Raw genomic sequence first — 56,164 nt, forward strand, 5'->3', positions numbered from 1 at the left:
CGAATGGTTGGCACCGACGACGCGCAGTAAGCGCATCACGCACCGTCGATCCGGGGCCTAAGTCCCATCGCTCCGCTTGCCGCGGGCGACCTCGCGCATGGCCTCGTCCGGCAGCGGCCGCTGAAGCTGCAATGCCTCCTCTACCGGCGCCTCCAGCCACGTGCGCCACTCCTCCGGCGTGGTCAGCAGCGCCGGCATCGCCTTCGGATGCACCGGCCCGACGACGCCGTTCGCCTCCGTCGTGAGGAAGGCGTAGAGCCGGTGTTCCTCCTCGACGGGCTCGTCGCGCTTCGGGCCGCGCACGCCCGTCCACGGTCACCAGATCCCGGCGAAGGCTACCTTCCACTGAAGCTAAATTTCATCTTAAAATTGCTTGCGTTGAAGCCACGACCAACCGGAAGGAGGTTGTTCTGTGACGTGTGATGCGGCTGTAGGTGTCACTCTCAGCCGCCGGGATGAGGAAGAATGTACGCATTGCGACACGATCGGGCATGGTTCTAAGTTCGGTACATGTCCGCACTGAAATCACGCCGCATCATATTTAGCGCATTGGCGACGCTCAGCATCCTAGTCGGACGAGCAGTTGCCGAGGATGGACCATCGATCGCTTGGCCGGAGCCCGACGGGCGGGCCACGATAAGCCGACCGTTCGCTGGCTCAACCATCGCGGTCAGCGTTTCGTCACGCACGGCCGGCGCTATCGATAGCCTGACTTGGGCCGGCACGCAGTTCATCAACGACCACGACCACGGTCGCGAACTGCAATCGGCCTCGTCCTACGATGGCTATGGCGAGTGTCTCAACCCGACCGAAGCCGGCAGTGATGGGGACGCCAATGGCCCAAGCAGTTCAAGTTTGCTCACCGCTCTTGAGATAGGGCCGGCGATGCTGCTGACGCGCACCCAGATGGCCTACTTCATGTCGCCGGGCCGGCCGGTCGGCAGTTGCCCGAAAGGCCCCGGCCCTTACAACTCACCGCGTTCTGACGACGTTCTGACGAAGCGGGTCACCCTCGGGAGTGCAGGTGTCGCCAACGCGATCGAATACCGCGCGACCTTCACCACTGCGCAGGCTCACGACTCGGCCACCTTCGAAGTCGCGACCGCCTACATGCCGCCCGACTTCGCCCATTTCTGGAGCTTCGACCCGGCGACGGCCCAGGCCGCCGTGCTCTCGCCAGAGGCTGGGGAGCAGGGCCTACCGGTGATTCTGTCCACCGCAGACGGCTCGCGGGCAATGGGCGTCTACAGCCCGAGCCTGCCTCAGCCGGCGCTGCCGAACGCTGGCTATGGCCGCTTCGATTTCTCGACACTGCCGGGGGCCGGCAACGCCACAGTAAAGTGGAACTGCGTGTTCCGCGCGAATGCGATCCCAGCCGGTGACCACACCTACACCTGCTACGTGGTTGTTGGCACGCTACAGGACGTAAAGGACGGTATGCGCGTTCTGCGCACTGCGCTCGGTGGTGTCCCGGCGCCTTTTGTGCAATCGAACGCCGCCCCGGTGCCGCACGCTGAAGTCGCCACGGGCGTCGCCCTCTTTGTTGGAGTAGAGGCCGGCTGCAACGCTGGCGTCGTCACAGTCGATCCCGGGTACAGGGGATGCGCTACGGCGCCCGTGGGCTCAACCAGGTCGCTGCCTACTTCATCCGGAGATGTGGCCGTCTTTGTCGGCACGGCAGTTGGGCTCGACGCGGGGCTTGTCACCAGCAACCCAAACCATCTCAATGCCGGCACGCGGCCTATCGGCTTCCTTACCAACGTCGGCTCAGACGGAACCCCGCTCTATGTCGGCACCCAAGGAGGCTGCAACGCAGGAGTTGTTTCCACCAACCCGGCCCATCTCAATTGCCGCAGTGCTCCACTCGGATTCGCAGCGCGTTAGGGGGTGGGTAGGGCGCCGAGCGTCGGAGTTTCATGAGCCCCTGCCTTAAAGGCTGAGCGAAGCTGCTACAGGCGCGGCGAACTCCGCCGCAACGCGAGAGGCCGCTACTATGTCCCAGGTGCGTTCAGTGGCCATCGCTCTCGCGCTCGCCGCCGCCGCCGCCGCCGCAGGTAGCGCAACCGCGGCCGAGCCGATCGTCGGCCGGGCAAACGTCACTGACGGTGACACGGTCGTCATCCACGACACCCGCATCCGTCTCCACGGCATCGACGCCCCGGACAGTGCGCAAATTTGGCAGAACGCCGCCGGCAAGGATTACCGCTGCGGGCAGGTCGCAGCTCTGGTACTGTCCGATCCCATTCGAGAGGCACCGATCGCGTGTGAGCCTCGCGACACCCCAAAGTACGCTAAATCGTTCGCGATGCGGACGGTGCGTCGGCCTAGGCGGCGGGAGCGTTATCCACTGCCTTACCTCCGTGTGAAGCAAGGGACGAGATGTCCGTTTAGGGCGCGTCGGTGTCAAAGACCTCGCGGAAGAAGGCCTCGACGATGGCACGCCGCTGCGTCGGGGGGGCGTCCAGACGGCGAACGAGGCGTTCGAGCAACCCGGCGAAGAGACTGACGCGACCATGAACGATCACGTGTGTGTTATCATTGACTACGAAGGCCGCGACGCTGGGCGCGTCGGCGACGCGCAGGCAGTGAAGGTAGTCCATCCAGTAATGCGACGTGATCGGGTTCTCGAGCTCGCCCGCGGCGATCGCTACGACACGCAGGGCTTCGAAGTCTTCACAGCCACGCAGGACTACATTCAGGTCGATAAGATCGTCGGGTGTCACTAGCGCACGAACGCCAACGAAGCCGATCCCCGCCTTGAATGCTGCGTCCGAAAAAGTCTGTGGGGCGCACGCTACCACTGTCGGTGCGGCAAGATACGTGGACGCTACCAGGGCGGCGTAGGCCCCCGATGACTGTCCAAACAGAAGCGCCCTGGCCCTGCCGACCTCAGGCACTAGGAACCTCGCGCAGAAAGTAGGCAGGTCGGGCAGGATCCGCGAACCCTGGTACCACCCGCTCTCGAAATCCTGTACGTAGATCACCGGACAAGCGAGGCGAGCCGCGACCGAAAGCATGTAGAACCGTTCCCGGTTTCCGGCAAAGATGACCGCGACCCGGTCGCTGCATCGCCCGTGATCGAAGATCACGCAGCCGACACGGTCCGCGCTCTTATCGAGTTCAGCGATAAGCGCTCGCAGCTCGTCGTGTCCGAGTTCCGTCAAGTCGACCGTGTGACGCGCGACGGGATAAGCGAAGCTGGTATCCCCGGAGCGCGCCGCCCCATCCCTCACGGCATCCTGCGCCTCGATTCCGAAGGGGGCCGGCGAACCGCCGAATCCGGCCTGGGACCTGTCTCGTTGTGAGCGATCAGGTTTGAATCCGATTGCTCTTCCGATCCTGAGGTAATGCTCCGCCGGACTGCGGCAAAGGTCGCTATGATCTGGGAAGTGTTGCGCATAGAGGCGAGAGTCGAAGGCCGGGCCGGGGTCGCGACCCTCGGCGGCCCCGTAGCGCACGAAGTGCTCAATCGCATCAATTCCCGCACGCGCCACATCCGGGTTGGCGGCAAGGTACCAGGTCACGTCGAGTAGACCGCTACCGTGGAGCAGGTAGGTGAACGAAGCGTCGTCGTCGGGGAGCCAGGGGGGACGTGCGGTTCCAGCGCCGATGGATGTCATGGCATGCAGGAATGGCCGCGCGATCGCGCGGGCACCGAGATTGAGCGACGCAAGATAGCGACGCGTGCTGAAATTGGGGCCCGGATCGAGATGCTGGTCAAGGCCGTATAGGCAGAAGTGCATAATCGATCCGCCGGCCGGATCCGTCGGAAGTGATTGACGATCCGCGTACCAACCGGGGTCGAACAGGCCCGAGTCAATGACGGTCGCTAGGACGGATGGATCGACGTACGTCGGATCGTGCTTCTTTCTGATGAACCTCAGCATCGGGTAGATCGAGTTTCCATCGCGAGCGGTTCATCCCCAGGCGGAACGGCCAGCGCCATGCTGATCGTCGCGAGCGCGATGCGCTAGGCGCCGCGGCACATTCAGTTGCCTAGGTAGCCGGTCCGCGGCTCAAATCGCAACTGTGTCGCCCCCTGGGACGCTCGGCGCGGGCTCGACGCTGTCCTTGCCAGAAGTCGGAACCGCCGGTAGGTGGCTTCTGCTGTCGCGACGCCACCCGAGGCGATCAGACCGGACGAAACCGAAAACCCCAGCAGCCACTGTTGCGGCGGCAGAAGCTGAGCGCATCACCCCATTGAGCCCTTGACCGTCAAGCCATCGAGGGGCGAACGAGGATCTACTGCAAAGGCGGTTAACTCATTCGTCGAGCGCGAATCAGCCGCCGCGATCCGATCCCTGTGGGTCGTTGTGCGGCGTAGCGCAGCTTGTCGTTCAGCCCGTTCGGGAAGAAGCCAATCGGCGTCCCGTTACTGTTGAGGTAGACCACGTTGAGCATTTGCTGCGGCGTACGCGAGAAGGTGAGGCCGGCCATGTTGGTTGGAGTGATATTGACGTGTCGGCGTCGCCGATGCCCTGGGCGAGGACCCCCGTTCCATCAAGTAAGTCGCGCGCTCGCGAGACAGGATTGGCAGCGTCGATGAAGCCGCGACCATAGAGGAGCGGGCGAATTGCCCCGACGTGGTAGGCCTCCACCGCCAAAATGCTGGCCGCTCCAGCGAGCAGGCCTTGTCCTGGATGAGGGGAGGAGCGCCGTTGTAGGCGGTGACGCCCACATCCTCGAAGATGAACGAGGCGAGGAGGAAGTTCACGTCGTTAGGTGTTTGATCCAGGCGTTTAATGGTGCATTCTTCACGTCCGAGTGGAGGGATGCGCTATGGGCCAGGTTCTGCACGGCAACGCCACGACGACTGTGGCGATCCGTCGAACGACCCAGCATAGTCAAGCGAGCCTGAGAGCGCTCTCGAAGTGCTACGGGATCAACCAGAAGACAGTCGCCAAGTCGCGGGAGCAGACCTCGGTCGCCGACCAGCCCACGGGTCCGAAGGATTTGCGTTCGACGGTGATGCCACTGGAAGACGAGGCGGTCGTCGTCGCCTTTCGCCGTCATACACTCCTCGCTGGACGATTGCCTCTACGTGCTCCAGACGACGATACCGCACCTGACCCGCTCGTCACTGCACCGATGCCTGCAGCGCCACGGCATCAGCCGATCGCCGGAGGTTGATGGCACAATCCCAAGCAATCGCGATTCAAGGCCTACCTGCTTGGAGATACATCAGAATTTGTCATATTGTGGATTCGATAATGCGGGGTCTAATATTAATTATATTTTACAAGTAAATTTGACAAATAACTCACTCCAAAAAACTACCTATAGCAGAGGTGCTGATGTTTCGTAATATAAATAGAAATGCCAAAAAAAGAGTTTTAAATAATGAACTCGGTCCAGATTTTGCCTCTAAAATCGAGGCGTCAGGCTTGTTTGACGCAGACTGGTATATTCAAAAATACCCTGAAGTTAAGCAATTTACAGCTGGAGCATTTAAGCATTTTTGCCAGTACGGCATCTTCGAGCACCGTAATCCTGGACCAAACTTCGATACTGCACGCTATCTTGCCGCCCATCAAGGAAACGAGAAAATACGTCGAGCACCCTTTGTTCACGCCTTATTGAACCTCGAAGCTGAGCCTGAACGACCGGTTTGGCTTTCCAATGATACAGAAACATTCATATATCTACTTGAAAAAAGTGGACTGTTTGACGAAAAATATTATCTCGCAGAAAATCGTGACGTTGTTAGATCAAAATTAGATCCACTGGATCATTACGTCCGGTATGGAGCATATGAGTGTCGTGATCCTAGTCCTAAATTTGAAAACGAATTCTACAAAGCAACGTACCCTGTTTATTTAGACGAGTTCAATGGTGCAATAGACCATTACCTCCGAATTGGACAACGGGTAGGCCATAAGATCAAAGGACGTGGCGAATATCAACGCTGGATTGATACATTCGATGATCTTGAGCCATCGGAGCTTAAGCAGATCGAAACCTACGCTGAACAATTCGACTTTTCTCGTTTCACCTGCATTCAGGTTCTTGATGTTACCGCCTACTTTCATCTTGACCGAATTTTAAGCGCTTACGCAAGCCAGATCGGTGCGGTTTCTCGGCTTCGACTTCTGCGCGGTATGGGCATTAGCGACAGTTCATGGGATGCCTGTATTGCCCGATATTCGGATCATTCCATCGTTGAGTTGTACGAAGATGCGGCTGATGTTGTGCGTAATCTGTCCGACGGCGACAGGATTCTTTTGTGCGCCGGCGCGAGTATTCTAAGGCCTCATAGTTGCGTTGCCGTATTGAGCGCCCTCGCATCGCAAGAAGTTACCGGCGTGTATGCCGATCACGACTACTTGAACGAGGCGGGAGTCCGTTGCGCTCCAGTCTTTAAACCCGCGATGTCGCCAGAATTCCTGCGTGGAGTGCCCTATGCGGGCCCGATCGTTGGGATTCGCGTCACGTCGGTCAATCTGCCTTCCCTTGTCGAGACTCTGTCTCAGGAATTCAACCTTGAGCGTGCTTGGTCCGATCTTCTTCTCGCGTGTGACGAGCGGCACATTGCTCATATTCCACTCCTCCTCGCCCATGTGATAATTGCATCGCCTTTGAACGAAACCCAATATTACGAGCCGGCACATAGCGAGGCGCTCCCCGATCCGGCTAGTCTTGTTCCACCCTTGTATTTCTCGACCATTCCAAAGGTACGGATTGTAATTCCTACACGAGATCGTGCCGATTTGCTCCAGGAGTGCATCGATAGCATTCATCGAATGACCGAATATCCCTCAACCGCCTATGAAATCGTTATTGTTGACAATGACTCTGTAGAAAATGCCAGCGTAGCGTACTTCGCAAGCGTCGCTGCTGAGCCAAGCGTGCATATTATCTCATCGCCTGGCTCATTTAACTTCTCTGCACTCTGTAACGCGGGGGCGCAAGGTGCGCAGGCGGAGATTCTAATATTTCTTAACAACGACATGACCGTTATTCGAAAGGACTGGATACATCAACTGGTGTTACACGCGCGGAGGCCGGATATCGGCGCTGTTGGCGCCCGTCTTCTTTTTCCGGACGATACCGTCCAACACGGTGGTGTTGTGTTAGGTGTCCAGGGTGTGGGGGCGCACCGTTTGATCGGTTTTGACGAAATTGAGGCGCAACTTATCGACGCAACTCGAGAAATGACTGTTGTCACAGGCGCGTGCCTCGCAATCCGTCGCTCGCTCTTCGAAGAGCTCGGCGGCTTCGATTTGACGTTGAAAGTCGCGTTTAATGATGTGAAGCTGTGCCTGGATGCTTTTCGCGCCGGGTATAGAAATATCTATGTAGGAAAAGCGCTTCTTTACCACCACGAGTCGAAATCACGCGGCTACGATACATCCATCGAGAGGCAAAACAGGAATAATCGCGAGGCAATTTATGTTCGTGAGCGTTTTGCCGAGTTCTTTCAGGATGATCCGTCGTACAATCCAAATCTCTCTCTTCAAGCCGTCGGAAAGCTCGGATTTCCGCCACGGAATGTCAGGCCATGGCGGCGGGGCATTGGGGGGCGTCCCCGGGTCATGCTGCTTAGCTGTGTCCATGCCTTCGGCCATGGCGTTGCGATGGTCGTTGCAGAACAGGCTGCATTTATGTGCCGCCTCGGATGGACGGTCCTGATTGCCGGTCCTAAGACTGACCACGATATCGATTATCCGAGTTGCGAACGGATCATTTGCTCGAACTCTGAGGCGGCAGCCACTATAGCAATGACAAAAGGTGTCGATTGCATCCTCGTACATACGCCGCCGTTTTTTACGATAACACTCTGTCTTGGACTGCGGCCGTTTATTTACTTCGTGGACCACGGCGAACCGCCGCCGAGCTTGTTTCCAGATGCTGATATTCGTAGGAAAGTTGATTGGGAAAAACGAATTTGCGCACCGCTGGCAAAGCGCGTCTTTACAATATCGCAGACAATTCACGATCAGCAGTACAGAAAAGATGCGCTTATTGTTAGAAACGGTAATAGCCATCTTTCTATTTGGTCCGACGATTGGAATAAGAGGCGTGAACAGCTCCGCAATAAGTTCGGGTTTGCAAAGCGCTTCGTCATACTTAATGTCTCACGGTTTGGCGAAGACGAACGTTACTACAAAGGCGTGGATCAATACATGGAATTGGCGAGGGAAGCAAATTTCTACTGGGATTGCCCTACTAAGCCGTTCCTCTTCGTTCATGCCGGACGTGGAAAACCTGAGGACGTCGCTTATGTGGAAGGCGCGGGTATCAGCGTTTTTTCTAATATTTCAAATGCGGAAATGGCCGAACTCTATGCGGCTGCTGACATTTTTGTCAGTCTTTCTAAGTGGGAGGGTTACAATCTTGGTATTGGCCAAGCGCGCGCGATGGGGCTTCCTGTCCTAGCATCGGACATTGAGGCACATCGTGAATTCGGGATTGAAACGTCGAATGATGTTCCAGTTCTTTTGAAGCTTCTGAATCGTTATCATCGTAGGTGGTTAGAGGGCGACTTGACACGGTGCGCAGAGGTTGAACCTTGGGACACGCCTCTCCGCCTTATCAAAGAGGTCATCGAAGCTGATCTGGAACAGGCGGGGCCGGCGCCCTGGTTCAGGATCGTGAGGGCTGCAAGTTAGCGTCCAGACCCATAACGGTGGCGCGGACGGTGTAGGTGTGATTCACGGCTTCCACGGGAGGGGCCGATGGATCAGTTTTGGCTGACGGACGAGCAGTTTGCGTGGATTGCACCGCACCTGCCCACCAATACGCGGGGCAAGGAGCGCGTGGACGACCGGCGCGTGATCAGTGGTATCGTCCACGTGTTGAAATCCGGTGGGCGCTGGACGGATGCGCCGCGGGACGTCTACGGGCCGAAGAAGACGCGTTTCACATTCGCTTCGTGCGCTGGGGGGCCAAGGGGATCTGGGTCGGGCTGTTCGAGGCCCTAGCCCAAGCCGGCGGGCCGCCCTCCCAGGTTCTGATCGACTCCACCGCCGTGAAGGGCCACCGCTGCGCCGCCGGGGGTAAAGGGGGAGCAAAGCCAAGCCATCGGCCGCCTTCTCCTGAGCTTGTCGAAGGACACGCGGCGGGCGCATGACCAAGATCCACGCCCTCACCAACCGTGCCTGCCGCCTGCTCGCCTTCCTGCTGACGGACGGACAGGTGGCGGATTGCAAGGCGGGGGCGCAACTCCTGGAGCGTGCGCCGGCGTGCCGGATCATGCTGACCGACAAGGGCGACGACAGCGATGCCATCCGTCATCAGATCGAAGTGACGGGGGCGGCGCCCAACATCCCGCCCAAGTCCAATCGGCAATGGAAGCCGTGCTTCTCCTCGGTCCTGTACAAGGGCCGCAACGCCATCGAGCGGATGCTCGGACGCTTCAAGGACTTGCGCCGCGTCGCCACGCGATACGACCGGTCGGCCATCGACTACCCGACTGGCGTCTGCATCGCCGCAACCGTCAGCTACTAGTTATGAGTCCGGAGCCTAGGAAGCGCTTCGCTAAGAAGAAGGGTAGCGTATGCGCGATGATGCACTCGACGGCGAGCGCGGCCGCGTCCATTGAGGTCGAGATCGCGACCCGGCGGCATCCCCAATAGGGACGGTCCCGACGAGTGGTCGGGCCGCCGACGATGACCTCCCCGCCGAAGCAGACGAGGAACGCGGCCTGCTGCGCCACCACCTCGGCGACGCCGTACCCGATCCCATGAACGGACGACGTGATCCGCGGCCTGCGCGCGCTTGGCCTTGACCGCCGCCACGGACGTACGACCCGCGGCGGGACCGCAAGGTGGCGGACGTTCTACAGCGACAGGTTGGGGCAGTAGGAGGGATCGTCGTGGAACCGCCCCGTAGCGTTCGCGCACGTAGGTTGCCTCGCGACGCTGTCGGGCTAGCTTGTGGGAGGAGTCGTCGAACCCGCGCGATTTCGACTTGTGCTGGATCAGGAGCGGCTCGGCGATGTAGAGGTTTCGATAGTCGGCTTCGTGGGCGCGCACGAACAGCGCTGTGTCGTTGAATGCCACGCCCAGTCGCTCATCGAAGCCGCCGAGCTCCTCGAATACCGCGGCGCGGATCACGAGGCATGCGCCCGTCACCGCGATCATCTCGCGCGTGACGTCGCGCTGGACCGCCCGGTCTGCCTTGAAGCCGACCAGGCGGTGACCGCCGACGCCTTCAATTTCCAAGATGACGCCGCCGTGCTGCACCGTCCGATCCGGGTAGTGCAGCTGCGCTCCGACCAAGCCGATTTCATGCCGCGCAGCTTGGTGGGCGAGCTTGTCCAGCCAGTCAGGTTGTAGAATCATGGTGTGGTTGTTCAGAAAGACCAATATCTCGCCTTCAGACCAAGCTGCCCCATCATTGCAAATCTTGGCGAAATTAGACGGCCCCGGCGATGATACGACGGCACAGCAAGGACGGGCTGCGAAAGCGTCGAGGGAGGCGAGCGCTGCGGCGTCCGTGGAATCGTTGTCGACCATGACGAGCCGCATCCGCTCGCGGGGACAGGTCGGATGCTCGAAGAGGCTATCGAGGCAGGCTTCCAGAAACTCGGGCCGGTCGGGGGTCGGGATGACAATCCTCACCGGGGGCCAGGTCTTCTCCGTCGACGAGTTCGGATGGGGCGTCGATGCCGGCAGGCCAAGCGCGGCGACGGACTCGTAGACGACCTCCTCCCCATCTTCGGAAACGGCCCGATCGAGGAGGCTATATAACGGCATCAGCACTCGCATCACGCGCGTCGCGGGCGGGCCAAGCAGGAGGCGGGCTCGGGCCGCCGAGGGATCGGCCGTCCTAAACGCCTGGGTCGGACAAGCCCGGGTCTCTACCGTCAGCGCCAGGGCGACGACCGGCCCGGCATAGGGGAGCCGTGCCATTAAGTCTGGGGCCATCGCTGGTTTGAAGACCGGATGGCCGTACACGCCCGCATCGTCGATCCTGTCATTGTCGCTGGAGGCCGCCAGCATCCTGAAGTGTTCGAGGGCGCGGGCGAAGACATACGAGGCCTGCGGGCGCAAACGCACGCCGCTCCCGATGACGATAAACACAGTGCCGTCGGCGAGGCCGGCGAGCGTCGCGCCCGGTCCACCGCCCACGAGGAGTGGCTCGGCTCTGATTTGGGCGGCGAGGGCCGCCCGCACCGCGTCGTTGTCGGCCTCGTTTGGCGAAACGTACCACGCGACGGCCGGTATGGGCCGAACCGCTGCGCAGCGACGATGCGCGCCTCATCCGTCGCCCTTAAAGCCAGGAAGCGTCGGACCCATCGCTCGTATTTCGGCAGCCCGGTGGCGGTGTAGCCGGCCGCGCGGCTGATCCGCAGGACATGCTCCAAGGGAGGGGCCCAACGCCAGGAATGACGGATCGCTCCCAGCATAGAGGGCGGTTTCGAAGCCCGGGCCGGGATCGCGCCACTCGCGCATCCTGTGGTCCAGCAGATGCGAGATTGGATCCAGGCCAACGCCCACCAGGTCGGGGTTCCGGGCTTTGTACCATTTGGCGTCGAACAAGCCGCTGCGTTCCAAGAGGAAGCGCAGTGATCCAATGTCTTTCGCAAGCCGGAGACCAAGCTCCTCGATGTGCTCGCTGCCGAGGACGTGCAGGAATGTCGGGGCTGTGAGCTTTCCCGCCTCGGGGAGGAAGTTCAGATATGCACGCGTATCGAAGTTCGGACCCGGATCGCGATGTTCGTGGATACCGTACTAGCAGAAATGAACGAGCGGCCCCGCCCGGAAGGAACGAATTTCTCGGTTGCGCAGCAAATAGGGTTTGATTCGAAGAGGCCGGAAGCTTGCACGGCGTCGACGACCGATAATTCGGCCTCGCTAATTGGCGCATGGTTCAAGGTCTGAGCGGATCTTCTACGAAAGAAGCGCATGAAAACTGAATTTTTGTGTGCTGCCCGATACACGGACTTAGTTCCGGCCGTGCATTTTACCCTGAGTCCACGTTGGATGGGGCGACTAATCAGAAGGCTGAAGAGACGGCAACAAATGTCGTCGAAAAGCTATCATAAGGCAAAGCGTGTCTCCTTAGCCTCACCGAACGTGCAATTGCGTACGGGGCTGCGTCGACGGCTAGGTTTGCGCTCGGACACTCGTTAACGTCCGGTTAAAGCATGTGATGCGTTCTCAAGGTAGCAGCCGTGGCCGAACGGACCGTAGACCTTCTCGGACATCACCGACGGGCGATTGGCGCCCTAGCCTGCCTCGCGGCGGTCGCGTTGATGGTCTCCGCACCGGCCGCGGCTCAGGTTCGAGCAGTTCCTCGCTCCGGCGGCAACGCCGTCCTCAGCCGGCTCAAGCTGACCGTCAACAAATCCCAGACCATCAAGGTCGACAGCGCATTCGCAGACGTTCTAGTCGGGTCGTCGGAGATTGCCGACGTCGTGCCGATCAGCGATCGGACGATCTACCTGTTGGGAAAGAAGACCGGCACGACCAACGTATCGCTGATTGATGCCGAGAAACGGCTCGTCGGCCTCCTCGACATTGAGGTGCGTCCCGACGTCGAAGCGATCACCTCGCAGGTCCGGCAGAGCACCGGCCAGGGCAGCCTGACCGTGGGCAGCCAGGGCGATCGTCTGATCCTGGGCGGCGTCGCATCCGATGGGCCCGCCGTCGACCGCGCGATGCAGGTTGCCCCCCCGGGCACCATCAACCTAACTCGGGTCAAGTCCCCGCAGCAGGTGATGCTCAAGGTCCGCTTCGTAGAGGTGAACCGTACGGCAGGGCGAGAGATCGGCGCGCGCTTCGAGTTCGGCGGCCCGCGGACGCTGGCCGCGGTCGGCAATTTCGGTGGCCTTAACCAGGCGACGAGCACTCAGAACCCGGGCACCGGGCTCCTGTCGGGGCTTGTCGGTACGGCGGTCAGCGCCGCGACTACCGGCGGCGTGCCGTTCGGAACCCTAGTGCAGTCGTTCGGCGGCTCGTCGCGCCAGCTCGACGTGTTCATCAGCGCCCTAGAGACAAGAGGGCTGCTGCGGCGATTGGCCGAGCCGAACCTCATCGCGCAGTCCGGGGAACGGGCGGAGTTCCTCGCCGGCGGCGAGATCCCGATACCGATCGCCAACCAGACCTTCAATGGCTCGCCGCAGATCACGGTCTCCTACAAGGAGTTCGGCGTGAGGCTCGCCTTCACCCCAACGGTGTTGCGCAACGGCCAGATCAACCTCCAACTCGAGCCGGAGGTCAGCCAGATCGACCCGACGCTCGCTGTCGGCGTCGGCGGCGGCGTCTCCGTGCCGGGCCTGACCAAGCGCCGGGCGCGCACCAGCGTCGAGTTGCGCGACGGGCAGAGCTTCGCCATCGCCGGACTGCTCCAGACCCAGTCAACGCGCACCATCGAGCAGCTGCCGTGGCTCGGCTCGGTGCCGGTGCTGGGGGCGTTGTTCCGCAGCCCGTCCTTCCAGGACAGCGAGACGGAGCTGGTCGTCATCGTGACGCCCGCGCTCGTGAACCCGGCCAAGCCCGGCCAAGTGCTCGCGTCGCCGCTCGACACCACGCTGCCGGCCAACGACGTCGACTTGTTCGTCAACGGCAAGATGGAAATCGCCCGTGACACGCGCACCTTCGTGACGTCGCGTGGTGGCGCCATTGGACCTCACGGGCACATCGTCCCGGCCCCCGAGGCCGGGTCACAGATCCTGGTGCGTTGATGGCGGCTACGATGCCCTGGCGCCATCCGGCGCGCTGTCTCACCGCTGCCCTCGTCTGCGTGCTGACGGCAGGATGCCAGGACACTTATCTGGCCCGCCGCGACACGCTCACGGTCGGCTCGGGCGAGGCCGTCCAAGCCAACATCGCCAAGCACGTCATCGACCCGTGGCCGGCTCACGCCCAACAGTATGACCGGGACGCGAGCGGCGAGCGCGCTCAGCACGCGATTGAACGCTACCGCAACCCGGGCTCGGGACCAGGCGCGAGCGCGGGCCCGCTTCCGCCTCCGGTGCCCGTTGGGTCGTCCAACGCACCGCCAATCGGAGGGTCCGGTTTCCGGTAGGGCGCGTGCGATGCGAGGATGTTCGATGGACGATGGGACCGTGGGCGGGCTCGAGACGGCACCTGCGCCGCAAGGGCGGCCGCCCTTCTGATGCGCGCCGACCCGCCGACGGCGAGCTTGCACGACCGCGTGATCCGCTGATCCATGGGGGCGATGGAGGCTTCGGCCCGGTGCTGATCGACCTGCCCGTTGCCGCCGTCCTAGTTTGGGCAGCGATGGAGGACCTGCGGCGGTTCCGCATCCCGAACCGCGCCGTCACGCTTCTTGCGGGCGGCTTTCTCGGCGCCTGTCTCCTGCAGGGCCATGTGGGGCTGCTCCTCGCCCACGCCGCCTTCGCTGCGTTCGGTTTCGCCCTGTTGATCGGTGCGTTCGCGGCTCGGATGATCGGCGGCGGCGATGCTAAGCTGCTTGGCGTTGCGCTTCTCTGGCTCGGACCGGAAAGCGCCCTCGCTTTCGCCATCCTGCTGCTCTGCGCCGTGCTGCTCTACGCCGCGGGAGCCCGCTTTGGACTCGTGCCGTCACGGACGACGAACGGGCGAACACGCATCCCCTTCGGACCATGCATCGTTGCCGCATGGCTCGTGGTGATGGGGCTGCAGCGTGCCTTGTTATAGTTCCTCACGGGGGAGAGCGGCCTCCTTGTTCGGACCTTCGGGCCACGTACGGACATGTAATTGACTCGCCCGAAGGGTTAAGCAATCGTGAATCCACTCGGGCCTTACCCTCGTAGGATGAGGCCGACGGCAGGCGTCGTAGCCGAGCAAGGGCAGGATGAATTGGGTATGCGTTCCTTCGTGAGAGATTTCCTGAGGGATGAGGACGGTGCGGCCATGGTGGAATACGCTCTCCTCGTGGCGCTGATCGCGCTGGTGGCCATCGTCGGCGTCTCCGCCACGGGGACCAGCATCAACGCCCAGTTCGCCAAGATAAGCTGCAAGATCTCGAACCCATCCGCCCCGTGTGAGCAGCCGTGAGGCTCTCACCCAGGATCACGCTGCTGATCGCTCTGGTTTTCGGGCTGCTAGCCGCTTTCCTGGCGCATGGACTCATTCAGGGGCGTCCTGCAGTGGTCGGCCGCACCATCGTCGTCGCCCGCGGACCGATCGCTGCAGGCGCCGTTCTGACTCCGGAGAATCTTCGCGAGGTGGCATGGCATGCTGCCGATCCGCTGGACGGATCCTTCGCACATGTCGGCGACCTGGTGCGCGACGGGCGCCGCCTCGCCCTCGCGAGCATTCAGCGCAACGAGCCAATCCTCGCGCCCCGGGTGACGGCACCTAACCAGCGCGCGACGCTGTCCACCCAACTCGATGAAGGCATGCGCGCAGTCACGGTCCGCGTCGACGAGGTGCGGGGAGTCGCGGGCTTCGTCCTGCCCGGCGACCGCGTCGACGTGATCCTAACCCGCGGCGAGAACGGGGGCCTGGACTCGGCAGCCTTCGCCGACGTGCTACTTCAGAACGCCAAGGTACTCGCAGTCGACCAGATCGCAACAGAAGGCCAGGATAAGCCGACGGTGGCGCGAGCCGTTACCCTGGAGTTGACGCCTCAGCACGCTCAGAAGGTGGTGCTCGCGCAGGGTATCGGGCGGTTGTCCCTTGTCCTGCGCCAAGCCAACGAAGCCGACGACAGGCCGAGCATCCGCGTCACGGCGAGCGACCTCGGTTCGGGCGAAACGATCGAGCGCGACCGCATTACCGAGCTGGAGAAGCGGCTCGAGTTGATGCGAAAGGCCGACGACGAAGCGCGCGCCGAAGCCGACCGGAAGGCGGCGCAGCGCCTATCTGAGATGGAAGCGCGGATGCGGGAGCTCAATCGCCCCTCGGCTATGGCGTCAATGGGGCCTCCTGCTGCCGCCAAAGCGCCGCCACCCGGATCGGTGATCAATGTCATCCGGAATGGTTCGAAGACTGAATCCTACACGGTTGCCGCCGAGCGGTGATCAGCAGTCGGCGATCGGGCTGATCGCCGACCCGGCACCGGCGACAGGCCGCGGCGCCTATCGTGAGAACGGACAACAGGTACAGGTCTTCCAGTGCGATGCTTCATCGTTGGTGCGGATACGCAAGCGGCCGCGCGGCTCGGCTCGGTCGCCGCCGATCTCGGCTTCACCGTGTCAACGCTCGCCGCGATGGATGCACTTAGGATCGACAAGCAGTTCCTGGCGACGCCGCGGGCGCTCGTCTTGGTGGCAGATTCCTCCCTCGCATTCGAGGCCGCGGACTTCGCCGTGCAGGCAGCCGGGCAAGCCTTCGTGGTCCTCGTCGCCGACACCGTCGTACCGGAGGCCTACAAGGCCTTGGTGCGCTCCGGCTCGGGCGAATGGATACAGTGGGGAAGCTGCGAGGTGGAGCTTGCGGAGGTGGCGCTCGGCTTTTCCGCGCCCGCTCACAGCGACGGAGGCGCTCGGGTCGTCAGCTTCCTGCCGAGCAAGGGCGGGGTCGGCAACACGACCTTGGTGATTGAGGCGGCGGTTCACTTGTCCAACCGGCTCGCCAACCCTCGTCGGGGAGGCGCACGCGTCGCCGTCCTCGACCTAAACCTTCAGGGAGGCACGCTGGCCGACTGCCTCGATGTCGAGCCCCGCTTCGACATCGCTGAGATCGTAGGACGCCCCGAGCGCCTGGACGAGCAACTCATCGAGGTCTTCACCAGCCGCTACGCGAACCGCCTCGACATCTTCGCGAGCCCGATGCGCGCCTCGGGCGCCGAAGAGGTCGGACCGGGCCTCATCTTCACGTTCATCGACGCGATCAGCGCTCGCTACGACGCGATCCTTCTTGACTTGCCCGAGACCTGGCTCGCGTGGACCGACACGTTGATCCAGGGCTCGGACGCCGTCGTCGTAACCGGGACCACCACCGTGCCGGCCCTCCGCCGCCTATCCCTTCGGCTGGCGCACGTCGCCGACCTGGGTGTTCCCGAGGGCAAGCGCGCCGTGGCGGTCAACCAAGTCTGCACTGACCTCTTCGGACGGTTTAAGCGCCGTCCCGAAATTGAGCGGGTGCTTGACGGGCATCGCCTCTTCTTCGTGCGCCGTGACGGCTCTGCCCTCGAAGACGCCTCCGATTCCGGGCGCCCGCTGCTCGAGTCGGCCCCCGACAGCCGCGTCGGTCGCGACATTCGTCGCCTCGCGACCTGGATTGAGGGGCTCGTCGCTGGCTCGGCCGCCGCCGCGAAGGGCGGCGAGGCCGACGCTCGGGAAACCGATCCCCGCAAGGCGCGCGGTCGGCAGGGGATCGCCGCATGAGACCGGGTTTCTCCGACCGCTGGCGCGAGGCACCCGGCCGACCGGCTACCAACGAGACGACACCGGAATCGGCTCCGGCCGCGATCGCGCCCCGTGCTATCCTGCCTGACGCTCCGCCGCTGACGTCGACGCCCGTGACGGCGCTGATCGATGCTAAGGTCCGGCTCCACGGGCGCATCATCGACGAATTCAACCTTGCGCTGATCGACAAGCTGTCCGCGAGCGATCTCGCCCGGCAGGTGGTCCGCTACGTTGCGGACTATGCGACCCAGGAGCGGCTTACGCTCAATCAACGCGAGTTGGAGGCCTTCGCCGCCGACATCGTTGACGAGATGATCGGCCTGGGACCGATTGAGCCCCTCTTGAAGGATCCGAGCGTCACCGACATCCTCATCAACGCGCACATGTCGGTCTACGTGGAGCGGGGCGGCCAACTTCAACTCAGTCCCGTCCGCTTCAAGGACGAGGCGCACCTCCTGCGTATCGTCAACAAGATGGTCGCCGCCGTTGGCCGCCGCGTCGACGAATCCTCGCCGATGGTCGATGCACGCTTGCCCGACGGCTCGCGGGTCAACGTCGCAATCCGTCCTGTAGCGGTGGACGGACCGCTGGTGTCGATCCGAAAGTTCTCCAAGAAGCCGATCTTGATGGAGCGGCTGGTCGAGCTCGGTGCGCTGCGGCCGGCGATCGCCGAGCTGCTGAAGGCGGCGGTGAAGGGCCGCATTTCCCTCGTCGTCTCTGGCGGAACGGGCTCGGGCAAGACCACCATGCTCAACGCCCTGTCCTCTTACATCCCATCGACCGAGCGGCTCATCACCATCGAGGATGCGGCGGAGCTGCAATTACAGCAGCCCCATGTAGCCCGCCTGGAGACTAGGCCGCCATCTGTCGAGGGGCGGGGCGAGATCCGCCAGCGCGAGCTCCTGAAGAACGCCTTGCGCATGAGACCCGACCGCATCATCCTTGGCGAGTGCCGCGGCGAGGAAGCGTTCGACATGCTCCAAGCGATGAACACGGGCCACGAGGGCTCGATGACTACGGTGCACGCCAACACGCCTCGCGATGCGATGTCGCGCATCGAGCAGATGATCGGCATGGCCGCCGCTAACATGTCGGTGTCGTCGGTGCGCAGCCAGATCGCGTCGGGCATCACCCTCATCCTCCAGCTGCAGCGCATGACCGACGGCAAGCGTCGCGTCACCAGCGTGGCCGAAATCACCGGCATGGAGGGCGATGTCATCCAGATGCAGGAAATCTATACGTTCGCGCGCGAAGGTGTGGACGATCGCGGGGGCGTCGTCGGACAGTTCCGGGCCACCGGCGTGCGACCGAAGTTCCTGACCGAGCTCCGCGCGCAGGGCGTCGAGATGCCAGGGGCTTTTTTCGATCCCCGAGCAGCGCTGTAACGCCATGTCGGTCGGATCCTTACTGATCTACCTCGCGGTCTTCGCCGGGGTGGCGTTCGCCGTCCAACAGGGCCAGATTGCTGCCTCGACTCTCCTCAAGGGACGGAGCGCGACCCGCAGGCGCCTCGATGCGCTCGCAGGCGACACCATGCCCGACGAGCCCGCGGCTCTCCGTCGCCGCGCCTCGCGGCTCGGCACGTCCGCACCGGCCCGGGCGTTAGCGCGCCTTTTCCTGCAATCCGGGACGGCGATGACGCCGGCGGGTCTCGGCAGCCTCGTCGCCGGACTGGCCGTCGTGCTGTTCGTCGTCCTGCCGTTGCCTAGCGCCCCCTTACGGCTGCTCGCGGCGCTGATCGCCGCCAGCAGCCTTGTGCTCGCCTGGCTGCGCGTGAAGCGCGCGCGGCGCATCGCCAGCTTCGGCGAGCAGTTGCCGGAAGTCCTCGACGTCATCACACGCTCGTTGCGCGCCGGCCACCCTCTGCCCGTCTCGATGGCGTTGGTCGCCCGCGAGATGCCCGAGCCGGCCAAAAGCGAGTTCGCGCTCGTGGTCGATGAAGTCAATTACGGGCGCAGCTTCACCGAAGCCCTCGAGAACCTCTACCAGCGCGTCGGCTATCCGGAGTTGCGCTTCGTCGTCGCCGCGGTCTCGATCGGCCATCAAACGGGTGGCAACCTGGGCGAGATCCTGGCTCGCCTCTCGCGCATGCTGCGCGACCGCTTCCGCCTGACGCGCAAAGTCCGGGCCCTGTCGGCGGAAGGTCGGTTCAGCGGCTACGCCCTGAGCATCCTGCCCGTAGGGTTGTTCGCCCTGATCAACATCCTCAGCCCGGCGTACTATGCCGAGTTCTGGAAGAGCCCGTCCTCGAGCACGGTTCTGGCGATCAGCCTCGTCCTCCTGCTGATCGGCAACGCCGTGATTCTCCGGCTGGTGAACTTAAAGGTTTGAGCGCCGTGATCGCGTCTGAGTGGGCCGTAGCCCGGTGACCCTGCTCCTAATTACGATCCTGGTGTTCGCATCCGGAGCGCTTCTCGCCGCCACGGGGATTCGGCTGGTCGGGCAGCGCGACCGCGTGCGCCGCCGCTACGGCGTCCTCGCCACGGGCGACTTCCCCGAGGGCGAGGAGACGCGTGGGCCATGGATCGACCCGGTCCGCCTCGGCTTCGATCCGGCGGCGCAACGGGTCCTCAGAGCCGAGCTGATCCGCGCCGGATACTTTGAGCCGTCCGCGGTGACGACCTTTGCTCTGTCCCGCATCGCCCTGCTCTCGTTCCTGCCGCTCGCCGGCTTTGCAGCCGGCGCCGTCCTATTGCCGGTCTTCGGCCTCATGGAACAGGCGGCGTTGACGGCAACGCTTCTCGCCGTCGCCTACTATCTACCGCGCGCCTACCTGAGCCGCCGCCAACGGATCCTGGAGGTGCGCTACCGCCAGACGTTCCCCGATTTCCTCGACATGCTCGTGGTGTGCATCAATGCAGGCTTGAGCCTGGAAGCGGCGCTGCAACGGGCGGCGCGGGAGCTCGGCCGCGGTGACGCCGAGTTCCGCACCAATCTCGACCTCATGGCGGGGGAGATGCGCGCCGGCAAAAGCACGGGCGAAGCGTTGCGAACGCTCGCCGAACGCCTGTGCCTTCGCGAGGCGCGCTCGTTCGCGGCCCTGCTTCAACAGACGATCGAACTCGGCACCGACCTGACTCAGGCCCTTACCGTCTTCTCCGATGAGATGCGCGACAAGCGCATGGCGCGCGCTGAGGAGAAGGCCGCGGCGCTCCCACCGAAGCTGACGCTTCCGCTCGGCCTCTTCATCTTCCCCGTCGTGCTGATTGCCGTTCTGGCTCCGGCGGTGATGCGGATAATGCACGTTCTGGCTCGTTGACGGCCGCCATGCCCGCCACGAGCACGACAAGTCAGAGGGCACTCAACCGGTGCGAGGAGGGCGCGGCGATCCTCGAATTCGCTCTGGTACTGCCTTTGCTGCTGGCGCTGCTCGCCGGCGGGTTCGAACTCGGTCGGGCGCTCCTCGTCCAGTCCGCCATCACGGAGGCGGTTCGCGGAGGGACGCGCTACCTCGCACGTGTGCCGGACCCGACCTGCCGCTCTGTCTGCTCGGCCGGCGCGGCCCACGCGGTGGCGCTCGCGACCGATCAAATCGTCGATAACACGCGCCTCGCGCTGTCCCAGGTGCGAGTCTATCCCCTTCCGGATCCGCCCTCAGGCACCGTGATGATGATGGCGGAAGTCGTATTGTCCGTCGACATGCTCAGCTGGGTCGGTCTAAGCCCGACGATGAGGCTGACGGCCATCCATCAGGAGGCTCGCGTTGCGGAATGACGCGCCGCAGGTCCTGATCGGCGAGGACGGGGCCGCATTGATCGAGGCTGCGCTCGTCCTGCCTCTCATCCTGCTACTCGTGTTTGGCCTCATGGAGGTGAGCTTTTACGCCTGGAACCTGAATCTGGCAGCCAAGGCGGTCCAGCTCGGCGTCCGTCGCGCGATCGTGTCCGATCCCGTCGCCACCGGTCCCGGCCTGGTCCGCACGGAGAGTGGTGCCTACTGGCGGGACCTCCCGCCGGGCCTGCGCTGTCTGCCGGCCGGGCGGGATCCGAGCCCCTGCCCGACCTTCGCCGTGACGTGCGATCTTTCTACTGGCTGTACGTGCCACGGGAATGCCTGCGGCTTCACCCCGTCGGGCGGGCGGCTCGCGCCGATCCTCGCAGCGATGCGAGCCGTATTGCCAGGCATCCGCTCGGAGAACGTGCAGGTGAGCTACGCGACCAACGCTCTCGGCTATGTCGGCCGGCCGCCGCCCGTACCGGTGGACGTCACCATTCGTCTCATTGGCCTTGAGTACGAGTCCCTCTTCCTCGGCGACCTGATCGGACGCCGCCTCCCGTTGCGCGCTTCCGCGACGATCCCCGGCGAGGACCTTACATCCCGGTGATCGCCGATCCGCCACGATCTCGGCAGATGCTGCGGCGCGCGGCGAGCGTCCGGCAGGACGAAGCCGGTTTCGTGCTCGTCTTCTTCGCCATCTGTATCCCAGCCCTGCTCGGCCTCGTCGGACTGGCCGTGGACGGAGCGCGGCTCCTGATACTCGACACGCAGGCAGCCGCGATAGCCGATGCCGCGGCGCTCGCCGCTGCAAACCGCCTCGATCGCTCCGCCGGCGCCATAGCGGCGGCGCGCGGCGCCGCGCTCGCGCTCGACAACCGTGTCACGCTGGCCGACCTAGGCGGCGGGCGGCGCCTCAGCCTGCGATTCGCAGCCAACCTCTCGGACCTCAAAGCCGGCGCGACGAACCCCCTCGCCGAGACCGCGGGCGCCTCCGCGGTCTATGCGGAGGCGACGACGTCGGAGGTCTCGCTCGATGCGAGCCTGCTCGCCCTGCTGGGGGGCCGTCCGGCACGCGTGCGACGCCGCGCCATCGCTGAATCGCAGTACTACGCCTGCGACGTGACCCCCGCCGTCCTGTGTCAGCCTGACCCGGACGCCTTCGCGGCGACTGCGCGCCCCGGACGGCAGTACCTCCTACGCATGGATGGCAACCGCGTCGCCGGATCGATCGCGCTCCTCGACCGCCCCGACCGCGTCGGGACGCGTCAGAGCTTGCAAGACCTGGCGGGCGACAGGCCCCAGTTCTGCTACGGCGACGGCGTCGCCCTGCGCACCAATGTCGCGCCCGCTGAATACGACGACGCGCTCAACATCCGCTTCGACCGCTACTTCGGACGCGCCGGACCGGTGGCTCCCGACCTCGCCGTTTATCCTCCGGCACCGATCGTGGTGCAGGGGCGGCGCTACGAGACCTGTGCGTCGCCGATCAACGGCTACAGTACGGCGCCGCCGTTCGCCCTGCCGCGCGACAGCGCCTTCCAAGGCCTAAAGCTGTCCGCTCCCTGGGACCAGGGGGCGGGGGATTGGCGCACGGCCGGACCGGTCGGCAGCCTCGGGGCGCGCTCTGCGCTCGACGAGTACGTGTTATGGAACCACGACAACAAGTCGCCGGACCTTCAGGCGCGGCTGCGAGAGTCGCCTACACGCTGGGATCTGTATCTGCGGGAGCTCGGCCTCGACCGAAGCAGCGAGGGCAAGCCCGTCGATACCCGTAGCTACGGTTCCGCAACGGCGACGATCCCGACTGGGGGGCCGGCGAGCAGTCCCCTACGCGAGCGCGCAGCGCCAATTTGTTATGCCGGAACGTTGCCGCCAACGCAGGTGCGACGACGCATCCTCTACCTGTCGATCGCGGATTGCACGGCCTTCCCTAACGCGGCCACCGCCGCAAACCTTTCGCGAAGGGTAGCCAAGGTCTTCGTCACCGAACCGTCGGATCTCGGCGCGACGCTGGTCGAATTCGTTGGCCTGCTCACGCCCGCCGAGGACGACGGCAAGCTGCGACACGTGGTGCAGCTCGTCGAAACGGACTGACACCCGCGCACTGAGCGGCACGGGTCCGACGTCAGGCATGGCTTACGGGGGTGCTGTCGGCGAACGCCGTGGCCGGATGCGAATTGGGAGAATCCACAGAGTCGCGGAACGCTGCGATCGCCCGCGGACGCTGAGGCCGCAAGTGTGGAGGGTCGATGAGCGGGACCGGGGTAACGGGAGCGATGCTGCTCGACGAGAAGGGGGCAGCACCTGCGACGGTGCTGCCCCCTTCTCGTCTGCGCCGGTCGGTTGGAAGCTACCGGATCGTACCGTTCGTTCCGTTGGGGAAGAAGCCGGTCGGCGTCCCGTTAGCGTTAAGGTAGGCCACCCGAAGCACCTGTTGCGGCGTACGAGCGAAGACGAGGCCGTCGACATCGGTCGGCGTGATGTTGATCGTCGCGTTGTCGCCGATGCCCTGATCGTCAACCTGGGGACCGTCGACCGCGTCGCGGGCGCCAGAAATCAGGCCGGCCTGCTGCAGAAGGTTGCGCGAATACAGGAAGGTGCGGATGGCCCCGGCCTGGTACGATTCCGTTGCGAGGAAGCCGGAGGCGTTGGCGAGGAAGGTCTTGTTGCGGATCAGCGGCGCGGCGCCGGCGAGAGCTGTGACGCAGACGTCCTCGAAGATGAATGCCGCTTGGAGGAAGTTGTTCTCGTTGGCGTAGGGATCGAAGGTGTCGTTCGGCCCGATCAGCCCTGCCGAGCGGGCCGCCAAGGTGAAGGCGAAAGCCAAGTCGATCGCGGGACGCGCGATCGGCGTGCCGCTAAGGACGTTGGTAATCGTCGCACGGAGGCTGTTGACGTGAGCCCGCTCATCACGAGCGAGTTCATTGGCGAAGTTAGCGATGTATTGCGTTGCGAAGGTGATTTGCCGACCGCCCGAGACGGGACCAAGCGTGCCGGACCCACTGACCTCGGCGTCGGTCAAGCCGCGCCCGACGGAGGCCCGCAGGTAGAACTCGGCGCCGAGATACTCGAAGTTGAGAGCAAAGTTGGCGATGTCTAAGTCGCTCGGCGCGGCCTGCGCGGAGGCGGTCGTAGCGCTTCCACCAAGGATGGCGGCTCCGAGCCCGGCGAGGCCTAGGGCCTGTATGAAGCCGCGGCGTCCCTGGGCAACACTGACCTCCGGACCGTCGGCCGGCCGGAAAACATCGCTGGCGAAGCGGGGCATATTTTGAGTCATGATCGAAAATACCTCATCCTGAATGGAAAAATTGCGTTCGGCTTAGCGGATGGTTCCGTTGAGGCCATTCGGGAAGAAGCCGGTCGGTCGGGTATTAGCGTTCAGATAGACGATGTTCAGCACCTGGGTGGTGGTCCGCCCCGGGGTGACGCCGGTCGTGGGGTTCGTCAGGACGATGTTGGCGGTGTTGGCATCGCCGATGCCTTGGTCGAGGTTGGTTCCTGGGTTCAACGAATTGCGGGCGTTCGAGATCGCCTGCGCCTGCGCGTAAAAGCCGTTAACGTAGAGCTCGGTGCGGATGGCCCCGGCGTGATAGCCTTCGACCGCCAGGATCCGCGCCGCGCCGGACAGGTTCGCCGGATCGTTGATCAGCGGCCCCGCGCCAAGATAGGCGGACGTACCGACATCCTCGAAGATGTAGGACGCGAGCAGGAAGTTTGCGTCGTTCGCATAGGCGTCGAAGACGTCGTTCGGCCCGACGAGCCCAGCGGAGCGCGCGGCCAAAGTGAACGCCAAGTTGAGATCGATCGCTGGGCGTGCGACGCGATTGGACCCGAGCGCCCGGCGCAAGGTGCGGACGTGCGCGAGCTCGTCGTTGGCGAGTTCGACGGCGATCTTGCGAATGTTCGGGTCTGCGAACGGCACCTGTCGACCGCCCGACACGGGCCCCGGGTTACCAACGCCGTCGACATCCGCGGCTGACAGACCCTGACCGTAGGCGGCACGCTGATAGAACTCGGCTTCAAGATACTCGAGATTGAGCGCGAAATTAAAGATGTCGATGTCGGTCTGGGCGGACTGCGCTGCTGCCGGCTGAACATCCAGTCCGCCGAGAACGGCGACGCCCGCGGCGCCGAGCCCTACGGTCTGTATGAAAGCACGGCGTCCGGCCGCAAAATCGACAGTGTTGTCTTGCGAGGTCAGAGCCTTGCTGGCCCCACGCGTCAGATGATGAGTCACGGTGTGTCGCTCCAGCTGCACGATGATATCTGTAGCCCTAGTCGCCTAACGACCGCAGATATACTGTGCCAAGCTAGGACATTCCGTTCAATGATCAAGTGCAATTTTTTGCTTAAGCCGATAACACTTGTCGTGCAGGTGCCTGGCCCGGGCAAAAACATGCCTAGGCTATGTGGCGCCGGCGGCCATATCCATAACCTATGTTGCGTCGAGGAAGTAATTTTGGGTCTATAAAATTTATAACCAGCTAAGCCCCCGGGAGCGGGCCTCGAGATTGCATTAGGCAAAGCGTCTACGAGTCCTCGAGCGGCAACGTATATCGCCTGTTCAAGTCTACCATATCCCAACCGCCCCAGCGCATACGCGCGATTGAGCCTTGTAGTTGTTCCGCGGTCCTAGAGCGGGACAGCCCGGTTCGGCCGCTCGCCAGCGCGCAAGATCTTGATGTTGTTGCGAACGACGGCGTTGGTCGGGTCGAGCCTCAGGGCACGTTCGAAATGCTGCAACGCCCGACGCTTGTCGCCCCGCAACAGATAGGAATATCCCAAGTTGTTGACCACTTCGAGAGTTTCGCCGAGGAGTCCAACAGCCTGGGCGTAGGCCTGATCGGCGAGTTCAAAGCGCGAAAGGTTGTCGTAAGCTGCGGCGAGCCCGATCCAGGACGGTGCATCGTTCTTATCCTTCTCCACGGCCTCGCGGAAATGCCGCTCGGCCATGCCGTAGTTTCCCGCGGCGAGGTCGGCCCGGCCGAGGCGATTGGTCTCGTTCGAGGTGAGAATGCCCGTGTCGAAGACGGGAGGATCACTGGAGACGACCGTCTCTCCGGGGAGCGGCGTCTGGCATCCTCCGACGACGAGGACCGTGCACATCATTGTTGACAGACTGACGATCTTCACTGTGTGCTCACAACTAATGTGCGGTGCGACCCCCGAACGGTCGCCTACTCGGTCGGGCCGCTGCAACGCACTCCCGCGTGCCAACGCCAGGTACGACCTAAAGTCAGGAAACTACCGAACTAAGGCGTAGTTCTCGTTACCGCGGCGTCGCAGGGGTGGGCTCTCGAGTGTCTCGCGCGCAGGCTTCCGCTGCGTCGCGAAAGGCCGGCGCGTCGCCGGCGGTAGACGCGAAGGTAAGATGGAACGCCATCGACCGGCCCAGCATGATCGGACTGGGTCCAAGGTCGAGAAGCAAGCTGAGCGTACGCGAAGCTGCTGCGGAGGCGCGCAGTCCGAGAAGCACCATGTCGATCATCCGTTGATCCGTCAGTGTCAGGACGCTGCCCTGAACGGTCACGCGTGCGGTCGATGCCGCGCCGCCTGCCCGCATGAGTAGCCGGCCGGCCCCCGAGCCGCCGGACGCGGCGTTGATGGCGTCCGGCAACGTCAGGCGCAGGCGCCGGTCAGCTCCGGCGCATGACAGCAGCAGCCCGCCCGTGCTTGCAACGGACGTGGTGACACGCCGCGCCCGCAGGATCGTCGCTTCGGTGCCGAAGCGCTCGAGATCCCAGCCGTTCTGGCCGACGAGGGCGGACACCTCCCGTGCGTGGCTATGATCATCGCGGGCCAGGAACAAGCCTGCGGCAACCAAGACGCGTGGGAGGATCACACCCCGTCGGCGAGCGAAGAGACTTCCGGGCGCCCTCCCATGATGTCGTGCCAGATCGCCAGGACGAAGCCGGCATGACTCGTTGCGAACGCGACGAACGAGGTAATGATAATCAGGCCCACCGTCCATGTCTCAGCTCTGGGTCGCAGGCTGATCGCGGACAGCGAAGCCGTCGCCGGCCCAGTTTCGCTCGACAGCCCCGCATGGGCTAGGAGAAGCGCCGCGCCGAAGCTGAGATTGGCCATGAGCGCCACGGCCAAGCGGAGCCGCATCAGCCGGAAGGCGACGGCAACCGCCATCAGCGCCAGAACGATGGGGAACGTCGAGGGGCCAAAGGCGCCATTCAAGGGTGAGGATTCGACGCGAGCGCGCTCGAAGGAACGGAACACCACCACGTTGAGATACCATGCTAGGTCCCAGTTGGGGGAGGCGTCGAGAGCGTAAGCTGCGACCTCGGCCAGGGCGAAGGCGCCGAGGACTACAAGGGTACCGCAGGTTTGGATCGTCAGCATACGCGTCATCGGCGTATGGGCGCAGACGCCTCTTAAGATGACGTTTTCGAGGGTATCCACGTTGCCGATGCCCCCGGGCGCGACGTAGGAAGAGGGCGGTCGGTTCCCGACGCGGCGTACCGCGTCGGGCGTCGTCGGTCAGCAGTCGTCGGACGACCGCACCCGGGGACGGTGTTACTTTACGTTCCCGTTGAGGCCTTTGGGGAAGAAGCCGTTAGGCTGGGCCCCAGCGTTGAGGTAGACGATGCTGAGGACCTGCTGGGGGGTACGCTGGAAGGCGATGCCGCTGGAATCCACCGGGGTGAGGTTCGAGGTGGTGGCGTTGCCGATGCCCTGGTCGAGGTCGCTGGCCCCGTCCAGCGAGTCGCGGGCGTCGGAGATGGCCTGGGCTTGGGTGTAGAGGCCTCGGCTGTAGAGCACCGTACGGATGATGCCGGCGTGGTAGGCTTCTACGGCGAGGATGCCTGCGGCGCCGGCGAGATTGGCCGGGTCTTTGATGAGCGGCGCGGCGCCGTGATAGGCGGTGACGCCGACATCCTCGAAGATGAAGGCGGCCAAGAGGAAATTGGTTTCGTTGGCGAAGGCGTCGAAGGTGTCGTTGGGGCCGGCCAGGCCGGCGGCGCGGGCGGCGATGGTGAAGGCGAAGCCGAGGTCGATCGCGGGCCGCGCGACGGCGTTGCTGCCGAGGGCGGCGCGCAGGGTGTTGACGTGCTGCCGCTCGTTGCGAGCGATCTCGTTGGCGTAGTTGGCGATGATCTGGGATTGGAATGGCACGGCGCGTCCGCCGGCAACCGGACCGAGGGTGCCGGTTCCCCGGACCTCCGCGTCGGCCAAACCCTGGCCGACGGAGGCCCGAAGGTAGAACTCGGCCTCAAGGTACTCGAGATTCAGAGCGAAGTTGAAGATGTCGGCATCGGTGATCGACTGCGCCGCGGCCGGGTTGCGGCCAGCGTCGAAGCCAAGAAGCGTGGCGCCGACCATTCCGAGGCCCAGGGTCTGCAGGAAGGCACGGCGTCCCGCCTCGAGGTTGATCGGGCGCGGAGTCGGATCGGCATCCAGAGCCTCAGAGTTCAAACGAAAATCAGATTGGGTCATGGAAAGGCGCTTCCTCGTTGTACCGACCGAGACGGGCGGAAGCAGTGTATACGGCCTGAATCCCAGGAAGGTTTCAGAGAACCTAACGCGCAGCATCGACCGGAGAACCGGTCCGCTGATTTGGAGGCGCCCGGCCGTTCCCGTAGAGAGACTCGGGTCCGCAGTCGGTGCGTCGTCGGTCGCAGGACGATGCGGAGCAGGCCTGCGATCCTGGAGGACGCGGCGTAACAGCTGCTGTCCGTCGTGAGATGATTTGGGACAGTGTGCGGAGTTCACGAGCGGAGGCTCTGATCCATCTGGGGTGAGAGGTTAGGTGTTTGATCCCTCGGTGTGGTGGCGGAAGAGGCGATCCATGAAGGTCTGACAGTTGATGCGTTCTCGCTCGGCCAGGATCTCTTCGCCGCGTCCCAAGTAGACGTCGGCGGGCGTGAGGTTGCCGAGGCTCTCATGACCTCGGCAGTGATCGTAATGCTCGACGAAGGCCTGACCTGACCGGCTGGCTTTGGACCGGGCTGATTGAGAGGATCAGCCAGGACTGAAGGAGCTGGACATGAAGCGAGGTCAGAAGACGGGTGCGGAGCAGGTGGTGCTGAAGCTGCGCCAGATTGAGGTGCAGACGGCGCAGGGTAAAAGTTTGGCGATAGCGTGCCGGGAGGCGGAGATCTCCGAGCAAAGCGACTCACGCTGGCGCAAGGAGTACGGCGGCCTGCAGTTCGACCAGGCCCGTCGGATGAAGGATCTGGAGCGTGAGAACGCTCGATTGCGCCGGCTTGTGGCTGACTTGTCCCTGGAGAAGCAGGTGTTGGCGGACGTCGCCGCGGGAAACTTATAGCCCCGGAGCGACGCCGGCAGGCAGTCGACGCGATCCAGGAGAAGTACGGCCTCTCGGAGCGCCACGCCTGCCGGATCGTCGGCCAGCACCGGGGTACGCAACGCTACGTGCCCACGGTACCGGCTGACGAGGATGCGCTGACCCGCGCCATCATCGCCTTGGCGTCCGAGTACGGACGCTACGGCTATCGCCGCGTCACCGCGCTGCTGCAGGCAGCGGGCTGGCAGGTGGGGAAAGACCGGGTTCAGCGGATCTGGCGTCGTGAGGGGCTCAAGGTTCCGCAAAAGCATCGGCCGCGAAGCCGGCTGTGGTTGAACGATGGCTCATGCGTACGGCTGCGGCCTCTCCATCGCAATCACGTCTGGAGCTTCGACTTTGTGCAGGGCCAGACCCATGACGGGCGAAGCCTACGTATCCTGACGCTGATCGACGAGCACAGTCGCGCCTGCCTAGCGCTGAAGGTCGCGAGGCGCATCAACAGTCTGGGTGTGATCGAAGCGCTGGCCGATGCGATGTGCCTGCATGGCATCCCGGAAAACATCCGCTGCGACAACGGCCCGGAGATGATCGCGAAGGCTTTGCGGAAATGGGTCGCCAAAACCGGCCCGCAGATCCAGCACATCGCACCAGGATCGCCGTGGGAGAATGGCTATTGTGAGAGCTTCAATGGCAAGCTGAAAGACGAGTGCCTACGCCAAGAGATCTTCTACTCGCTCAAGGAGCCACAGACCGTGATCGGCATGTGGCAGAATACCTACAACCGCGTTCGACCGCATTCGTCCTTGGACTATTGGCCGCCCGCGCCTGTCACCTTCCCGGACCTGGCCTTCCGGCTACCCATGGCCGCCACCATGCAGTAGCCTCTCAATCGGCTCGGTCCAAAATACCGGTCAGGTCACCTCGATGACAGGCGCCAAGCGCGCGTCGCACGAACCCGCTTCCGACGCCTACCTCACCGCCCTCGAACGCTAAGCCCAACACCAGACTTTGCCGTCCTGATTTTTTTTTATCAATCCGCGAGAATCGGTTTCCCATCCGGTCCTGAGCGCGTGATGCGTTTCGATTAATCGACACCCCCTACCCCTTGCTGGCCGACGCCGATTGAAGCGAATGGCGAATGGGATGCGATGAATGGGGCTGGGGGTATGGGCCCCCTTGGGCTGGTGGAGCAGAGGCAGTGTGGCTGTGTCCCTCGGGAGGGAGCGGGACCGGGGTGGTGCTAGCATCGGCCGGAAGGCCCGAGACAGGAGGTTGATGGTGATCGGTGCAACGTAGGCAGTACCGGCCTAGCCATACGTCGGCTTGATGCTGTCGGGCTGCTCGTCCACGGACGGCCGCCGTCTGGAGTTCCACCTCGAACCTGTGCGGATCCGTTGGCGGAGGGGTGCATCTATTCGTTGCTGCGAGCAGCGAGAGTGGTGCGGTCGACAGCTGGTTCGCTGAATGGCGAGGGGCGATATTCCCGCCCCCACTGGGGTGGGGCTGAAGCCTATGGGCCGGTAAGGAGGGTCACCCTCCTTTGGGCAGCCTCTTTGCGTGGCTCCGTGAAGAGAGCCTTCAAGGGCTCGGGCTTTTCGCTGCCGCGCTCCGCCTCGTCACGAGATCTGGACCTCGCACTGCGCTGCCACAGTCATCACCTTCCGTAGGCTGTTCAAATGGCGCGTGACGCCCTTCGATGATCCTGCTGCCTGGATGAGCTGCGGCCTGATCGCGGTGCCAACGGACAAGCCACTGGAGCCGAGGGCACGGTCGCCGGCGGGGAAGCGCATGAGCTCGACTGCGCTGGGGATACGGGCCGCCACCATCAGGATCCGAGCCTCCCGCTTATCGGGTCGGGCCACCGATGCGAGATCCGCGTCTCGATCCGATCCCGCCACAGCGTCGTGATTTGGGCGAGGCACCAACGCCGGCATCCGCGACCGTAGACTGTGTCTCAATTCGTTCCAACGCGATCAAGCGCCGCCACCGACTCGCCGCGTTGGGCCCCATGCCGCCGGCCTTCGCTGCTCGGTTCACAACGTCCGAGCTCAATGTGCTCCGTATCGTCAGTAACGAGGTACGCGAACGCCGCGGCACAGGCGCCCGAAGCCTACCCAACGTCGTGACGGTGATTGATTGGGAATGGCTCGCGTGGCTCAAGCGCGGATCGGAGGGTACCCACCCAGTGGGTGCCCTGGGGTCGGAAATCCGACCACCACAGATAGCTTGAAAAAAGAAGAGGCATTCGAAAGGATGCGAGGCAGAGAGCGGCTTTGCCCTATCGGGAAAAACAGCGATACTTGCGGTCTTCGGCTTGATCGGTCTGGGGCTCCTGTGGTGGGCAATGGCCGCACTGAACAAAGAGCACGTCGAGCGGACCGGCGTGAACATGCCGACCCGATCGGCCATGAAGCGAATCCGTCGAAGCTCGCGTCAGAAGGGGATCACCCAAGAGGCGGCGTACGGCTCATGGGTGAAGACCAAGCAGCGTCGGAAGCGCACCTGAAGCAGCAGCAGAGCTACGGGGTAGCCACTTCGGCGAGCTTGGTAGCAACGCTCGCCATCGAGCCCTCTGCGGTACTCAGGCCGCTCCGGGAGGCAAGCAGGGGACTGACCTCGCGAAGAGCGTCGTACGTCGTGTTGTGCACGACAGGTACGAGCAGATCACGCGCCAGAAGTGCTGAAAGCTCTTTGTCTGCAATACCCTCTGCCTTGACGCGAGTCAGGAATGCGGGGGTTACCAGCACGAGCCCAACGCGCGACTTGGCCAAGCCCTTGTCGATCTCTCGGAGCAGTGAAGAGCCCAGGAGGACGTCCTTTTCACTGAACCAGACGGAAACACCCCGTGCTTCGAGCAGATCGTGCAGCTCCTTGGCCGCGCCATTCCGATCGTCCCACGCATGGCATAGGAAGACGTCCCGTAGGTCTGGTACGGCAGCTCGCTTCTCAACGCTCTCGCGGACGGGCGTAAGCGTGCGCACCTCGGCAGGCGTGTAGAGCACGGAAGAAGCGGACTTGGACCACCGCGGTCTTGTGCCGCCACCGCTGGACCCACCCCCACTACCGCGGCCGCCTCCACTACTTCCTGACGACGAGTAGGAAGGCGCGTACGAGGGAGGTGAGTACGACCCATAGCTTCTGTAGCCGCCGAAGCGACTACGGCATGCAGGGCAATTCGCTGCAGCACTTGCTGAGCGATGACCCTCTCTTGGTGCGGTGCATCTAGCCATGCGAGCAGAGATGCTAATTATCACTCCCTCTTCAAGGGGCTTGATTGATCAGAGCGACAGGAAACTGTTGATAGCGAACCGTTTGTTAGATCTCCGAGCAGCCTTAATAACTGATCCCTTAATTTCGCATAATGGTGTTATATGGAACAGGAAACGCTCAGTTATGGAATGCTGGGAAGTCGCCAATCGGCGGCATGAGATGAGCCGGCCAAAGCCTGGGAAATAACCAGGATATTAGAGCGACGGCGTGGTGCGCCAATACTGTCGACTGGCTAATAATCCTGCGCGTCCGCGATACCCTGGATCCCGAGCTTGAACGCCAGCGCGTAGACCTTGGCCAAGCGATTCCTCTGACGCGTGACGGCGTGCCTCGGTCCACCGCGGGCCATGGCGGCGCCCGATAGCGCTCCGTGATACCGCGCGAGACTGCGTAGGCGCGGTTTCCGGTCGCCGGCCGGCAAGCGCATCAGGTCGGCTATGGTGGGGATCCGATCTCTCCCCATCAGCCGAACCTCCGCTTGCTCTCCTGCCAGCGAGCGAAGATGGTTCGGGTCTGCTCGGCGTCGTAAGCCTTCAGCGTGGCCTGAAGCTGCGCAGGCGTGACGCCGTTGGCGGGGGTGATGTTGTAGGTGTTGCCGCCGGTGTTGAGGTTTGTCGGGCCACCACTCGCCCCGCCCTGTGCAATCGGCACCACCTGGCCATTTTGGTTCGGCACGAACAACTCTCGCCCGCGCTCGCCGATCGTGTAGGGTACCCCCGCGGAGACCGGGCCGCCGTTGGCGCGGAAGAAGCTGCCGATGGTGTCGAGGAAGCCTCCACCCGGCAGGGACGGGCCCTGCACCGGCACGCCGTTGATCGCGCCGAGGCCGCCGGCGCTGCCGCCCTTGCCGAAGGCGCCGATCGCCGACCCGAGCAGACCGCCGACTGCGTTGTTGCCCGCGCTCGCCGGCGACGCCGTCTGGAACAGGCCGGCGAGCGGCCCCTGCCCGGTGATGATGGCCTGGAACGCCGATCGCTCTACCTGTTTGAGGATGTCCGAGAGGACGTTGCTGAAGCTCTTCCCCTCGATGATCGCGTCGGAGAAGCCATCCGAGAGCGCGTTGCCGAAGAACTTCGCGGCGTCGGCGGCCTGGCGCTGCTGCTGCTCCAGATCAGCGAGCTTGTCCTTGTAGTTCGAGGTCTCGGTTGCGGCCTTCACAATGGCCGCCGTCTGCGCATCGGTAAGCGTCTTGCCGTTCTGGCTCGCGACCTCGTTGGCCTTGGCGAGCTGGATCGCCACCGCCTTCTCGACGTTCGATTTGTTGAACGCCTCGGTCTCGGCCTTTAGCGCTGCGGCCTGCTTCTCTAGGGCGTTCGTGAAGGTCTCGATCGGATCCGTCTCGGATGCGCCACCGCTACGGCCCTTCGGCTCATGGGGCGTGCGCTGGGCATCCTCGATGATGCTGAGCGGCCGACGAGGTGGGCCGCCAGGCGGGGGCGTCACGGTCGGGATCAGCGGCTCCGGGCCGATCGGCTTGTCGTACAGCGTGCGGACGCGAGCTCCAGTGCCGGCGACGGCTCCGAGGTCTGCCCCAAGGCTGCCCTGTCCCTCGGTGCGCGTGCGGGGCGCCAAGGGTGATTGCAGGTCGGCGCCCTGTGGCACGTTCAGCGGCACCCTTGCCGCGGCGAGCACCTTATCGAGGAAGGTGCCGGCCGATGTTGCGGCCCTGGCCGTCGTCTCGGCGATCTTGAGGAACACGTCCAGCACCGTCTGGCCGGCGCCGGCGAGCGCCACCGAGACGTGCAGGGCCTTGTCGATCTCATCCGCCGCGTCGGCGAGGCGGTCGCGGAACTCCTCCGCCGTCGAGACCTGCTCGCGCGAGACGAGGTCTTCGCGCTTCCGGTCCAACGCCTCGGCGATCGCCTCGATCTCAAGCCGGCCGGAGCGGATGCGGTCGGCCACGTCGCGCCCGAACACCTTGTCGGCGAGATCGATCGCGCCAACCTGCAGCCCGAGGTCGCGAAGCTCCTGCATCGCTGTGACCACGGCGCGGATGCGGGCGTCGTTGTCTTTCGATCCGAGGTACTGCGAGAGGCCCTTGGACTGGAAGTCGCCGGTGTAGCCGGTCTCGAACACGTCGAAGAGCTGCTTCTTGGTCGGGTCGGTCTGCTCGAATTTCGGAGTGAGCGTCTGCCCGGCCTTTTGAAGCGCCGACTCGATCTGCTCGCCGCTGAGCTTCGCCTCCTTGCCGATGTCCTGGAAGCGCTGAACGAGTTCGACGCCAAGGCCGGTTTTCTCGGCCGTGGCGCCGAGGGCTACGAACTTGTCGAGCTGCGCATTGGCCTGACCCACGGCGGCCGAGACGACGGCATAGGAGAGGCCGACGGTGCCAAGCGCGACCGCGATGCCGCCGAGCGCCGGGACCTGCGCTAGGATCGTCGTCAGGGCCGTGCTGGTGCCGGCGACACCAGCCTGCACACCGGCCGCCGCGGTCTTCGATCCCAGGGCCGCGGCGGTAAACGCGGTGGTGACGCTCTGAAGAGTGGCGGCGTCCTTCGTGGCTGCCCCCACGGTGGCGCTGCTGATCTTGCCGATGTCGCCAGCGACCGACGCGGCGGCTTTGGCCGCGTTGGTGGCAAGCGTGCCGATCGCGCCGCCGAAGCCGTTGGCATTGGCGGCGCCTCCAGACATGGCAACGCCGACCTGTGTCATGTTGCCGATGAGTTGCGACGTGAGCGTCGCCATCGCGGATTGCGCGCGGCTGGTATCAGCCGCGAAGGAAATGACAAGCGGTTCAGCCATTGAGCGCGGGCCTCGTGCTAGCATGCGTGATGGCCTTGGCCGCGGCCTCGTACATGGCAATCTGGTCGTCCCGACCATCGATGATGAGCAGGAGCGCGCAGCCCATCGTGCTCAGGGCAAGAGCCAGATCGCGAGCATCACCTGGCCACGCCGCTACCATCTCGCGGACGTGGTCCACGGCCTCGTCGCTGATGCGTAGATCGGGGACGTTCATGCGGATCTCATGTCGTTGGCATTGCGAACCGGGCCGGGCGCGTCGTCGGATCGTCGCACCAGATGACCAGACGATCGATTTGGTCGTGGAGGCGCGCATACCTCTCCATCTCGGTTTTGAGCCCGTGATGCGGGAGGCACAGGCCCCACCAGTTCTACGGCTCGAACACCGCTCCGCCATCCACGACTGGGATCTTGTGGTCGACGACCGCGACAGGCCTCAGCCGACCGATCTGCTCGCACCACTGACAGAATGGGTGCTCCCGCCGATACGCTTTGGAGAGGCGGTCCCATCGCGAACTGTACCCCCGCTCTCGCGGGGAGGTCCTCTTGGGTCGGATCATCCTTGCTGTGTGTGCAGGTGACCGCTTGCGGAAGATCTCTGGCATGGGCTGTCTCAGGCGGCATGAGTTCGCTCCCCGACGGAGCGGTGGGCCTGTGGTTGGCAAATGCGATGTGTCAGGTCGGCGATGTCCGCGCGCGTATCCGGATAGCGCCGGGCGATGGCGGCCAGACCTGCACTGACCTCACGCCACCGAGCATCATCTTGCTTAGCGACGGCGGCGCGGAGTGCGGCGCGGTATTCGTTTGGCAGCCCGCCCCACCACCGCCACAACGACATGCGGGGAACCTCGAACCGCTCGGCCACGCGGCGTATGCTGATGCCGGCGGCGCAGGCAGCTTCGATCGCGTCACGCTGCGGATGCGCGCCGACAATCGAGCGACGACCTGGCTTTCTGTGGGCAGAGATGTCGAACGACACGCGGGCGGGCTCCTCCGGCTATCCGGATCGAAGGCCCGCGGCCGACCCTGTCTCAGGCCTGCCCTATGGCATGTCGATCACTGGCTCAGGCCGGCATCGACACGAGAACATAACGTGAAACCGTGTCTCGGATCAAGTGGCTGGCTCGATCGCAAGCGGCATCTGCCGGGGGCCTTCGTATCGACGTTTGGTTCGGGCCGGTGAGCCTCGCGTGCGCACCTGTCGATCAGTCTTTTGTATTCGCTCGTTCCTGATCGCGTATCCAGCCGCCACCTTGCATAGTGCCCTCGCTGGCGATTGAGACCGAGACGGTATCAAGCCCGCTGGCACTCACCAGGAAGCACGATGACCTCATCCGCCGATGCCGTGTCGACCCCAGCGGCCGCGGAGCATCCGGTCCGACCAGCATTGCTCTTGGGGGCGCTCGGCGTGGTGTTCGGCGACATCGGTACAAGCCCGATTTATGCCTTTCGAGAGTCGCTGAAGGCCGCCGGCGAGACCGCGAGCGAGACGACCGTCTTCGGCGTTCTGTCGATGGTGTTTTGGGCGGTCATTCTGATCGTCGCGCTCAAGTACGTCGTGTTCGTCATGCGGGCGGACAATCAGGGTGAGGGCGGCACCATGGCGCTGCTGTCTCTGGCGCTGCCGGTCGCTGGAAAGCTGCGGCCAGCCTTGGCCATCATTGGGTTAGCCGGGGCGTCCCTGTTCTTCGGGGACGCGATGATCACGCCAGCAATCTCGGTACTCAGCGCAATCGAGGGTCTTCAGCTCGTGACTCCGGTCGTCACGCCCTACGTCGTGCCGATCGCGGCGGTCGTCCTAATTGGGCTGTTCGCGATTCAGAGCCGTGGGAGCGGCAGCGTCGGCTTCCTGTTCGGCCCGGTGATGGCCGCTTGGTTTCTCACCCTGGCCCTGTTCGGGCTGTACCACCTGCTTCAGCAGCCGCGTGTCCTACTCGCCTTCGATCCGCGATACGCGCTGGCTTATGTCGGTCATGCGGGTGCGGGAGTCACGTTCGCGGTTCTCGGCTCGGTCTTCCTGGCGCTCACCGGCGGTGAGGCGCTGTATGCCGACATGGGCCATTTCGGCCGCGGCGCCATCCGGATCAACTGGTTCGCTTTCGTCCTACCTGCACTCTTGCTCAACTACCTCGGGCAAGGCGCCCTCGTGCTGACCGATCCTGCAGCGGCAGCCAATCCGTTCTTCCTGCTCTTTCCGAGCTGGTCGCTTGCTCCCTTCGTTGGGCTTACGACGCTGGCCACGGTGATCGCGAGTCAGGCGGTGCTCTCTGGTGCATTCGCCCTCGTGCAACAGGCGATCCAACTCGGAGCCATCCCTCGGCTCGAGATCCGACAGACCTCTGAGGAATCGATCGGACAGGTATACGTACCGCAGCTCAACTGGCTGTTGGCCGCCGTGGTACTCGGTCTGGTCTTCGGCTTTCGCTCTTCAGATGCGCTAGCCAATGCCTATGGCATCGCGGTTGCAGGCGACATGATGGTCACCACACTCCTCGTCGCCACCGTCGCCTACGGCCTATGGCGCTGGCCACCCTATCTGGTCTTCCCAGTCGCAGGTCTGTTCCTCCTGCTCGATCTGACCTTCGTCGGCGCCAACATCCATAAGATTCCAGCAGGAGGCTGGTTCCCGCTCCTGGTCGGGAGTGCGACGCTCACGCTGATGCTCACGTGGCGCAAGGGTCGGGCTGTTGCTTTCGACCGACGCGACAAGGACGCCGCCACGATGACGGACTTCATTGCGGGCCTCGATCGGCCGGGCGCTCCGATCCGAATGCGTGGCACCGCCATCTATCTCACCAAGCAGACGGAAATCGTACCAGCGGCGCTTGCGCTGAACGTCCGCCACAATGGGGTGGTGCATGAGCGGGTGGTGATGCTGAAGGTGACGACGGAGCGGGCACCACGGGTGTCCGAGTCAGAGCGCGTCAAGATTGAGCCGCTGCCAGCCGGCTTCACATTGGTCTGGCTCACGTTCGGGTTCGCCGAGAAACCTGATGTGATGGCGGCGCTGAGGCTGCATCGTGATGAAGTAGGCGTCGATCCGGATACAGCCTCGTTCTTCATTGGACGCGAGAAGCCGGTTCCGTCGCTGCGCCCCGAGCTATCCTCATGGCAGGAGCCGCTCTACGCGTTCATGGCGCGCAACGCTGTGCGGTCGCCCGACTACTACCGGATCCCACCACCCCGCGTCGTCGAGCTGGGGACCCAGGTGGAGATGTAGGCACGGGGGAAATCAAGCGTGCCGCTGCCCTGTAGCGACTTCGCCCGAGGCTGCTGGCCACATCGGGGTTACGGATCGAGCGGCCCAGCTAATCGCTGAGCCTCTTGCAGCGCGCTGATGACGTCGCCGACTTGTGCCAGCGGGATCCGGATGCCCTTCGCGGTCTCGGTAAGACCGCCCCGGCCGTTCGTGACGGCGATACGGAGATCCAGGCCGACGTCGCCGCGCTTCTCGCGCAGGATGACCCGGATGCTCTCCCGCGCCGACTTCCGCACTTCACCGATGAGCCGGTCATGCATGACGGCCGCCAGCGTCTCGAGCCTGTTTGAGGCAATGATCAGCGAGTTCGCGGCAGGCCACCGGATCGGCCAGCCCCGACCTCAGAGCGTCTCTCTGCTCCGGCGATAGATCGACCAAAGCGATCAAATCGATTACCGTATCGACATGATCGACCGCGGTTGCCTCGCCCCGTCCGACGGCGCGGACGAAGGTGATGCCCTTGGTGCGGAGAACCCCCTGGGCACCCGCGATGGTGAAGCCCTGCACGTGTAGCAATTCGCGCACGCCCCGCAGCAGCTCCACATCCTCGGGGCGATAGTAGCGCCGGCCGTTCCTGCGGATGGGACGGATCTGTAGGAACTGAACTCCCCAGAACCGGATCACGTGCTGCTGGACGTCCAACTCCTCGGCGACGGGAGCAATCCCCCTGATGGTCATGCGGCCTCCTGTTGCCGGCGGGCGAGCGCCGCGGCGGCTGCGTCGAGGTCCGCGTACTGGCCAACAACGACACCAGTTGGATCGTAGGCGAAAGCGTTGCCAGCGGACCGAACAACGCTGCCGATGCATTCACCGGCGTGAAATAGGTCGAGGATCACCGCGCCCTCCTGTGATATCATAATACCTATCGATCGAACGCCGCACGATGGAAATAGTCTATCGTGCGGCGCGGTGGTCAGGCCGATTGGTTCGCGTTCGGTTGCCCGCAGCGACCGCGAGCTTCCGCCCATTCCTGATCGCGGATCGCCTGCGCAGCTCTGTCGGCGGCCTGCTGCTTCTCCTGCTGGGCGTATAGCTTCCGGAGGCGCTTCTCGTGCCGGGTGGCATAGGCCCGGCGCGCTACATCCATCCGTTCACGTTCGGCTATGACCTCGGCGAGCGTCGGTGGCTTCGGCTTTGGCGGCTTGGCCCGCATAGGCGCCCGGCCCGGTGCAGATGGCTGAGTATCACTTCCGGTGATCACCGGGCGTGCAGCGCCGCAGTCGAGCCGCAGGACCGCCTCCTCGAGCGACAGCCCTGACGCTGCCGCTACACGGCTAGCCGCTGCCATCGCGGCGGATCGTTCGCCCGGCGTCGCACCGCGCCGCATCAGCCCGATGCACTTCCAGAGACGCTCTAGGTCGAGTCCGGGGATACTCATGCGAGACCTCCGGTTCGATGCCCCCTGGATCCCACGCGTGCCGCTGCAGCGCGCGAGAGGCGTCGGGAGGCTCGGCCGAGGTGTTCGGCAGCAGCGGACGGATCCCCGCGTGCAACGGTATGGCCGGCGGCTCTCTGATCCCACGATGCCAAGGTTTCTAAGCACCAGGGAACCAAGCGGACTCGCCACCACATGCCCGGCAGCATCACCGCAACGGTGAGACGCCAGCCCATCAAGCGCCCGCCTTGATTGGCATTTCGGCCGACATGCGCTCATCGATCTTGCGCAGACGGTCCCAGATCTCGCCGAAGGCAAAGGCGGCGATCCGCCGTTCGCGTTCGGACATTGCCAGACCGGTCCCCGTCAGGGCGCGGACGTCCGCGTTCTGCTCCGACAGGTGATCCCACCACTGCATGGCGAGGTCGGCCATGAGGCATGCTTCATCGACCTGTCCTTCGATGTCGGAATGGATCTGGTAAAACTCTTCGAACCGTTCCGCCCTTTCGCGCAGGCGATCCATTTCAATGCGGCCGGGCGAGGTCATGCGCGGCCTCCAGCGGTGAGATGAGCCACGCGGTCCAACCGGGCGACGTCTGAAGCGATCTCAGCGAGCATCGCTGCCCTAAGCGCCCTCAGCGCCTCGCGATCGGAATTCACCGATCCTTCATTCGATGTGGTAGATGGTTGAACAGTCATCTTGATCCTCAGCGGGTTCGTGATGATCAGGCTGAGGGGCCCCTGCCAGGGCTGCCTCGGCCGTTTCGTTTCCGGGATGCGCCCGGCTCGCCTCTCCCTCCCACCTCTGCGGAGGAGGGTAGATCTCAATTCAGGATGCGAGTTCGGCATGCGCCGCGCACCGTCAGCGTTCAGGCGCTGCCCGCACCAGACTGGTTAACTAAACAGTGTCCGCCCTCAGGTACCGTGAAACAGACTTTTAGGGTCTGACGGTCCGGCCTCAGGTACCGTAAGCGGCTTTTTGGCGATCCATTGTCCGGCCACAGGTACCGTCTGGTCCGGCTACAGGTACCGTTGGTACCCCAGGGCGGACCGTGAAATTGCTTCCAGGCGTCCAGCGAGTGAAGGTTTTGGTCTGCATTTCGCCGGTCACGTCGCAGGGGTATTCGGTGAGGCGCCACTCGGTCGCTCGCCGATTCTTGTGCGTGAACGTCCCGCGGATCGTGACAGTGATGAAGCCTCGCTCCTGAAGCTGAGCGAGAAACTCGGCCGCAGTCGACTTCCCGACCTGCAATTCGTCGGCGATCTCACGCACCGACAGTGGGATCGCTCCGTTATTCGTTCCTGGTCCGACATAGCGTCGGAGCAGCATCAGATAGGTGGCACGAGCTCCAGCATTGAGCGACTGCCACGCGGGCGTGTCGTAGAACCAATGGTAGATCCGAGAGTGGCGCCCCGCCTTGCTGGTGTTGCCTTTGCTATCCCGCTTCATGCGGCGCCCCCTTCGCTGAGGAGGAGCCGCCAGAGATGTGCGCGGATTGCGCCTTCGTAGGACCCGATCTCAGCCCTTATGAGCCGCTCGGCCACGCCCTTCTTCCTAAGCCCATCCTCGAGCCGCCGGAGCTGCTCCCGGAGGTGACCTTCAGCGTGGTTCGCAGGCAGCGTCAGCATGTAGCCGGCAGTCTTTCGGATCTGAGGCAGACGCCGGGCGAACCGGAACGGGATGATGAGTGCGCTCATGGGCCGCCTGCCTGGCCGACGGCCTCACGGATCACCTCGCCATCAATGGTCCGCTCGATCGTCCGCCACCAGGCTTCCTCCTGGGCGTCACACGCCTCCGCGTAGGCCTCGCCGAGCACGCCGCCGGGCGTGCCAGGAAACTCCGCTGCAGCGGCCGCGAACCCATCGCGGCCTTGAGCCATCGCGTCGGCCATGCAGGTGACGATGGCTGCCATCACCTGCTTCCGCGTGTCAGGGCTCACGCGGCGTTCTCCTGACGCTCGATCCACGCCATGATGGTGGAGCGACGAGCGCAGAGGGTGCCACCCAGCTTGAAGGTCGGCAGACCCAGCTTATCGGCTGCGTGGTAGACGCGGCGCCGATTGGCCTCCGCAGTCGAGCCGAACATGAATGCCGCGATGGCATCTGCGCCGGTCATCAGATCCTCGGCAAGCGGCAAGCCGCTCCCGCTCGCCCCGAGGTGGGGCGTTGCAGTGGTGGTCATTCCAATCTCCGTTTTTCAGTTTTTCAAAAGCACCGAGATTTTATTCAACGTTCGGTGCGTGAAAGTCTTGCTTACTTCTTGGTCCGGAGGTTCGCCGTCAGGCTCAACGAGTTCTGAAGCACTTGTGAACCTAGACGATGTCCAGACGTCACCGCCACCAACTGGATCATTTTCACCCATATAGATCCTGGCAAATAGATCCGGCCCCGACAGGGTTATGCGAACGACTTCAGTTGATGCAGTCCCTGACTTAGAACCTTCAACACGATCGGAGATAACTGCTCTTAAAGCCGACGAAAATTTACTTCCTCGCCGAAAAGCCTCTGACAAGCTATCTCCGGAGCGAATGTAATCCCACTCGTCAGCATCGGTGGGAGCAGCGCTGTCTTCCCACAGTGGCATATCGCAGAAGATGCGCACCAGATCAGCGCTCTGTTTTGCTCCGCCTGGAGCGTTAACGCCAATCAACAGGTTCGCCGCATCTCCAACACCCATCCTGGCGCCACCGCGCCCACGGCCTCCCTTCGTGATTAAGCCATCTTCTCGCAAATACCTCGCGATCCACAGCACCTGATTTTCATCGAGGCCCTGTGCGGCTGCAATGACTTTCACCAATTCGCTAAGCGTTGCCATCGCGTCCGTTCGTCTTTTATGAGCCACGCTCAAATTCGTTGCAACCGATTTTTTGAGCCGGACTCCGTTTTCCTGCTATGGTCCTCATTCCACGTTAACGGAGTGGGGAAATGGCGACCATCAGGAAGAGGATGCTACCGAGCGGAAAGACCGCTTGGCTGGCGAGCTACAACGACAGCGGCGGCGAACGGCGGTTCAAGCAATTTCCAACGCGGAAGCAAGCCGACGCCTTCATGGTGCGCGTGCGCGGCGAGGTAGCCGCTGGGAGCCACGTTCCGGACCGCGCGGCGAGCACGGTCGACCAGGCCTACGCGTTGCTCATCACGGCCCTCGAAAGCGACCAGGCGGCCAGAGCGACGCTTCACAACTACCGGGTCTACTATCGCAACCACGTCGCCCCGTTCCTCGGCGCACGGTTGCTGCCGAAGCTGCACCCGGCCGACGTCGGCGATTGGCTCGAGAAGCTGAAGGCCGAGGGCCGGACGGACGATACCTGCCGGCGGGCGCGGATCGTCCTCGGCGCCATCTACGATGAGGCCATCCGGCGCCGGCTCGCCTATGTGAACCCAGTCCGGTCGCTGCGCAGCCGCCGGAAGACGCGGCGGGCGGAGATCCGCCGAGCCGAGGACACCGTGCGCATCCCCGAGCGGGAGGTCGTACGAGCTTTGCTGGCGACCGCGGCTGACACAGATGCGCTGTTCCTCATCGCGCGGGAGCGGACGGCCTCAGGCCTTCGCACGATCGAGGTCCGGCGTACGGATACGGCCCACCCCATCCGGGCCGTGCGGGCCTTCCGAGCCGAGCATCCTGAGGCCGAGGTGGACACCTTCCACGCGGCGCCGTGGCTCCGCCCCTTTCTCGCGACGATGGCGCTGGCGGGGCTGCGGATTGGAGAGGCGAGGGGGCTCAACTGGCTCCGCGTCCGGCCGGAGGATCTTCAGGTTCGAGAGGCCGTCGACCGGTACAACGTCCGCGACGCGGTGAAGACCGTAGCGGCCCTTCGCAGCGTCCCGGTCGGTCCGCAGCTCTCCGCGATCCTCGCTAACTGGAAAGCCACGAGCGGTCGCGCCAGCGGGCTCGTCTACCCGTCGGAGAAAGGGACGCCGATCGGCTATCCGAACATCGTCAACCGCCAACTCGCGCCGCTGCAGGTCGCCCTCGGCATCGTGTCCGCCGACGGCTCACCGCGCTGGACAGCGCACACCTTCCGGCACTTCGCCGTAAGCCTCTGGATCGATGAGGGCGCCGCGATCAAGCAGGTATCTGAATGGGCCGGGCACGAGTCGCCCGAGTTCACGCAGCGCGTCTATGGCCACCTGTTCGATGCCGGCCGGACGGACCGTCGAGCGATCACCGCGGGCGAGCTTTCGGTGCTTGGCGCTGCTGAGCCTGCAACGCGAGCGCAACACGGCAACGACAACGCCTCCGAAACACAAGCATCTGCAATAGCTTAATCCCGCACCTAGGCCGCCTTCTAAGCGGCAGGTCGTTGGTTCGAGCCCAACCGGGGTCGCCACCGCTCCGTGCGGCCGCAGACGGCGCGAGACGCTGTCGGCATCGGCACCCAATCATCGTCCGGTTCTTCGATTCGGCATCGCGTCTGCTGCCGCCTCTGCGCCGCACCGCATCGTCGACCAGGGCATCTCCGATACCTCCTTCGGACGATCGGGACCGTTGGAAGGGTTCCGCGTGAGGAAAGCCCGCGGGACTTCGCGCCCAATCGCAGAATCGACAATCATCAAAAATTAAGACAAGTCCGCCGCGATTGCGTTACTTGGGTCTCGTCAACTCAGTTCCGACTTGGAGGCACCAATGATCCCTTATCGCGTGAGCGTGCTGGCACCCAACGCCGACGACGACCGAAGCCATAAGGTGATGGTGTTCGGCACCTATGCCGACACCGATGGCGAGGCCTTGCGGACCGTGTCCGGCGCGATGCCGGACGGGTGGCGGGTGGATCGCATTGCCGGTCTTCTTTCTCGGGCCGAGGTCGAACAGCTGCGCCTCGCTCACGGCGAGGTCCGCGAAGTCTCGTCCTTCACCATCGATGGCTTGCTGACGCCCGAGGATGCGCTCTATGCCAGCCAAGAGCGTTCGCGGCCCGAAGCGCCGTGAGTGCCCGGTGAGCCGGATGGCGGGCTCATCGCGGGGCGAACACGGTGATGTTGCTATTGAGCTGATACGTTCCGGTCGGCGGCGTGTTCACGAAGCGCAGGTAGATCGGGCTCTCGCCGAGGATCGCGCCGAAGGACGGCGTGACCGGCATCGGAAAGCACTTGGCGAGGGCCGCGTCGGCCGCCTCCTGATAGTGCCGCTGCGCCTCGGCATCGCCCTTGAGCTGGCGCGCGATGATGCGCGGCGTGCCGCGGATCGCCCCCGTCTTGTCGAGGCCGAAGCGGTAGGCGAGGAGCGAGCCGTCCGTGCCCGCCGGCACCGTCCAGCACGTCGCGAGGGCGGACCGCATGTCCGCCCAGTTGTTGGCTCGCGCTCGCGCTTCGGGTTCCGCCCCGGCCGGCCCGGCGATGCCGCAGAGCACCGCCGCGGCGGCGGAGAGACGGGCGGGGACCTTTCGCATCGGCGAGCGCTCCTGTGGGAAAGGCGCCCCTTCGCGCCATCCGCGTCAACGTGCCGAAGGCCGCTCGGGCTTCACGTCCGTCGCGTTCCGCGCGCCTCACCGCTTTCCCCCTCGGATCAGCCGGAGACCGCCCATGCCCGGCGGCAGGTCGGGCGGACCCGCCCGGTCGAGGTCCGGAAAGTGGGCCTGGCACCTTGGCACGTACTGGTTGCCCCTTCGCGCGCCCGGTCGTTCCCGCCAGGGGCAATCGAGGGCGATGCGCCTCAGCACGTCCGCCAGCGGGGTCTCCGGGCCGAACTTCGCCGCAAGGCGCGCGAGGCGGTAGCTCCCGCTCCGGTGCGGGCACAGGGTGCAGGCCACCCGGACGACGATGAAGGGGTAGGCCGCGAGGCATGGGACCTCTGGCCGTCTCGGTGGCACCGCATCGACTCCCTGGCTCAACCCACGGTGAGAACGAACAAGGAACGAGGCATGCCACCATTGGTTCGGTCAAGCTCGCTCCCGACATGCCTCCGGGATCTGTCCCGGGCTTGGCCGCAGGGCGGGGCGGCGACCGGGTGGCGAACTGGTCCGGCGGATGCTTAGAGACCCGCCCGCCACCGCAGGGATGCCGATGCACTGGCCCGCCGCCTACGCCGACTTCAACGTCTTCCGTCGCCGCCGGAGGCCCGAGCTGCGCTGCGCCGTCCGGCAGGATCGTCCGGTCCCGCGCTTCATCGACGGCGCGATCTGGGAGTTCAGCGGCACGGTGGTGGGCGAGCGGCCGCCGGCCGGCTTCCAGTCGCTGGAGGCCCATGAGGCGATGCTTTCGGCCGGCTACTACCTGTTCCGGTCGCCCGGCGCGCGGAACTGATGGCGGCCCTTCACACCGCGTCCACCTCCTCAAGATCGAGCGTGAGGGTGGCCCGCATGACGACCTTGCCGTTCTGGTCCCGGACGATGGCGAGGTAGTCCTGTCGGTCCGAGACGGCGTCGAGCAGCTGGGCCACCCGCCGCATCACCTGCACCAGCCGCGCCTGCGCGGCCGCGATGTCGGGGAGGTCGAAGCCCTGGGTGTCGCGGATGAAGTTCGTTCCGTCGTGAAGGTCGATGTAGAACAGCGGCATCGCGCGCACCTGCCGTCGGCAAGGCCGCTCCGTACTACGCAGGGGGCGGCGTCCGGTACGGATACGTGGTCGCAGGTCGCACCCGGACCGTGGCGTCGTCGGCCGCGGTGAAACCTCCGCAGGATGCTTCGCATCGCGTGCACGGGAGCCGCTTGGCTGATAGGGTGCGCGCCATGGATGATGCACGCCTCGAAGAGGCTCGCGCCCGGCTCCTCACGGTCTCGTCGCTGCCCGACCTGGTGGCCGCCCTGCGGGACACCGCCCGTACGATCGCCGGCGCCGACGGCATCTCGGTGGTGCTGCGGGACGGCGAGTTCTGCCACTACGTCGCCGAGGACGCGATCCGGCCGCTGTGGAAGGGGCGCCGCTTCCGGCTGCAGGACTGCATCTCCGGCTGGGTCATGCTGAACAAGCACCCGGCCGTCGTTCCCTACATCGAAGGCGATCGCCGCCTGCCCGTCGAGGCGTATCTGGCGACGGCGATGTGCAGCCTGGTGATGATCCCGATCGGCGTGCCGGAGCCCGTGGCGGCGCTCGGCGCCTACTGGAGCGCCTGGGTCGAGCCCGACGACGCCACGGTCTCGCGCCTGCAATCGCTCGCCGACATGGCGACGGCAGCGCTCGCGCGCATGCAGCCGGTGGCATGCGGCGCCCTCCTGGAGCCAGCACTCAGCGCCTGAGCAGGACGGCCCACCTGCATCGGCGTCCCGACGCGTCGCGCAGGATCGAAGCCATGGGCTGCCGGGGCGATCCCCGAAGAACGCCCGCGCTGTGCCGGAACGTCGCACCCCGACCCTGGGTTAGCAAACGCGTGGTTCACGCCGAAACCAGGGAGAAACGCCATGAAGATCCTCACGCTGGCTCTCGCCGGCACGCTGATGCTCGGGTCCGCCGCCATCGCGGCGGAGGGCGGCTCGGGCACCACCAAGTCCGGGACCATGAACAGCACCGGCCCGAACGACGCCGGTGCCGGGTCGTCCCCGGGGGCGGCCGGAAGCGGCCCGACAACGGGCGACAAGAGCCGCTCCGGAACGTCCAACAGCACCGGCGCCAACGATGCCGGGGCCGGTTCGACGCCCGGCGCATCCGGGAAGGGCACCGCCGCACCGACCCGCTGAGCCGCGGCCGACCTGAATCGGGTGCCGGGCTCAAGCCCCGGCATCCGCCTGCGATGAGACGCGCCGCCGGTGCGGACTCGACGAACGGTCGGACCGGGGATCGGCCGGCGAAGGCATCCATCCGAGCCGGTCGAACCTTCGTCACCCCCGCGCGCGATCGCGAAAGCCCGATCCGCCGCGCGGAAGACCGGCCGGCGCGGCGGGCGCCGGGGAACGCACTGCAGCAGCCGACGTTCTAGCCGGGAAGCGCGGCTGTTCGCGCCCAGGTCCTCTCAGAATGTCTACGCCCAACCCCGGTCCGAGGAGCCCGTCGTCGGAGGACGGCTCGGTCGTCTGGATCCTGATGCTGGGATCGGCGCTGATCGCCCTCGTGGCGGCGCAGACCCGGAAAGGCACGCCGGCGGTCCAGCCCGCGGCCGAGCGGGCGGTCGAGCGGCGACCGGCGCAGCGGGTGGCGCCGAGCGGGCAGGCGGGAGCGCGCTCGCATTCCGGCCGGGCGGCCCAGCGCATCGCCGAGACCCAGCCCGAGCGCGGCCGCGCCGCGACCAACCCGACCGAGATCACCGCCGCCGGCTGGAAGGACGTCGCCGTGCGCACCTTCCTCGAGTTCAACAAGGACCGGGTCCTGTCGGTGGCGGCGGGCGTCACCTTCTACACCCTGCTCTCTCTGTTTCCGGCGGTTGCGGCGCTCGTGTCCTGCTACGGCCTGTTCGCCGACGTGAACGTGATCAACGATCACCTCGCCAGCCTCCAGGGCGTGCTGCCGTCCGGGGCGATCGAGATCATAGGCGACCAGGTCAAGCGCATCGCCGCCAAGGGCGGCGGCACCCTCGGGCTGACGTTCTTCACCAGCCTGGTGCTGTCGCTGTGGAGCGCCAACGCCGCGATGAAGGCGATGTTCGACGCGCTCAACGTCGTCTACGAGGAGGAGGAGAAGCGCAGCTTCGTCATGCTGAACCTGCGCTCGCTCACCTTCACCGTCGGCGCCCTGGTGTTCACGATCTTCGCACTCGCCTCGATCGTGGTGCTGCCGGTGGTGTTCAACTTCATCGGTATCAGCGCCGGCGCCTGGTACGTCGCGGCCCTGCGCTGGCCGGCCCTGGTCCTCGTGCTGCTCGGTGGCCTGTCGCTGCTCTACCGCTACGGCCCGAGCCGCGAGCGCGCGCGCTGGCGCTGGGTCGGCGTCGGCAGCGTGGTCGCCGGCCTGCTCTGGCTCGTCGCCTCGCTGCTGTTCTCCTGGTACGTGGCGAGCTTCGGCAACTACAACGAGACCTACGGGTCGCTCGGCGCGGTGATCGGCTTCATGACCTGGATCTGGATCTCCTCGACGATCGTGCTGCTCGGCGGCGAGATCAACGCCGAGATCGAGCATCAGACCGGGCAGGACACCACGACGGGCGCGGCGCTCCCGCTCGGCGAGCGCGAGGCGCGCATGGCGGACACCGTCGGCGCGGCGGCGTGACGGGCTCGCAGCGTCAGCCCTCCGGCCCCATATCGCGCGGATCATGCATGCGGAGGACGCGATGAGCGGATCGGATACGATGTCGGCGCCGGAGACCCGGACCGAGGCCGAGTGGCGGGCGGTGCTCTCGCCCGAGCAGTACCGGGTGCTGCGCGAGCACGGCACCGAGCGCGCCGGAACGAGCTGCCTGCTGGCCGAGAAGCGTCCCGGCACCTTCACCTGCGCCGGCTGCGGCACGCCGCTCTTCGTCAACGAGACCAAGTTCGAGTCCGGCACCGGCTGGCCGAGCTTCTTCGAGCCGCTGCCCGGCGCGGTGGAGACCCAGGTCGACCGCAGCCACTGGATGGTACGCACCGAGGCGCATTGCGCGCGCTGCAAGGGGCATCTCGGCCACGTCTTCGACGACGGCCCGGCGCCGACCGGCCTTCGATACTGCATGAACGGAGCATCCCTGGCGTTCACGCCGAAGGAGCCCGGGCCGGACTCGGTTTGAGGCAGGATAGTAAACGCTATCCAAGGTCCTGCGCCGCCGCGGTCTTGATTTCGGCGGCTTTTTGCTTAGTCCCTGAGTGATCGATGGGCAGCGAAGGCCCTGTCCGAAGCGGACGTGACGCGTGCGCCGCCAGGATCGACCCGCGGGACGGCCTCGCGCTCTGCGTGTGGCGCGGCCTTTCCAGCGGTCTTCGTCGCACGGAGCAGAACGGGCCGAACGGCCGGCGGTCACCGACCGCCGGAGCGTCCTTGAGCGGAGGTTGAGTATGAGCGTCGTCCGGCGGTTTCTCGTGGCACCGGCCCTGGTGCGTCTGATCCGCAAGGAGCGCGGCGGCGCCCGTATCACCGAAGGCTACTTCGCGCCGCAGGGCGGGCGGACCTCGTTCGTCCGGGTCGACGGGCAGCAATGCCATCTCGTCCTGATCACCAAGGATGCGGAGGGCGCCTCCGCCGAGGAGCGCACGGACGTGCCCCGCGCGCACGGCGACGCGCTGCTCGACGTCTGCTCCGGCAAGGCCGCCTACGACCGTACGGCGGTGTCGCTCGGGACGAAGGAGGCGGTGATCGACCGCTACGTCAGCCCGGGCAGCCTGGATCTCGTCACCGTCACCTTCGACGAGGCCGGCGAGGCGTCGGCCTTCACCGCGCCGACCTGGTTCGGTCGCGACGTGACCGAGGATGCCGCCTATGACCGCCAGGCGCTGGCGCTCCAGGGCATTCCCTCCACCGGCGAGATCGGCCTGAGCAACGCCGCCCTCGATGCCGTCCTCGACCTGATCGAGCCGCGCTTCGGCTTCGGCCGCTACGGCGCCAACGCGCGCTCGGGCGAGAAGCCCGCCGAGAAGGACGGCGTCGTCGACGCGCTGCGCCGGATCGCGGGCACCGGTGCGCCGGCCGCCGCTCCGGTGGCCGCCGCCGTCGCCGCGGCTCCCGTCGTCGAGGCGCCGCCGCCCGCGCCGGAACCGGCCGCAGCCGAGCCGGCGCCGGAGCCCGCAGCCATCCACCCACCGGAGCCGGAAGCCGCCGCCGAGACGGCGCCTCAAGATGCGCGGATCGACGACGTGATCGAGAGCCTGTCCCAGGCCCTCGGCGCCGCGATCCAGCAGCCGCAGGAGCCCGCCTCCGACGATCCGGCCTCGACCTTCGAACGCTGGACCGTCCGCCCCCGGCGCACGCAGCAGACCTGAGCGTCTGCCGCTTCGGACCCCGACGTCACCGACCTTCGAGGACCGCCGTTGCCCCCGCAGCGGCGGTCCTTCGCGTTTGGCGGGCGACCTCAGTTGCGGATGATCACGCTGGCGCCGCCATGGCTGCGGGCGAGGCCGAACAGCCGGCTGGCATGGCCAGGCGCGAGGCGGATGCAGCCGTGGCTGGCGCGCCGTCCGAGATGGCCCACCGCGTAGGTGCCGTGGATCGCGTAGCCGCCCCGGAAGAACATTGCGTGCGGCATCGGCGAGCCGTGATACTTGTGCGAGCGCCACATCGGTGCCATCAGCCCGACCCGGAAGTTGCCGTTCGGGGTGACGTAGCCGTTCCGTGCGGTCGAGACCGGCCAATCGTGCGAGAGCGCCCCGTCGACGTAGACGCGCATGCGTTGGCGCGACTGGTCGATCTGGGCGACGATGCCTGCGCTCGCGGGAACGACGAGGGCCAGGCTCAGGAGACCGCTCGCGGCGGTGAGGACGGCACGGACGAGGGGCACGACGAAGCTCCGGTGATCGGAAAAATCGGCCGACGGACGCGGACGTCCGGCGTCGACTTCGACGCGACCGCGATGACTTCAGTGCCCACTGTACTCTGCCGCGAAAAGACCATTTTTCCTGTAGGAACAGGTTTTTGTCACACCTTCGGCGTGTCGAAATACTCAGCCGCCGTTGAGGCCCGAAGCCAACTTCGCTAGCCTCCGGCCAAATGGGAGGGTGCACGGCAAGCGTGCACGGGCGAGATCATGGCGCAGGCGATGCACGGTTCGACGAACGTAGCGGTGACCGAGAAGGCGATACGCCCGGATCCCTGGTACAAGGTGCTCTACATCCAGGTGCTGATCGCGATCGCGCTCGGCATCCTGCTCGGCTACCTCAGCCCAGATTGGGGCAAGTCGATGAAGTGGCTCGGCGACGGCTTCATCGCCCTGATCAAGATGATGATCGCGCCGATCATCTTCTGCACCATCGTGCACGGCATCGCCTCGATCGGCGACCTGAAGAAGGTCGGCCGCGTCGGCCTCAAGGCGCTGATCTATTTCGAGGTCGTCTCGAGCTTCGCGCTGCTGATCGGCATCATCGTCGGCGAGGTGGTCCGGCCGGGCGCAGGCTTCGGCGCCGACCTGTCCAAGCTCGATGCCAAGGCGGTCGAGGGCTACGCCAGCAAGGCGGCCGCCGACTCCACCGTCGCGCACATCCTCGGCCTGATCCCGAAGAGCTTCTTCGACGCGATGGCGACCGGCGACCTGCTGCAGGTGCTGCTGATCTCGATCCTCACCGGCTGCGTGCTGACCGGGATGGGCGCCAAGGGCGAGGCGATCACCCACGGCATCGACGCGGCCGGCCAGGTGTTCTTCCGCATCATCGGCCTGATCGTGAAGCTCGCTCCCATCGGCGCGTTCGGCGCGATGGCCTTCACGGTGGGCCAGTACGGCATCGGCAAGGTCATCGACCTCGCCTGGCTGGTCGGCACCTTCTACACCACCTCGCTGCTGTTCATCTTCGTGGTGCTCGGCGGGATCGCGGCCTTCTGCGGCTTCTCGATCTTCAAGTTCCTCGCCTACATCAAGGACGAGCTCCTGATCGTCCTCGGCACCTCCTCGTCGGAGACGGTACTGCCGCACATGATGACCAAGATGAAGCGCCTCGGCGCCTCGGATTCGGTCGTCGGCCTCGTGATCCCGACGGGCTACTCGTTCAATCTCGACGGCACCAACATCTACATGACGCTCACGACGCTGTTCCTGGCGCAGGCGGTGGGCGCGGACCTGACCTTCGGGCAGTACGCGACGATCTTCCTCGTCGCGATGCTGACCTCGAAGGGCGCCTCGGGCGTCACCGGCGCGGGCTTCATCACCCTGGCGGCGACGCTGGCCGCGATCCCGGGCACCCCGGTGCCGGTAGCGGCGATGACGCTGGTGCTCGGCGTCGACAAGTTCATGTCCGAGTGCCGCGCGCTGACCAACCTGATCGGCAACGGCGTCGCGACCGTGGTCGTCTCCCGCTGGGAGGGCGAGCTCGACAAGGCCAAGCTCAACCAGGTGATGGCGCACCCCGTCTCGATCGGCACGCACATCTCCGACGAGACGCCCGAGCCGATGACGGTCGAGAGCAATCCGCGCGCGCCGAAGGTCGCCGCCGCGGAGTGATCGCATCGCATACCGGGGCGGCCCACCGCCTCGGCATCGATCTCGGAGGCACCAAGACCGCCGGCATCGTCCTCGATGCCGGCGGTCGCGTTCTGGCCGAGGCCCGCGTTCCGACACCCCGGAACGATTACGCCGGCACGGTGCGGACGATCGCGGACCTCGTCGCCCGACTGGAGGCGAAGGCGGGCGGCACCTGCACGGTCGGCGTCGGGATGCCGGGCGCGATCTCGCCGGCCACCGGCCTCGTGAAGAACGCGAACTCGCACTGGCTCAACGGGCAACGGTTCGGTGCCGACCTCGAGGTCGCGCTCGGGCGGTCCGTCCGCATCGAGAACGACGCGAACTGCCTCGCCGTGTCCGAGGCGGTCGACGGCGCAGGCGCCGGGGCGAGCCTGGTCTGGGCGGTGATCCTCGGGACCGGCGTCGGATCGGGCATCGCCTGGGATCGGCGCCCGCTCGCCGGCCGCGGCCGCATCGCCGGGGAATGGGGCCACAACCCGCTGCCGCGGCCCGGCGACGACGAGCGGCCCGGGCCGGCCTGCTATTGCGGACGTCGCGGCTGCATCGAAACCTGGGTGTCGGGGCCAGGCCTCGCGGCCGACCACGCCCGCCGCACCGGGGTCGCAATCTCGGGCGAGGCCGTGGTCGGGGCGATGCGCGAGGGCGACGTCGTCGCGACAGCGACCTTCGCCGCCTATCTCGACCGGCTCGGCCGCAGCGTCGCGCACGTGGTCAACATCCTCGATCCCGATGTCGTCGTGATCGGCGGCGGGCTCTCGCGGGTCCCGGAACTGATCGCCGGCCTGCCGGCGGCGACCGCACCGCACGTCTTCTCGGACCGCTTCGACACGCCGATCCGCGAGAGCCTGCATGGCGACGCCTCGGGCGTGCGCGGTGCGGCCTGGCTGTGGAACGCCGGATAGCCCGGCGCTCGCCCGCGACGCGCGAAAAGGTACTTGTCACCGGCCGCGATCGGACATAAAGATATCTTTATGTCTAACGATCGCGCCAGCCCGACGGCACCGGTCTCCTTCCCCGACGCGCTGGGCGTGTTGCGGGCGGCGGCGGAGGAGACGCGCCTGCGCATCCTGGCGCTGCTGTCCGAGGGCGAGCTCTCGGTCTCCGACCTCACCGACATCCTCGGCCAGTCCCAGCCGCGGATCTCGCGTCATCTCAAGCTCCTGGTCGAAGCCGGGCTGATCGAGCGCCATCGCGAGGGGGCATGGGCGTTCTTCCGGCTCGCGGAGACCCGCGCCGGCCTGGTCGACCCGCTGATCGCCGGCCTGTCGCGCGACGGCGCGCCGTTGTCCGAGGATCGTGCCCGCCTCGACGCGGTCCGCAGCCAGCGGGCGGAGACCGCAAAGACCTTCTTCGCGCGGCTGGCACCGAAATGGGACGAGCTGCGGTCGCTCCACGTGCCCGAGGCCACCGTCGAGGCGGCGGTGCTCGCGGCTTTGGGCAATCGTCCGGTCCGCAGCCTGATCGATCTCGGGACCGGCACCGGGCGGATGCTCGGGCTGCTGGCGCCGCTCGCCGGCCGGGCGACCGGGCTCGATTCGAGCCACGCCATGCTCTCGGTCGCGCGCGCCAACCTGGAACGGATGGGGTTGGCGCGGGTCGACCTGCGCCAGGGCGACATCCACGCCCCGCCCTTCGCCCGCGGCAGCTTCGACCTCGTGGTGGTGCATCAGGTGCTGCATTACCTCGACGAGCCGGCGCGGGCGCTGCGCGAGGCCGCCCGCCTCGTGGCGCCGGGCGGCCGCCTGCTGGTGGTCGACTTCGCCCCGCACGACCTCGAGTTCCTGCGCGAGTCGCAGGCCCACCGCCGTCTCGGCTTCGCCGCCGATCAGGTCTCGGGCTGGCTGTCCGAGGCCGGGCTCGACACCGTGGTGACCCGCGACCTCGCGCCGACCGAGCAGGCCCAGCTCACCGTCACCCTCTGGCTCGCGGCGGACGGCCGTGTCGCCCCCGAAGCCATCCAGCCCGAACGCGCCGTCGCCTGAGGCGGCCGACGCCCTTCCACGATCGTCTGAACCGAACGACATTGAGGACGAAGCCCATGCCGAACGCCAACCGCCACCGCGCCAGCCGCGACGGCTACCACCCGATCCGCGTCTCGATCGAGTTCTTCCCGCCGAAGACCGAGGAGATGGAGAAGATCCTGTGGTCCTCGATCGAGCGGCTGGCGCCGCTCGGGCCGAAATTCGTCTCGGTGACCTACGGGGCCGGCGGCTCGACCCGCGAGCGCACTCACAACACCGTGGCCCGCATGGTGACCGAGAGCGGCCTCAAGCCGGCTGCCCATCTGACCTGCGTGGACGCGACCCGCGACGAGATCGACGCGGTGGTGCAGTCCTACTGGGATGCCGGCGTGCGCCACATCGTGGCGCTGCGCGGCGATCCCGCCGAGGGCGTCGGCCACGCCTATCGCCCGCATCCCGGTGGCTACGCGCAGACCTCGGACCTCGTCGCCGGCATCAAGCGCATCGGCGACTTCAAGGTCTCGGTCTCGGCCTATCCCGAGAAGCACCCCGAGGCCGCCTCGCTCGACGCCGACATCGACGCGCTGAAGGCCAAGGTCGACGCCGGCGCAGACCAGGCGATCACGCAGTTCTTCTTCGAGAACGACGTCTACCTGCGCTACGTCGACAAGGTGCGCGCCGCCGGCATCGACATCCCGATCATCCCCGGCATCCTGCCGGTGCAGAACTTCAAGCAGGCCGCCAACTTCGCCCGCCGCACCGGCGCTTCGGTGCCGTATTGGCTGGCGGCGCGCTTCGACGGGCTCGATGGCGACGTCGAGACCCGGCGGCTGGTGGCGGCGGCGGTGGCGGCCGAGCAGGTGCTCGACCTCGTCGACGAGGGCGTCAACGACTTCCACTTCTACTCGATGAACCGCTCCGACCTCGTCTACGCGATCTGCCACCTGCTTGGCCTGCGCGCCCAGGCACCGAAGGTGGCGACGGCGAAGGCGGCCTGATCGATCGACCTCCCGTCATCCCGGGGCGCCGCGGGCGCGCCCGGGATCCAGACGCGCGAACCTTGCCGACAAGTCTTTGACGGCAGCCGAAACCGGCCTTCCGGACCCGTCGCGGTTCTGGATTCCGGGCTCCGCTGCGCGGCCCCGGAATGACGAGTGAGACATCCATGACCGACCTTCGTCCCGTCGACGGCACCGAGATCGAAGCCGCCCTGCGCCAGCGCGCGCGGGAGAAGATCCTCGTCCTCGACGGGGCGATGGGCACCGTGATCCAGCGCCTCGGCTACGGCGAGGCCGACTTCCGCGGCGAGCGCTTCAAGGACCACGCCCACGACCAGAAGGGCAACAACGACCTGCTGATCCTGACGCAGCCCGATGCGATCCGGCAGATCCACCTCG

Annotated in this window: 56 protein-coding genes and 5 pseudogenes (1 of these 61 cut by a window edge); 31 read left to right on the forward strand and 30 right to left on the reverse strand. The window is 65.1% G+C overall.

What is annotated here, in order from left to right; translation table 11 throughout:
- Window positions 1-57: 57 nt before the first annotated feature.
- Window positions 58-336: pseudogene (locus MKK55_RS10035) on the reverse strand (SOS response-associated peptidase family protein); the annotation flags it as partial.
- 174 nt (window positions 337-510) lie between these two features.
- Here MKK55_RS10035 and MKK55_RS10040 point away from each other — a divergent pair.
- Window positions 511-1,884, forward strand: a complete 1,374-nt coding sequence (locus MKK55_RS10040) for a hypothetical protein (protein ID WP_243934514.1) — start codon at window positions 511-513, stop codon at window positions 1,882-1,884.
- Between the two features lie 11 nt (window positions 1,885-1,895).
- Window positions 1,896-1,940: pseudogene (locus MKK55_RS29325) on the forward strand (PsiF family protein); the annotation flags it as partial.
- A gap of 447 nt (window positions 1,941-2,387) precedes the next feature.
- On the opposite strand, the gene MKK55_RS10045 reads toward MKK55_RS29325, so the two are convergent.
- From MKK55_RS10045 to MKK55_RS29330, 3 genes are all read right to left on the reverse strand, one after another.
- Window positions 2,388-3,887, reverse strand: a complete 1,500-nt coding sequence (locus tag MKK55_RS10045) for a hypothetical protein (RefSeq protein WP_243934515.1) — start codon at window positions 3,885-3,887, stop codon at window positions 2,388-2,390.
- 370 nt (window positions 3,888-4,257) lie between these two features.
- Complete coding sequence (locus MKK55_RS10050; protein WP_243934516.1) at window positions 4,258-4,437, reverse strand: hypothetical protein; 180 nt, start codon at window positions 4,435-4,437, stop codon at window positions 4,258-4,260.
- Window positions 4,373-4,774, reverse strand: coding sequence for a ferritin-like domain-containing protein (locus MKK55_RS29330; protein ID WP_409566047.1), 402 nt, complete (start codon window positions 4,772-4,774; stop codon window positions 4,373-4,375). Before MKK55_RS29330 ends, MKK55_RS10050 begins: the two co-directional genes overlap by 65 nt.
- A 5-nt stretch (window positions 4,775-4,779) precedes the next feature.
- Between MKK55_RS29330 and MKK55_RS10055 the strand changes: the two are divergent.
- The 3 genes and pseudogenes from MKK55_RS10055 to MKK55_RS10065 form a co-directional block, all read left to right on the forward strand.
- Window positions 4,780-5,175 (forward strand): annotated as a pseudogene (locus tag MKK55_RS10055) (IS481 family transposase); the annotation flags it as partial.
- Between the two features lie 119 nt (window positions 5,176-5,294).
- The gene (locus MKK55_RS10060) at window positions 5,295-8,609 is read left to right on the forward strand and encodes a glycosyltransferase (RefSeq protein WP_243934517.1); all 3,315 of its coding nucleotides are present in this window, start codon (window positions 5,295-5,297) and stop codon (window positions 8,607-8,609) included.
- Between the two features lie 66 nt (window positions 8,610-8,675).
- Window positions 8,676-9,447, forward strand: a pseudogene (locus tag MKK55_RS10065) (IS5 family transposase).
- Here the strand turns inward: MKK55_RS10065 and MKK55_RS10070 are convergent.
- A complete protein-coding gene (locus MKK55_RS10070; protein ID WP_243934519.1) occupies window positions 9,444-11,117 on the reverse strand; it encodes a glycosyltransferase family 2 protein in 1,674 nt (557 codons plus the stop codon). The pseudogene MKK55_RS10065 and the gene MKK55_RS10070 sit on opposite strands and share 4 nt — an antisense overlap.
- Before the next feature lie 1,001 nt (window positions 11,118-12,118).
- Between MKK55_RS10070 and MKK55_RS10075 the strand changes: the two genes are divergently transcribed.
- The 11 genes from MKK55_RS10075 (at window position 12,119) to MKK55_RS10125 (ending at window position 23,056) form a co-directional block, all read left to right on the forward strand.
- Window positions 12,119-13,630 carry a type II and III secretion system protein family protein gene (locus MKK55_RS10075; RefSeq protein ID WP_243934521.1) on the forward strand — a complete coding sequence of 504 codons (1,512 nt, stop codon included), beginning with the start codon at window positions 12,119-12,121 and terminating at the stop codon, window positions 13,628-13,630.
- 514 nt (window positions 13,631-14,144) lie between these two features.
- A complete protein-coding gene (locus tag MKK55_RS10080; protein ID WP_243934523.1) occupies window positions 14,145-14,588 on the forward strand; it encodes a prepilin peptidase in 444 nt (147 codons plus the stop codon).
- Window positions 14,589-14,756: 168 nt separating this feature from the next.
- On the forward strand, window positions 14,757-14,948 hold the full coding sequence (locus tag MKK55_RS10085) for a Flp family type IVb pilin (protein ID WP_243934525.1): 192 nt from the start codon (window positions 14,757-14,759) through the stop codon (window positions 14,946-14,948).
- Complete coding sequence (gene cpaB / locus MKK55_RS10090; RefSeq protein ID WP_243934527.1) at window positions 14,945-15,916, forward strand: Flp pilus assembly protein CpaB; 972 nt, start codon at window positions 14,945-14,947, stop codon at window positions 15,914-15,916. The genes MKK55_RS10085 and cpaB overlap by 4 nt, the downstream gene beginning before the upstream one ends.
- A 93-nt stretch (window positions 15,917-16,009) precedes the next feature.
- Window positions 16,010-17,224 carry a CpaE family protein gene (locus MKK55_RS10095; protein WP_243934529.1) on the forward strand — a complete coding sequence of 405 codons (1,215 nt, stop codon included), beginning with the start codon at window positions 16,010-16,012 and terminating at the stop codon, window positions 17,222-17,224.
- Window positions 17,221-18,630, forward strand: coding sequence for a CpaF family protein (locus MKK55_RS10100; RefSeq protein ID WP_243934531.1), 1,410 nt, complete (start codon window positions 17,221-17,223; stop codon window positions 18,628-18,630). The genes MKK55_RS10095 and MKK55_RS10100 overlap by 4 nt, the downstream gene beginning before the upstream one ends.
- A gap of 49 nt (window positions 18,631-18,679) precedes the next feature.
- Window positions 18,680-19,576: a type II secretion system F family protein gene (locus tag MKK55_RS10105; protein WP_243934532.1), complete on the forward strand. Its 897-nt coding sequence runs from the start codon at window positions 18,680-18,682 to the stop codon at window positions 19,574-19,576.
- A gap of 34 nt (window positions 19,577-19,610) precedes the next feature.
- The gene (locus MKK55_RS10110) at window positions 19,611-20,504 is read left to right on the forward strand and encodes a type II secretion system F family protein (RefSeq protein WP_243934533.1); all 894 of its coding nucleotides are present in this window, start codon (window positions 19,611-19,613) and stop codon (window positions 20,502-20,504) included.
- An 8-nt stretch (window positions 20,505-20,512) separates the two neighbouring features.
- On the forward strand, window positions 20,513-20,959 hold the full coding sequence (locus MKK55_RS10115; RefSeq protein WP_243934534.1) for a TadE/TadG family type IV pilus assembly protein: 447 nt from the start codon (window positions 20,513-20,515) through the stop codon (window positions 20,957-20,959).
- Entirely contained in the window at window positions 20,949-21,569 is a 621-nt protein-coding gene (locus MKK55_RS10120; protein WP_243934535.1) for a TadE/TadG family type IV pilus assembly protein, read from the forward strand. Before MKK55_RS10115 ends, MKK55_RS10120 begins: the two co-directional genes overlap by 11 nt.
- Entirely contained in the window at window positions 21,566-23,056 is a 1,491-nt protein-coding gene (locus tag MKK55_RS10125) for a TadE/TadG family type IV pilus assembly protein (RefSeq protein WP_243934536.1), read from the forward strand. Before MKK55_RS10120 ends, MKK55_RS10125 begins: the two co-directional genes overlap by 4 nt.
- A 256-nt stretch (window positions 23,057-23,312) precedes the next feature.
- Here MKK55_RS10125 and MKK55_RS10130 read toward each other — a convergent pair whose 3' ends face one another.
- The 7 genes and pseudogenes from MKK55_RS10130 to MKK55_RS10160 all read right to left on the reverse strand — a co-directional run.
- A complete protein-coding gene (locus tag MKK55_RS10130; RefSeq protein ID WP_243934538.1) occupies window positions 23,313-24,227 on the reverse strand; it encodes a ferritin-like domain-containing protein in 915 nt (304 codons plus the stop codon).
- A 54-nt stretch (window positions 24,228-24,281) separates the two neighbouring features.
- Complete coding sequence (locus MKK55_RS10135; protein WP_243934539.1) at window positions 24,282-25,199, reverse strand: ferritin-like domain-containing protein; 918 nt, start codon at window positions 25,197-25,199, stop codon at window positions 24,282-24,284.
- Window positions 25,200-25,594: 395 nt separating this feature from the next.
- Complete coding sequence (locus MKK55_RS29215) at window positions 25,595-26,095, reverse strand: tetratricopeptide repeat protein (protein ID WP_243934540.1); 501 nt, start codon at window positions 26,093-26,095, stop codon at window positions 25,595-25,597.
- Window positions 26,096-26,231: 136 nt separating this feature from the next.
- Entirely contained in the window at window positions 26,232-26,771 is a 540-nt protein-coding gene (locus MKK55_RS10145; RefSeq protein ID WP_243934541.1) for a hypothetical protein, read from the reverse strand.
- A 29-nt stretch (window positions 26,772-26,800) separates the two neighbouring features.
- The gene (locus MKK55_RS10150; protein WP_243934542.1) at window positions 26,801-27,316 is read right to left on the reverse strand and encodes a hypothetical protein; all 516 of its coding nucleotides are present in this window, start codon (window positions 27,314-27,316) and stop codon (window positions 26,801-26,803) included.
- Between the two features lie 174 nt (window positions 27,317-27,490).
- Entirely contained in the window at window positions 27,491-28,507 is a 1,017-nt protein-coding gene (locus MKK55_RS10155) for a ferritin-like domain-containing protein (protein ID WP_243934543.1), read from the reverse strand.
- Window positions 28,508-28,720: 213 nt separating this feature from the next.
- Window positions 28,721-28,891: pseudogene (locus tag MKK55_RS10160) on the reverse strand (IS3 family transposase); the annotation flags it as partial.
- 70 nt (window positions 28,892-28,961) lie between these two features.
- On the opposite strand from MKK55_RS10160, the gene MKK55_RS10165 reads away from it, so the two are divergent.
- Window positions 28,962-30,103, forward strand: a protein-coding gene (locus MKK55_RS10165) for an IS3 family transposase (protein WP_243934544.1) whose coding sequence is annotated in 2 segments (ribosomal slippage) — window positions 28,962-29,229 and window positions 29,229-30,103 — 1,143 coding nt in all. Because the reading frame shifts where the segments join, the coding sequence is not laid out codon by codon here.
- Between the two features lie 1,638 nt (window positions 30,104-31,741).
- Here MKK55_RS10165 and MKK55_RS10170 read toward each other — a convergent pair.
- From MKK55_RS10170 to MKK55_RS10185, 4 genes are all read right to left on the reverse strand, one after another.
- Window positions 31,742-32,452, reverse strand: coding sequence for a toll/interleukin-1 receptor domain-containing protein (locus tag MKK55_RS10170; protein ID WP_243934545.1), 711 nt, complete (start codon window positions 32,450-32,452; stop codon window positions 31,742-31,744).
- 502 nt (window positions 32,453-32,954) lie between these two features.
- Window positions 32,955-35,312, reverse strand: coding sequence for a hypothetical protein (locus tag MKK55_RS10175; RefSeq protein ID WP_243934546.1), 2,358 nt, complete (start codon window positions 35,310-35,312; stop codon window positions 32,955-32,957).
- Window positions 35,227-35,547 (reverse strand): hypothetical protein, encoded by a 321-nt coding sequence (locus MKK55_RS10180; protein WP_243934547.1) that lies wholly within the window; start codon window positions 35,545-35,547, stop codon window positions 35,227-35,229. The genes MKK55_RS10175 and MKK55_RS10180 overlap by 86 nt, the downstream gene beginning before the upstream one ends.
- Before the next feature lie 297 nt (window positions 35,548-35,844).
- Complete coding sequence (locus MKK55_RS10185) at window positions 35,845-36,210, reverse strand: hypothetical protein (protein WP_243934548.1); 366 nt, start codon at window positions 36,208-36,210, stop codon at window positions 35,845-35,847.
- A gap of 345 nt (window positions 36,211-36,555) precedes the next feature.
- Here MKK55_RS10185 and MKK55_RS10190 point away from each other — a divergent pair, with 345 nt between their 5' ends.
- A complete protein-coding gene (locus MKK55_RS10190; RefSeq protein ID WP_243934549.1) occupies window positions 36,556-38,451 on the forward strand; it encodes a potassium transporter Kup in 1,896 nt (631 codons plus the stop codon).
- A gap of 68 nt (window positions 38,452-38,519) precedes the next feature.
- Here the strand turns inward: MKK55_RS10190 and MKK55_RS10195 are convergent, their stop codons facing one another.
- From MKK55_RS10195 to MKK55_RS10240, 10 genes are all read right to left on the reverse strand, one after another.
- Window positions 38,520-38,750, reverse strand: a complete 231-nt coding sequence (locus MKK55_RS10195) for a hypothetical protein (RefSeq protein WP_243934550.1) — start codon at window positions 38,748-38,750, stop codon at window positions 38,520-38,522.
- The gene (locus tag MKK55_RS10200) at window positions 38,743-39,168 is read right to left on the reverse strand and encodes a MerR family transcriptional regulator (protein ID WP_243934551.1); all 426 of its coding nucleotides are present in this window, start codon (window positions 39,166-39,168) and stop codon (window positions 38,743-38,745) included. The genes MKK55_RS10195 and MKK55_RS10200 overlap by 8 nt, the downstream gene beginning before the upstream one ends.
- Complete coding sequence (locus MKK55_RS10205) at window positions 39,165-39,326, reverse strand: hypothetical protein (RefSeq protein WP_243934552.1); 162 nt, start codon at window positions 39,324-39,326, stop codon at window positions 39,165-39,167. Before MKK55_RS10205 ends, MKK55_RS10200 begins: the two co-directional genes overlap by 4 nt.
- Window positions 39,327-39,403: 77 nt before the next feature.
- Window positions 39,404-39,868, reverse strand: a complete 465-nt coding sequence (locus tag MKK55_RS10210) for a hypothetical protein (RefSeq protein ID WP_243934553.1) — start codon at window positions 39,866-39,868, stop codon at window positions 39,404-39,406.
- Between the two features lie 232 nt (window positions 39,869-40,100).
- Window positions 40,101-40,412, reverse strand: a complete 312-nt coding sequence (locus tag MKK55_RS10215; protein ID WP_243934554.1) for a hypothetical protein — start codon at window positions 40,410-40,412, stop codon at window positions 40,101-40,103.
- Between the two features lie 411 nt (window positions 40,413-40,823).
- Window positions 40,824-41,315, reverse strand: coding sequence for a helix-turn-helix domain-containing protein (locus MKK55_RS10220; RefSeq protein WP_243934555.1), 492 nt, complete (start codon window positions 41,313-41,315; stop codon window positions 40,824-40,826).
- Window positions 41,312-41,563: a DUF6074 family protein gene (locus tag MKK55_RS10225; protein ID WP_243934556.1), complete on the reverse strand. Its 252-nt coding sequence runs from the start codon at window positions 41,561-41,563 to the stop codon at window positions 41,312-41,314. Before MKK55_RS10225 ends, MKK55_RS10220 begins: the two co-directional genes overlap by 4 nt.
- Window positions 41,560-41,778 (reverse strand): hypothetical protein, encoded by a 219-nt coding sequence (locus MKK55_RS10230; RefSeq protein WP_243934557.1) that lies wholly within the window; start codon window positions 41,776-41,778, stop codon window positions 41,560-41,562. The genes MKK55_RS10225 and MKK55_RS10230 overlap by 4 nt, the downstream gene beginning before the upstream one ends.
- A 23-nt stretch (window positions 41,779-41,801) precedes the next feature.
- Window positions 41,802-42,047 carry a DNA-binding protein gene (locus MKK55_RS10235; protein ID WP_243934558.1) on the reverse strand — a complete coding sequence of 82 codons (246 nt, stop codon included), beginning with the start codon at window positions 42,045-42,047 and terminating at the stop codon, window positions 41,802-41,804.
- A gap of 15 nt (window positions 42,048-42,062) precedes the next feature.
- A complete protein-coding gene (locus MKK55_RS10240) occupies window positions 42,063-42,680 on the reverse strand; it encodes a hypothetical protein (RefSeq protein WP_243934559.1) in 618 nt (205 codons plus the stop codon).
- 233 nt (window positions 42,681-42,913) lie between these two features.
- On the opposite strand from MKK55_RS10240, the gene MKK55_RS10245 reads away from it, so the two are divergent.
- Together MKK55_RS10245 and MKK55_RS10250 are read left to right on the forward strand one after the other, a co-directional pair.
- Window positions 42,914-44,134, forward strand: coding sequence for a tyrosine-type recombinase/integrase (locus MKK55_RS10245; protein ID WP_243934560.1), 1,221 nt, complete (start codon window positions 42,914-42,916; stop codon window positions 44,132-44,134).
- A gap of 358 nt (window positions 44,135-44,492) precedes the next feature.
- Entirely contained in the window at window positions 44,493-44,795 is a 303-nt protein-coding gene (locus MKK55_RS10250) for a hypothetical protein (protein ID WP_147859572.1), read from the forward strand.
- A gap of 25 nt (window positions 44,796-44,820) precedes the next feature.
- On the opposite strand, the gene MKK55_RS10255 is transcribed toward MKK55_RS10250, so the two are convergent.
- On the reverse strand, window positions 44,821-45,255 hold the full coding sequence (locus MKK55_RS10255; RefSeq protein ID WP_147724681.1) for a hypothetical protein: 435 nt from the start codon (window positions 45,253-45,255) through the stop codon (window positions 44,821-44,823).
- A gap of 96 nt (window positions 45,256-45,351) precedes the next feature.
- Window positions 45,352-45,675: a hypothetical protein gene (locus tag MKK55_RS10260; RefSeq protein WP_243934561.1), complete on the reverse strand. Its 324-nt coding sequence runs from the start codon at window positions 45,673-45,675 to the stop codon at window positions 45,352-45,354.
- A 193-nt stretch (window positions 45,676-45,868) separates the two neighbouring features.
- Here MKK55_RS10260 and MKK55_RS10265 point away from each other — a divergent pair, with 193 nt between their 5' ends.
- Window positions 45,869-46,108 (forward strand): hypothetical protein, encoded by a 240-nt coding sequence (locus MKK55_RS10265; RefSeq protein WP_147724686.1) that lies wholly within the window; start codon window positions 45,869-45,871, stop codon window positions 46,106-46,108.
- Between the two features lie 10 nt (window positions 46,109-46,118).
- On the opposite strand, the gene MKK55_RS10270 is transcribed toward MKK55_RS10265, so the two are convergent.
- Window positions 46,119-46,361 (reverse strand): DUF6894 family protein, encoded by a 243-nt coding sequence (locus MKK55_RS10270; RefSeq protein ID WP_243934562.1) that lies wholly within the window; start codon window positions 46,359-46,361, stop codon window positions 46,119-46,121.
- 173 nt (window positions 46,362-46,534) lie between these two features.
- Here MKK55_RS10270 and MKK55_RS10275 point away from each other — a divergent pair, with 173 nt between their 5' ends.
- The 5 genes from MKK55_RS10275 (at window position 46,535) to MKK55_RS10295 (ending at window position 50,620) form a co-directional block, all read left to right on the forward strand.
- On the forward strand, window positions 46,535-47,041 hold the full coding sequence (locus tag MKK55_RS10275) for a GAF domain-containing protein (protein WP_243934563.1): 507 nt from the start codon (window positions 46,535-46,537) through the stop codon (window positions 47,039-47,041).
- A 162-nt stretch (window positions 47,042-47,203) separates the two neighbouring features.
- On the forward strand, window positions 47,204-47,479 hold the full coding sequence (locus MKK55_RS10280; protein ID WP_147724692.1) for a hypothetical protein: 276 nt from the start codon (window positions 47,204-47,206) through the stop codon (window positions 47,477-47,479).
- A 277-nt stretch (window positions 47,480-47,756) separates the two neighbouring features.
- Window positions 47,757-48,941: a YihY/virulence factor BrkB family protein gene (locus MKK55_RS10285; protein WP_243934565.1), complete on the forward strand. Its 1,185-nt coding sequence runs from the start codon at window positions 47,757-47,759 to the stop codon at window positions 48,939-48,941.
- 61 nt (window positions 48,942-49,002) lie between these two features.
- Window positions 49,003-49,434, forward strand: coding sequence for a peptide-methionine (R)-S-oxide reductase MsrB (gene msrB / locus MKK55_RS10290; RefSeq protein ID WP_147729550.1), 432 nt, complete (start codon window positions 49,003-49,005; stop codon window positions 49,432-49,434).
- Window positions 49,435-49,699: 265 nt separating this feature from the next.
- Window positions 49,700-50,620: a hypothetical protein gene (locus MKK55_RS10295; protein ID WP_243934566.1), complete on the forward strand. Its 921-nt coding sequence runs from the start codon at window positions 49,700-49,702 to the stop codon at window positions 50,618-50,620.
- Window positions 50,621-50,709: 89 nt separating this feature from the next.
- Here the strand turns inward: MKK55_RS10295 and MKK55_RS10300 are convergent, their stop codons facing one another.
- Complete coding sequence (locus MKK55_RS10300; protein ID WP_243934567.1) at window positions 50,710-51,135, reverse strand: L,D-transpeptidase; 426 nt, start codon at window positions 51,133-51,135, stop codon at window positions 50,710-50,712.
- A gap of 258 nt (window positions 51,136-51,393) precedes the next feature.
- On the opposite strand from MKK55_RS10300, the gene MKK55_RS10305 reads away from it, so the two are divergent.
- The 5 genes from MKK55_RS10305 to metH form a co-directional block, all read left to right on the forward strand.
- Window positions 51,394-52,785, forward strand: coding sequence for a dicarboxylate/amino acid:cation symporter (locus tag MKK55_RS10305; protein ID WP_147728924.1), 1,392 nt, complete (start codon window positions 51,394-51,396; stop codon window positions 52,783-52,785).
- Window positions 52,782-53,708, forward strand: coding sequence for an ROK family protein (locus MKK55_RS10310; RefSeq protein WP_243934568.1), 927 nt, complete (start codon window positions 52,782-52,784; stop codon window positions 53,706-53,708). The genes MKK55_RS10305 and MKK55_RS10310 overlap by 4 nt, the downstream gene beginning before the upstream one ends.
- 69 nt (window positions 53,709-53,777) lie before the next feature.
- A complete protein-coding gene (locus MKK55_RS10315) occupies window positions 53,778-54,788 on the forward strand; it encodes an ArsR/SmtB family transcription factor (protein ID WP_243934569.1) in 1,011 nt (336 codons plus the stop codon).
- A gap of 56 nt (window positions 54,789-54,844) precedes the next feature.
- Complete coding sequence (metF, locus tag MKK55_RS10320) at window positions 54,845-55,765, forward strand: methylenetetrahydrofolate reductase [NAD(P)H] (RefSeq protein ID WP_147728155.1); 921 nt, start codon at window positions 54,845-54,847, stop codon at window positions 55,763-55,765.
- A gap of 167 nt (window positions 55,766-55,932) precedes the next feature.
- A protein-coding gene (gene metH / locus MKK55_RS10325) for a methionine synthase (protein ID WP_243934570.1) crosses the window boundary here: on the forward strand, window positions 55,933-56,164 show its 5' end (the start). 3,521 nt of this gene lie beyond the right edge of the window; only the first 232 of its 3,753 coding nucleotides appear in the window; the start codon lies at window positions 55,933-55,935; the stop codon falls past the right edge of the window.

The organism is Methylobacterium sp. J-059, assembly GCF_022829485.1.
Classification (GTDB): Bacteria; Pseudomonadota; Alphaproteobacteria; order Rhizobiales; family Beijerinckiaceae; genus Methylobacterium.

Bases quoted from the DNA above. Each gene is read 5' to 3' on its own strand.
- MKK55_RS10220 (WP_243934555.1), bottom strand. From the start codon at position 41,315: ATGAAGCGGGATAGCAAAGGCAACACCAGCAAGGCGGGGCGCCACTCT.
- MKK55_RS10155 (WP_243934543.1), bottom strand. From the start codon at position 28,507: ATGCTGCGCGTTAGGTTCTCTGAAACCTTCCTGGGATTCAGGCCGTAT.
- MKK55_RS10100 (WP_243934531.1), top strand. From the start codon at position 17,221: ATGAGACCGGGTTTCTCCGACCGCTGGCGCGAGGCACCCGGCCGACCG.
- MKK55_RS10175 (WP_243934546.1), bottom strand. From the start codon at position 35,312: ATGGTCGGGACGACCAGATTGCCATGTACGAGGCCGCGGCCAAGGCCA.
- MKK55_RS10195 (WP_243934550.1), bottom strand. From the start codon at position 38,750: ATGCATGACCGGCTCATCGGTGAAGTGCGGAAGTCGGCGCGGGAGAGC.
- MKK55_RS10235 (WP_243934558.1), bottom strand. From the start codon at position 42,047: ATGACCACCACTGCAACGCCCCACCTCGGGGCGAGCGGGAGCGGCTTG.
- MKK55_RS10315 (WP_243934569.1), top strand. From the start codon at position 53,778: ATGTCTAACGATCGCGCCAGCCCGACGGCACCGGTCTCCTTCCCCGAC.
- MKK55_RS10280 (WP_147724692.1), top strand. From the start codon at position 47,204: ATGAAGATCCTCACGCTGGCTCTCGCCGGCACGCTGATGCTCGGGTCC.
- MKK55_RS10180 (WP_243934547.1), bottom strand. From the start codon at position 35,547: ATGCGCGCCTCCACGACCAAATCGATCGTCTGGTCATCTGGTGCGACG.
- MKK55_RS10060 (WP_243934517.1), top strand. From the start codon at position 5,295: ATGTTTCGTAATATAAATAGAAATGCCAAAAAAAGAGTTTTAAATAAT.
- MKK55_RS10230 (WP_243934557.1), bottom strand. From the start codon at position 41,778: ATGGCAGCCATCGTCACCTGCATGGCCGACGCGATGGCTCAAGGCCGC.
- MKK55_RS10150 (WP_243934542.1), bottom strand. From the start codon at position 27,316: ATGCTGACGATCCAAACCTGCGGTACCCTTGTAGTCCTCGGCGCCTTC.
- MKK55_RS10240 (WP_243934559.1), bottom strand. From the start codon at position 42,680: ATGGCAACGCTTAGCGAATTGGTGAAAGTCATTGCAGCCGCACAGGGC.
- MKK55_RS10245 (WP_243934560.1), top strand. From the start codon at position 42,914: ATGGTGCGCGTGCGCGGCGAGGTAGCCGCTGGGAGCCACGTTCCGGAC.
- MKK55_RS10270 (WP_243934562.1), bottom strand. From the start codon at position 46,361: ATGCCGCTGTTCTACATCGACCTTCACGACGGAACGAACTTCATCCGC.
- MKK55_RS10255 (WP_147724681.1), bottom strand. From the start codon at position 45,255: ATGCGAAAGGTCCCCGCCCGTCTCTCCGCCGCCGCGGCGGTGCTCTGC.
- MKK55_RS10215 (WP_243934554.1), bottom strand. From the start codon at position 40,412: ATGACCTCGCCCGGCCGCATTGAAATGGATCGCCTGCGCGAAAGGGCG.
- MKK55_RS10305 (WP_147728924.1), top strand. From the start codon at position 51,394: ATGCACGGTTCGACGAACGTAGCGGTGACCGAGAAGGCGATACGCCCG.
- MKK55_RS10265 (WP_147724686.1), top strand. From the start codon at position 45,869: ATGCACTGGCCCGCCGCCTACGCCGACTTCAACGTCTTCCGTCGCCGC.
- metF (WP_147728155.1), top strand. From the start codon at position 54,845: ATGCCGAACGCCAACCGCCACCGCGCCAGCCGCGACGGCTACCACCCG.
- MKK55_RS10170 (WP_243934545.1), bottom strand. From the start codon at position 32,452: ATGGCTAGATGCACCGCACCAAGAGAGGGTCATCGCTCAGCAAGTGCT.
- MKK55_RS10050 (WP_243934516.1), bottom strand. From the start codon at position 4,437: ATGGCCGGCCTCACCTTCTCGCGTACGCCGCAGCAAATGCTCAACGTG.
- MKK55_RS10115 (WP_243934534.1), top strand. From the start codon at position 20,513: ATGCCCGCCACGAGCACGACAAGTCAGAGGGCACTCAACCGGTGCGAG.
- MKK55_RS10250 (WP_147859572.1), top strand. From the start codon at position 44,493: ATGATCCCTTATCGCGTGAGCGTGCTGGCACCCAACGCCGACGACGAC.
- MKK55_RS10285 (WP_243934565.1), top strand. From the start codon at position 47,757: ATGTCTACGCCCAACCCCGGTCCGAGGAGCCCGTCGTCGGAGGACGGC.
- MKK55_RS10295 (WP_243934566.1), top strand. From the start codon at position 49,700: ATGAGCGTCGTCCGGCGGTTTCTCGTGGCACCGGCCCTGGTGCGTCTG.
- MKK55_RS10225 (WP_243934556.1), bottom strand. From the start codon at position 41,563: ATGAGCGCACTCATCATCCCGTTCCGGTTCGCCCGGCGTCTGCCTCAG.
- MKK55_RS10275 (WP_243934563.1), top strand. From the start codon at position 46,535: ATGGATGATGCACGCCTCGAAGAGGCTCGCGCCCGGCTCCTCACGGTC.
- MKK55_RS10085 (WP_243934525.1), top strand. From the start codon at position 14,757: ATGCGTTCCTTCGTGAGAGATTTCCTGAGGGATGAGGACGGTGCGGCC.
- MKK55_RS10210 (WP_243934553.1), bottom strand. From the start codon at position 39,868: ATGAGTATCCCCGGACTCGACCTAGAGCGTCTCTGGAAGTGCATCGGG.
- MKK55_RS10200 (WP_243934551.1), bottom strand. From the start codon at position 39,168: ATGACCATCAGGGGGATTGCTCCCGTCGCCGAGGAGTTGGACGTCCAG.
- msrB (WP_147729550.1), top strand. From the start codon at position 49,003: ATGAGCGGATCGGATACGATGTCGGCGCCGGAGACCCGGACCGAGGCC.
- MKK55_RS10130 (WP_243934538.1), bottom strand. From the start codon at position 24,227: ATGCCCCGCTTCGCCAGCGATGTTTTCCGGCCGGCCGACGGTCCGGAG.
- MKK55_RS10045 (WP_243934515.1), bottom strand. From the start codon at position 3,887: ATGCTGAGGTTCATCAGAAAGAAGCACGATCCGACGTACGTCGATCCA.
- MKK55_RS10190 (WP_243934549.1), top strand. From the start codon at position 36,556: ATGACCTCATCCGCCGATGCCGTGTCGACCCCAGCGGCCGCGGAGCAT.
- MKK55_RS10040 (WP_243934514.1), top strand. From the start codon at position 511: ATGTCCGCACTGAAATCACGCCGCATCATATTTAGCGCATTGGCGACG.